Origin of the sequence: Vibrio sp. MMH1-50 (assembly GCF_022347645.1) — a bacterium.
Taxonomy (GTDB): Bacteria; Pseudomonadota; Gammaproteobacteria; order Enterobacterales; family Vibrionaceae; genus Vibrio; species Vibrio harveyi.
In genome coordinates this window covers 1-51,036 of record NZ_JAKRGG010000040.1, presented here as the reverse complement: position 1 = coordinate 51,036, position 51,036 = coordinate 1, and the positions used below count along the sequence as shown (strand labels likewise).

General features: G+C 46.4%; 48 protein-coding genes and 4 tRNA genes. 12 read left to right on the top strand and 40 right to left on the bottom strand.

The annotated features are described in order from the left end of the window. The 9 genes from MHO32_RS21805 to fkpA form a co-directional block, all read right to left on the bottom strand. Positions 1–100, bottom strand: a 100-nt coding sequence (locus MHO32_RS21805; RefSeq protein ID WP_139299542.1) for a GTP-binding protein, incomplete at its 3' end; no start/stop codon positions are given. A 155-nt stretch (positions 101–255) separates the two neighbouring features. Next, positions 256–2,355 carry an elongation factor G gene (fusA, locus tag MHO32_RS21800; protein WP_005451470.1) on the bottom strand — a complete coding sequence of 700 codons (2,100 nt, stop codon included), beginning with the start codon at positions 2,353–2,355 and terminating at the stop codon, positions 256–258. Between the two features lie 138 nt (positions 2,356–2,493). After that, positions 2,494–2,964 carry a 30S ribosomal protein S7 gene (gene rpsG, locus MHO32_RS21795; RefSeq protein ID WP_005438390.1) on the bottom strand — a complete coding sequence of 157 codons (471 nt, stop codon included), beginning with the start codon at positions 2,962–2,964 and terminating at the stop codon, positions 2,494–2,496. A gap of 100 nt (positions 2,965–3,064) precedes the next feature. After that, the gene (rpsL, locus tag MHO32_RS21790) at positions 3,065–3,439 is read right to left on the bottom strand and encodes a 30S ribosomal protein S12 (protein WP_004399892.1); all 375 of its coding nucleotides are present in this window, start codon (positions 3,437–3,439) and stop codon (positions 3,065–3,067) included. Positions 3,440–3,617: 178 nt separating this feature from the next. Further along, positions 3,618–3,893 carry a sulfurtransferase complex subunit TusB gene (tusB, locus tag MHO32_RS21785; RefSeq protein ID WP_029789491.1) on the bottom strand — a complete coding sequence of 92 codons (276 nt, stop codon included), beginning with the start codon at positions 3,891–3,893 and terminating at the stop codon, positions 3,618–3,620. Between the two features lie 7 nt (positions 3,894–3,900). After that, positions 3,901–4,257 (bottom strand): sulfurtransferase complex subunit TusC, encoded by a 357-nt coding sequence (gene tusC, locus MHO32_RS21780; protein ID WP_053049256.1) that lies wholly within the window; start codon positions 4,255–4,257, stop codon positions 3,901–3,903. Beyond that, positions 4,254–4,649, bottom strand: a complete 396-nt coding sequence (gene tusD / locus MHO32_RS21775; RefSeq protein ID WP_005438379.1) for a sulfurtransferase complex subunit TusD — start codon at positions 4,647–4,649, stop codon at positions 4,254–4,256. The genes tusC and tusD overlap by 4 nt, the downstream gene beginning before the upstream one ends. Before the next feature lie 2 nt (positions 4,650–4,651). Then, positions 4,652–5,368: a helix-turn-helix transcriptional regulator gene (locus tag MHO32_RS21770; RefSeq protein ID WP_005438378.1), complete on the bottom strand. Its 717-nt coding sequence runs from the start codon at positions 5,366–5,368 to the stop codon at positions 4,652–4,654. 144 nt (positions 5,369–5,512) lie between these two features. After that, complete coding sequence (gene fkpA, locus MHO32_RS21765; protein ID WP_005451465.1) at positions 5,513–6,295, bottom strand: FKBP-type peptidyl-prolyl cis-trans isomerase; 783 nt, start codon at positions 6,293–6,295, stop codon at positions 5,513–5,515. A 128-nt stretch (positions 6,296–6,423) separates the two neighbouring features. Here fkpA and MHO32_RS21760 point away from each other — a divergent pair, with 128 nt between their 5' ends. Further along, a complete protein-coding gene (locus tag MHO32_RS21760; protein ID WP_239213911.1) occupies positions 6,424–7,410 on the top strand; it encodes a WD40 repeat domain-containing protein in 987 nt (328 codons plus the stop codon). Further along, the gene (locus MHO32_RS21755) at positions 7,407–7,634 is read left to right on the top strand and encodes a SlyX family protein (RefSeq protein WP_005451463.1); all 228 of its coding nucleotides are present in this window, start codon (positions 7,407–7,409) and stop codon (positions 7,632–7,634) included. Before MHO32_RS21760 ends, MHO32_RS21755 begins: the two co-directional genes overlap by 4 nt. Before the next feature lie 94 nt (positions 7,635–7,728). Here MHO32_RS21755 and MHO32_RS21750 read toward each other — a convergent pair whose 3' ends face one another. From MHO32_RS21750 to kefG, 5 genes are all read right to left on the bottom strand, one after another. Then, positions 7,729–8,670, bottom strand: coding sequence for an isoaspartyl peptidase/L-asparaginase family protein (locus MHO32_RS21750; RefSeq protein ID WP_053049273.1), 942 nt, complete (start codon positions 8,668–8,670; stop codon positions 7,729–7,731). A gap of 130 nt (positions 8,671–8,800) precedes the next feature. Next, positions 8,801–9,376, bottom strand: coding sequence for a peptidylprolyl isomerase (gene slyD / locus MHO32_RS21745; RefSeq protein ID WP_005432768.1), 576 nt, complete (start codon positions 9,374–9,376; stop codon positions 8,801–8,803). An 88-nt stretch (positions 9,377–9,464) separates the two neighbouring features. Next, the gene (locus tag MHO32_RS21740) at positions 9,465–9,665 is read right to left on the bottom strand and encodes a YheV family putative zinc ribbon protein (RefSeq protein WP_005432753.1); all 201 of its coding nucleotides are present in this window, start codon (positions 9,663–9,665) and stop codon (positions 9,465–9,467) included. A 35-nt stretch (positions 9,666–9,700) separates the two neighbouring features. Further along, complete coding sequence (gene kefB / locus MHO32_RS21735) at positions 9,701–11,497, bottom strand: glutathione-regulated potassium-efflux system protein KefB (protein WP_005451461.1); 1,797 nt, start codon at positions 11,495–11,497, stop codon at positions 9,701–9,703. Further along, on the bottom strand, positions 11,481–12,068 hold the full coding sequence (kefG, locus tag MHO32_RS21730) for a glutathione-regulated potassium-efflux system ancillary protein KefG (RefSeq protein WP_009697547.1): 588 nt from the start codon (positions 12,066–12,068) through the stop codon (positions 11,481–11,483). The genes kefB and kefG overlap by 17 nt, the downstream gene beginning before the upstream one ends. A 177-nt stretch (positions 12,069–12,245) precedes the next feature. On the opposite strand from kefG, the gene MHO32_RS21725 reads away from it, so the two are divergent. From MHO32_RS21725 to crp, 6 genes are all read left to right on the top strand, one after another. Continuing rightward, entirely contained in the window at positions 12,246–14,165 is a 1,920-nt protein-coding gene (locus tag MHO32_RS21725) for an ABC transporter ATP-binding protein (protein ID WP_050936206.1), read from the top strand. After that, the gene (locus MHO32_RS21720; protein ID WP_239213905.1) at positions 14,162–14,641 is read left to right on the top strand and encodes a TIGR02444 family protein; all 480 of its coding nucleotides are present in this window, start codon (positions 14,162–14,164) and stop codon (positions 14,639–14,641) included. Before MHO32_RS21725 ends, MHO32_RS21720 begins: the two co-directional genes overlap by 4 nt. A gap of 100 nt (positions 14,642–14,741) precedes the next feature. Beyond that, positions 14,742–15,749, top strand: a complete 1,008-nt coding sequence (locus tag MHO32_RS21715) for a hydrolase (RefSeq protein WP_009700452.1) — start codon at positions 14,742–14,744, stop codon at positions 15,747–15,749. A gap of 70 nt (positions 15,750–15,819) precedes the next feature. Then, positions 15,820–16,032: a YheU family protein gene (locus MHO32_RS21710; RefSeq protein WP_005451451.1), complete on the top strand. Its 213-nt coding sequence runs from the start codon at positions 15,820–15,822 to the stop codon at positions 16,030–16,032. A gap of 124 nt (positions 16,033–16,156) precedes the next feature. Then, positions 16,157–17,026 carry a phosphoribulokinase gene (locus MHO32_RS21705; protein ID WP_005438358.1) on the top strand — a complete coding sequence of 290 codons (870 nt, stop codon included), beginning with the start codon at positions 16,157–16,159 and terminating at the stop codon, positions 17,024–17,026. Positions 17,027–17,265: 239 nt separating this feature from the next. After that, entirely contained in the window at positions 17,266–17,898 is a 633-nt protein-coding gene (gene crp / locus MHO32_RS21700; RefSeq protein WP_005381432.1) for a cAMP-activated global transcriptional regulator CRP, read from the top strand. A 188-nt stretch (positions 17,899–18,086) separates the two neighbouring features. Here crp and MHO32_RS21695 read toward each other — a convergent pair whose 3' ends face one another. The 7 genes from MHO32_RS21695 to MHO32_RS21665 form a co-directional block, all read right to left on the bottom strand. Further along, positions 18,087–18,878 carry a DUF1338 domain-containing protein gene (locus MHO32_RS21695; RefSeq protein WP_069218131.1) on the bottom strand — a complete coding sequence of 264 codons (792 nt, stop codon included), beginning with the start codon at positions 18,876–18,878 and terminating at the stop codon, positions 18,087–18,089. 264 nt (positions 18,879–19,142) lie between these two features. Then, on the bottom strand, positions 19,143–20,600 hold the full coding sequence (gene astD / locus MHO32_RS21690; protein WP_132699846.1) for a succinylglutamate-semialdehyde dehydrogenase: 1,458 nt from the start codon (positions 20,598–20,600) through the stop codon (positions 19,143–19,145). A gap of 28 nt (positions 20,601–20,628) precedes the next feature. Beyond that, complete coding sequence (gene astA / locus MHO32_RS21685) at positions 20,629–21,648, bottom strand: arginine N-succinyltransferase (protein WP_010443978.1); 1,020 nt, start codon at positions 21,646–21,648, stop codon at positions 20,629–20,631. A 108-nt stretch (positions 21,649–21,756) separates the two neighbouring features. Next, entirely contained in the window at positions 21,757–22,968 is a 1,212-nt protein-coding gene (locus MHO32_RS21680) for an aspartate aminotransferase family protein (protein WP_005438347.1), read from the bottom strand. A gap of 361 nt (positions 22,969–23,329) precedes the next feature. After that, positions 23,330–23,917: an aminodeoxychorismate/anthranilate synthase component II gene (locus MHO32_RS21675; RefSeq protein ID WP_239213909.1), complete on the bottom strand. Its 588-nt coding sequence runs from the start codon at positions 23,915–23,917 to the stop codon at positions 23,330–23,332. Between the two features lie 189 nt (positions 23,918–24,106). Continuing rightward, on the bottom strand, positions 24,107–27,277 hold the full coding sequence (locus tag MHO32_RS21670; RefSeq protein ID WP_050902190.1) for an ExeM/NucH family extracellular endonuclease: 3,171 nt from the start codon (positions 27,275–27,277) through the stop codon (positions 24,107–24,109). Between the two features lie 21 nt (positions 27,278–27,298). Continuing rightward, positions 27,299–28,375: a porin gene (locus MHO32_RS21665; RefSeq protein ID WP_005451442.1), complete on the bottom strand. Its 1,077-nt coding sequence runs from the start codon at positions 28,373–28,375 to the stop codon at positions 27,299–27,301. Between the two features lie 624 nt (positions 28,376–28,999). Here MHO32_RS21665 and MHO32_RS21660 point away from each other — a divergent pair. Continuing rightward, on the top strand, positions 29,000–29,395 hold the full coding sequence (locus tag MHO32_RS21660; RefSeq protein ID WP_005451435.1) for a hypothetical protein: 396 nt from the start codon (positions 29,000–29,002) through the stop codon (positions 29,393–29,395). A 51-nt stretch (positions 29,396–29,446) separates the two neighbouring features. Here the strand turns inward: MHO32_RS21660 and trpS are convergent, their stop codons facing one another. From trpS to nsrR, 5 genes are all read right to left on the bottom strand, one after another. Then, positions 29,447–30,484, bottom strand: coding sequence for a tryptophan--tRNA ligase (gene trpS, locus MHO32_RS21655; protein ID WP_009703488.1), 1,038 nt, complete (start codon positions 30,482–30,484; stop codon positions 29,447–29,449). A 116-nt stretch (positions 30,485–30,600) separates the two neighbouring features. Continuing rightward, positions 30,601–31,287, bottom strand: a complete 687-nt coding sequence (locus MHO32_RS21650) for a phosphoglycolate phosphatase (RefSeq protein WP_017190936.1) — start codon at positions 31,285–31,287, stop codon at positions 30,601–30,603. A gap of 125 nt (positions 31,288–31,412) precedes the next feature. Then, the gene (gene rlmB / locus MHO32_RS21645; RefSeq protein WP_005451431.1) at positions 31,413–32,156 is read right to left on the bottom strand and encodes a 23S rRNA (guanosine(2251)-2'-O)-methyltransferase RlmB; all 744 of its coding nucleotides are present in this window, start codon (positions 32,154–32,156) and stop codon (positions 31,413–31,415) included. Between the two features lie 76 nt (positions 32,157–32,232). After that, positions 32,233–34,719, bottom strand: coding sequence for a ribonuclease R (gene rnr, locus MHO32_RS21640; RefSeq protein WP_239213903.1), 2,487 nt, complete (start codon positions 34,717–34,719; stop codon positions 32,233–32,235). 117 nt (positions 34,720–34,836) lie between these two features. Continuing rightward, complete coding sequence (gene nsrR / locus MHO32_RS21635; RefSeq protein ID WP_005451426.1) at positions 34,837–35,262, bottom strand: nitric oxide-sensing transcriptional repressor NsrR; 426 nt, start codon at positions 35,260–35,262, stop codon at positions 34,837–34,839. Between the two features lie 111 nt (positions 35,263–35,373). Here nsrR and hmpA point away from each other — a divergent pair, with 111 nt between their 5' ends. Beyond that, a complete protein-coding gene (gene hmpA, locus MHO32_RS21630; protein WP_239213900.1) occupies positions 35,374–36,558 on the top strand; it encodes an NO-inducible flavohemoprotein in 1,185 nt (394 codons plus the stop codon). A gap of 106 nt (positions 36,559–36,664) precedes the next feature. On the opposite strand, the gene motX is transcribed toward hmpA, so the two are convergent. After that, on the bottom strand, positions 36,665–37,300 hold the full coding sequence (gene motX, locus MHO32_RS21625) for a flagellar protein MotX (RefSeq protein ID WP_005451422.1): 636 nt from the start codon (positions 37,298–37,300) through the stop codon (positions 36,665–36,667). Positions 37,301–37,530: 230 nt separating this feature from the next. Continuing rightward, positions 37,531–38,847 carry an adenylosuccinate synthase gene (locus MHO32_RS21620; protein WP_005451418.1) on the bottom strand — a complete coding sequence of 439 codons (1,317 nt, stop codon included), beginning with the start codon at positions 38,845–38,847 and terminating at the stop codon, positions 37,531–37,533. A gap of 173 nt (positions 38,848–39,020) precedes the next feature. On the opposite strand from MHO32_RS21620, the gene MHO32_RS21615 reads away from it, so the two are divergent. Further along, positions 39,021–39,206: a DUF2065 domain-containing protein gene (locus MHO32_RS21615; protein ID WP_005451416.1), complete on the top strand. Its 186-nt coding sequence runs from the start codon at positions 39,021–39,023 to the stop codon at positions 39,204–39,206. 107 nt (positions 39,207–39,313) lie between these two features. Here MHO32_RS21615 and hflC read toward each other — a convergent pair whose 3' ends face one another. The 8 genes from hflC to tsaE all read right to left on the bottom strand — a co-directional run bounded on the left by hflC (position 39,314) and on the right by tsaE (position 48,530). Then, entirely contained in the window at positions 39,314–40,294 is a 981-nt protein-coding gene (hflC, locus tag MHO32_RS21610) for a protease modulator HflC (protein WP_005438334.1), read from the bottom strand. Between the two features lie 2 nt (positions 40,295–40,296). Further along, entirely contained in the window at positions 40,297–41,499 is a 1,203-nt protein-coding gene (gene hflK, locus MHO32_RS21605; RefSeq protein WP_005451415.1) for an FtsH protease activity modulator HflK, read from the bottom strand. Between the two features lie 45 nt (positions 41,500–41,544). Continuing rightward, positions 41,545–42,834: a ribosome rescue GTPase HflX gene (gene hflX, locus MHO32_RS21600; protein ID WP_005451407.1), complete on the bottom strand. Its 1,290-nt coding sequence runs from the start codon at positions 42,832–42,834 to the stop codon at positions 41,545–41,547. A gap of 38 nt (positions 42,835–42,872) precedes the next feature. Further along, a complete protein-coding gene (gene hfq / locus MHO32_RS21595; protein WP_005451405.1) occupies positions 42,873–43,136 on the bottom strand; it encodes an RNA chaperone Hfq in 264 nt (87 codons plus the stop codon). A 194-nt stretch (positions 43,137–43,330) separates the two neighbouring features. Then, positions 43,331–44,263 carry a tRNA (adenosine(37)-N6)-dimethylallyltransferase MiaA gene (gene miaA / locus MHO32_RS21590; protein WP_005451402.1) on the bottom strand — a complete coding sequence of 311 codons (933 nt, stop codon included), beginning with the start codon at positions 44,261–44,263 and terminating at the stop codon, positions 43,331–43,333. Then, a complete protein-coding gene (mutL, locus tag MHO32_RS21585) occupies positions 44,260–46,323 on the bottom strand; it encodes a DNA mismatch repair endonuclease MutL (RefSeq protein WP_239213897.1) in 2,064 nt (687 codons plus the stop codon). Before mutL ends, miaA begins: the two co-directional genes overlap by 4 nt. 18 nt (positions 46,324–46,341) lie before the next feature. Next, positions 46,342–48,072, bottom strand: coding sequence for a LysM peptidoglycan-binding domain-containing protein (locus MHO32_RS21580; protein ID WP_005451397.1), 1,731 nt, complete (start codon positions 48,070–48,072; stop codon positions 46,342–46,344). After that, complete coding sequence (tsaE, locus tag MHO32_RS21575) at positions 48,066–48,530, bottom strand: tRNA (adenosine(37)-N6)-threonylcarbamoyltransferase complex ATPase subunit type 1 TsaE (RefSeq protein ID WP_005438321.1); 465 nt, start codon at positions 48,528–48,530, stop codon at positions 48,066–48,068. The genes MHO32_RS21580 and tsaE overlap by 7 nt, the downstream gene beginning before the upstream one ends. 297 nt (positions 48,531–48,827) lie before the next feature. Here tsaE and queG point away from each other — a divergent pair, with 297 nt between their 5' ends. Continuing rightward, a complete protein-coding gene (gene queG / locus MHO32_RS21570; protein WP_005451394.1) occupies positions 48,828–49,955 on the top strand; it encodes a tRNA epoxyqueuosine(34) reductase QueG in 1,128 nt (375 codons plus the stop codon). A gap of 527 nt (positions 49,956–50,482) precedes the next feature. Here the strand turns inward: queG and MHO32_RS21565 are convergent. From MHO32_RS21565 to MHO32_RS21550, 4 genes are all read right to left on the bottom strand, one after another. Further along, positions 50,483–50,559, bottom strand: a tRNA-Met gene (locus MHO32_RS21565). A 157-nt stretch (positions 50,560–50,716) separates the two neighbouring features. Continuing rightward, positions 50,717–50,792, bottom strand: a tRNA-Gly gene (locus MHO32_RS21560). Positions 50,793–50,827: 35 nt separating this feature from the next. Beyond that, positions 50,828–50,903: transfer RNA gene (locus tag MHO32_RS21555), tRNA-Gly, on the bottom strand. A 35-nt stretch (positions 50,904–50,938) separates the two neighbouring features. Continuing rightward, positions 50,939–51,014 (bottom strand) — tRNA-Gly (locus MHO32_RS21550). Positions 51,015–51,036: the final 22 nt, after the last annotated feature.

Genomic DNA, 51,036 nt, shown 5'->3' with positions numbered 1-51,036 from the left:
TACAGATAGCTGCAGTTAGAGTAGTTTTACCGTGGTCAACGTGGCCGATAGTACCAACGTTTACGTGCGGTTTTACACGTTCAAATTTTTCTTTAGACACAATCGTGTTCCTTCCTAGTTATGATTCGCCGTGATCATTATTGATCTCGACGCGCCAGAAATTGTTATTTTATGCGCCAACGCCTGTTAGCGCAATATTTGGACGCATTGATCTTTAAAAAAAGCTGGACTTTTTTTCAGCTCAAAGCGTTTTAATTAGTAACCACGGTCTGCAATGATTTTATCTGCGAAGTTTTTCGGTACTTCAGCGTACTCGTTAAACTCCATAGAGTAAGACGCACGGCCTTGAGTTGCAGAACGTAGGTCAGTTGCGTAACCAAACATCTCAGATAGTGGAACTTGAGCACGAATGATCTTAAGACCAGCCACACCTTCATCCATACCTTCGATCATACCGCGGCGGCGGTTTAGGTCACCAACAACGTCACCCATCCAATCTTCCGGCGTAGTTACTTCAACATTCATCATTGGTTCTAGAATCACAGGTTGTGCTTCTAGTGCACCTTTCTTGAATGCCATCGAGCCAGCGATCTTGAACGCCATCTCGCTTGAGTCAACATCGTGGTAAGAACCGTCAAATAGTGTTGCTTTAATATCTAGAACAGGGTAACCCGCTAGAACACCACTATTCATTTGTTCTTCGATACCTTTCGATACCGAGCTGATGTATTCCTTAGGAACCACACCACCCACAATCTCGTCTACGAATACGAAACCTTCACCAGGCTCTGAAGGTTCAAGTTTGATCCATACGTGACCGTATTGACCGCGACCGCCAGATTGACGAACGAACTTGCCTTCTACTTCCGCTTTACCACGAATGGTTTCACGGTAAGCAACCTGAGGTTTACCAACGTTACAGTCAACGCTGAATTCACGCTTCATACGGTCAACGATGATATCTAGGTGAAGCTCACCCATACCAGAGATCAGAGTCTGACCTGTTTCGTCATCCGTTTCCACGCGGAATGATGGGTCTTCCGCTGCCAGTTTACCTAGCGCGATACCCATTTTCTCTTGGTCTGCTTTAGAACGAGGTTCTACAGCGATCTGAATTACAGGTTCAGGGAATTCCATGCGCTCTAGAATCACTTTGTGGTTCTGGTCACATAGTGTGTCACCTGTTGTAACGTCTTTCAGACCGATAGCAGCTGCGATATCACCAGCGCGAACTTCTTTTACTTCTTCACGCTTGTTCGCATGCATCTGAACGATACGACCGAAACGCTCTTTCTTGTCTTTTACTGAGTTGTAAACAGCATCACCTGAGTTCACAACACCTGAGTAAACGCGCATGAAAGTTAGCGTGCCCACGAATGGGTCAGTCGCGATCTTGAATGCTAGTGCTGAGAACGGTTCGTTGTCGTCTGCGTGACGCTCAACTTCGTTCTCTCTTTCGTCGATACCTTTAATTGCAGGTACGTCGATTGGCGATGGCAAGAACTCGATCACTGCGTCTAGTACTGCTTGAACACCTTTGTTTTTGAACGCACTACCACAAGTAGCCAGTACGATTTCGTTGTTTAGTGTACGAGTACGTAGAGCTTGTTTGATCTCTGCTTCAGACAGTTCACCTTCTTCAAGGTACTTGTCCATTAGCTCTTCAGTTGCTTCTGCTGCCGCTTCAACTAGGTTGTTGCGCCATTCTTCTGCAAGCTCTTGCATGTCAGCTGGAATTTCGTCGTATGTGAACGACATACCTTGGTCGGCTTCATTCCAGTTGATCATCTTCATCTTGATAAGGTCGATAACACCACGGAAATCATCTTCTGCACCAACGTTTAGTTGGATTGGAACAGGATTCGCACCAAGACGGTTTTTAATTTGGTCCACAACGCGTAGGAAGTCAGCGCCTGCACGGTCCATCTTGTTAACAAATACCATACGTGGAACGTGGTACTTGTCAGCTTGACGCCATACAGTTTCAGACTGAGGTTCAACACCAGATGAACCACAGAACACAACAACTGCACCATCAAGTACGCGTAGAGAACGCTCTACTTCGATAGTAAAGTCAACGTGTCCAGGAGTGTCGATGATGTTAACGCGGTGCTCTTGGAATTGTGCTTCCATACCACGCCAGAAGGTAGTAGTCGCCGCAGACGTGATTGTGATACCACGTTCTTGCTCCTGCTCCATCCAGTCCATGGTTGCTGCGCCATCGTGAACTTCACCGATTTTATGAGACAGACCAGTGTAGAACAGAATACGTTCAGTAGTGGTTGTTTTACCTGCATCTACGTGAGCACAGATACCGATGTTACGGTAGCGCTCAATAGGAGTTTTGCGAGCCACGATTGAATCCTCTTAACTTAGAGATAGGGACTATTGCTATAACTAAAAAATACTATCCCCTAGATATAGCAATAGTTCCTAGCATAGGCATAGGAACTAAAGAAGTGCTGCAAGGAACCTTGCAGCACTGAAAAGGTATTACCAACGGTAATGAGCGAACGCTTTGTTTGCGTCAGCCATGCGGTGAACGTCTTCACGTTTCTTAACCGCAGTACCTTTGTTCTCAGACGCGTCTAGCATTTCAGCAGCTAGGCGTTGAGCCATAGATTTTTCACCACGCTTACGCGCAGCTTCAACCAACCAACGCATAGCAAGTGCGTTACGGCGAACCGGACGTACTTCTACAGGTACTTGGTAAGTTGAACCACCTACACGGCGAGATTTAACTTCTACCGCTGGGCGAACATTTTCAAGAGCTTCTTCAAAAATAGCTAAGTGGTCTTTACCAGACTTTTCAGCCATAGAATCTAGTGCAGTGTAAACGATTTTTTCTGCAGTAGATTTTTTACCGTCAACCATTAGGATGTTAACGAATTTTGCCAGCAGTTCAGATTTGAACTTTGGATCTGGAAGGATCTTACGCTGACCAATGACGCGACGACGTGGCATGGATTTTCTCCGTTGTCTTCTTCAGGTTTTATCCAAAACTTTTCAGTTTTTTCAAAAAATTAAAAATAATTTAGTGTTTGGCCTTACTTAACGGAATCCATTAAGACTTAGGACGCTTCACACCGTACTTAGAACGACCTTGTTTACGGTCGTTAACGCCAGCACAGTCAAGTGCACCGCGAACAGTGTGGTAACGTACACCCGGAAGGTCTTTTACACGACCGCCACGGATTAGTACAACACTGTGCTCTTGAAGGTTGTGACCTTCACCGCCGATGTACGATGTAACTTCGAAGCCGTTTGTCAGACGTACACGACAAACTTTACGAAGTGCTGAGTTAGGTTTTTTAGGTGTAGTAGTGTAAACACGAGTACATACACCACGTTTTTGTGGGCACGCTTCTAGTGCAGGCACGTTGCTTTTAACAACTTGCTTTGCACGTGGCTTACGTACCAACTGGTTAATAGTTGCCATTAACTAGCTCCTGATTTACTTGAAAGTAAGCTTTGTGAAAAATCTATCCCTAACAGCGGTTGGCAGTTAGGGACGCAAAATTCTATGCAGCAGTGAGAGGTGTGTCAAGAAATATACGGATCTTTTTTGTTCAATTAGGGCAATTAATCCGTAAAGCTCAATCGACAGGAAAGAAGGGTTAATCCCAAGTCAGAGATTTGGCTTGTTTTGCTGTTAGTTCAACAAAGCCAGCATAGCCAATCACCTCAATAGATGGGCTGATACGATTGCTCATGCCGCGGGCTTCAATATCGCTTTGCAGCGCAAACATTGATGGACCTTTTACCTTGCTGAATGCCTTATGCTGAGGGTTCGCAGCGTACACGGCATCTTCAATCAACAAGACATCATCTTGCTCACTGTACAGTGCCATTGCATCGTCTAATGCAGCTACGGATTTGATGATATGTAACATGGCTTCCTCAGAATGACAGCAGTTTGCCCGCTTGTTGTAGTTGAGCTTTTAGTTGCTCTGTATTTAGCGTCTCTGCATCAATGACTAAATCGGCTTGAGCCAAGCCACGCTCGGCAAGCGAATCGGCACAAACAAACACTTGCTCAATGTCGTACAAGTCGAACAACTTCAACATTGGAGCGTAGTCTTTGCTTAAGATGCCTTTAGGCTCTTGTCCAAGCAGTAACTGATACACACCATCCCCAACAAATAGAACGGTGATGTCTTCACAGTACGCAGACGCTGCTAACAGCGCATCCACACCTTCACGCCCTGCATTGTTACCATGAGGCGCGCTACGAAATAGGTAAGTTAACTGACTCAAAACTGCACCACTCTATCTTGCGTTAACATGGCTTCGGCTAAGCTCCCCAAACCGGCTTGCTCGAACCCTGTCGCTAGGTTGTTCTGCTCAAGACCATGTTGATTCGCCTCATCTTCGCTGATGATGCCGCGACGCAAAGCGGCTGCTACGCAGGTTTCCAGACGAACATCGTGTTGCTGTGCGAGTGATTGCCATGCTTTGGTTAGGTCAAACTCGTCGTTGGCAGGCACGCTCAAAGCCGTACCATTAGTGACGCCATCTTGGTAAAAGAACACACTCACCAGAGTATGTCCTTGTTCAATTACCGCTTGTGCGAATTGATATGCGCTGCGCGCCGATTGACTGCCGTAAACCGGCCCGTTCACTACCAGCGTGTAAGTTAATCCACTCACGCTTATTCGTCCTCAGTCTTACGCTGACGAATGTATAGGTAAACGGTGTGTTTAGAGATATTCAGGCGATCTGCGACACGGTTGATAGCGTCTTTGATATCGAAAATACCTTTGTCGTACAGTTCCATCACTATCTGACGGTTTTTGGTGTTGTTCGAGACGGATTTGTCGGCGTTGATCTCTTCAATCGTACGCTCAACCGTTTGGTCTACGAGTTCTTCAACATCACTTGCGAAGTTAACGGATGACGCCGCTTCTTTCGCTTCTTGCGTTGGCATGAAAGATTGCAGCACTTGAGAGAAAGGCGCATCAAGGTTGACGTTGATACAAAGCAAACCAATCACACGGTTTTCGCCGTTACGAATAGCAACGGTGATCGACTTCATTAATACGCCGCCTTTAGCGCGGGTGAAGTACGAACGTGAGAAGTTACGCTCAGAACCTTCGATGTCTTTCAGCATCTTAAGTGCTAAGTCAGTGATAGGAGAACCTACCTGACGACCGGTGTTCTCACCGTTAGCGATTTTGATTGCAGAGGTATTGAGGTCTTCCAGTGAGTGAAGAACGATCTCACAGAACGGACCAATAAGACTGGCAATGCCGTCAACGACCGCTTCGTAAGATCTCAAGATGATTTTATCGTGCTCGGTAAATGGCATCACGTTGACAGATTCCATTTCGAGCAACATTTCCGCATTTATTGTTTCTGTAGTTGTCATAAGCCTTCGAGCGAAAAATCAACAAATTGGTGTAAGTTTATCAGAAAATTTGAAAGGCAACCTAGCAAACTCACCAACTAGTGACCTAGAACAAAAAAGGCCCGTAAAACGGACCTTTTTTCATCGAGTTATCGCTAAGGATAATTATTGAGCAGCGTTGTCGTTCTCAATTTTTAGTAGCTCAACTTCGAATACTAGCGTTGAGTTAGCAGGAATGCTCGGTGTGTCTTGGTCACCGTATGCTAGCTCTGGCGGGATAACGAATTTGAACTTAGAACCTACAGGCATTAGCTGAACACCTTCAGTCCAACCTGGGATTACGCGGTTTAGTGGGAACGTTGCTGGTTCACCACGATCGTAAGAGCTGTCGAATTGAGTACCGTCGATCAGAGTACCTTTGTAGTGTACTTGAACTGTGTCGGTGTCTTTTGGCTTCTCGCCTTCAGCCGGTGTTTCAACTTTGTATAGAAGACCAGATTCTGTCTTCACTACGCCTTCTTGCTTCTCGAATTCCGCACGGAAGTCATCACCAGCTTTCTTCGCTTCAGCTGCTTTCTCAGCCGCTTGCTTTTGCATAGTTTCTGCAACACGCTTGTCTAGAGATTCTAGAGCGGCACGAGTTTCTTCTTCGTTTAGCGCTGCTTTATCTTTAAATACGTCTTCGATACCTTTAAGAACTAGGTCTTTGTTTAGGTTGATGCCAATTTCGCTTGGTTTTTCAATGCTAGTGCTTAGGTAGTTAGCAAATGAAACACCGATCGCGTAAGCCGCTTTGTCATCGTCTGTTTTAAAGTGAACTGCTTTACCAGTTTCTGCTTGAACTTGTTCTGCTTGAGGTGCTGCTTCTGGTTTTGTTTCTTCTTTTTGACAACCTACCGCTAGCATTACTGTTGCAGCAAGTAGCGACACTTTTAAAACTGATTTCATTAAATTCTCCCAATAATGGCTTAGCCACTGGTTGTTGTGCACAAATCTTCTATGAGACTAGTGAAGACAATCGTTATACCAATATACTAGCTATATGTCTTAAGACACAAACCGGATTATTAGATGTGATGCAAAGAATTTCTCATTTATTCCTATATTTAATTGTCATCACCACGTTAAATGGATGCTTTTTTACCGATCGTGATGTTCAACGTTGGTCACTCGAACCACAAGGTTCCACCAGCTTTGCGCTCAGCCGAGATGGTCGATTTGCGCTGCTGTACTCCAAAGAGCACCAATTGGTTCTTTGGGATTTGGAGCAAAACAAACAACTCGCAAAGCTGGGTGAACTCGATCAAGCCGCCAACGTGGTCTCCCATATTCGCATTTCAGACAATGGTCGTTATGCAGTCACAGCAAGCCAAATGAACTTCGCTGTGTGGGATCTCGGATGGACTCAAGCTGAAGGGCTGTGGTCTATCGATGACGCGCTGATTCGAGACGTTGATATCACCAGTAACGGTGAACAGGTATTACTTGGACTGTCCAACGGTAAAGCGATTTACGTCAACTTAGTCACTGGTCGTCGGCTAGAGTTCCTTGCGCACCAAGAAAAAGTCAATTCTGTCGCTATCTCGCCCAACGGTCGCTTCGCTCTCACAGGTGGCAACGACTACAAAGCGTATCTGTGGGATACCGAAACAGGGCTGGTATTGCGTACCTTTGAGCACGACCAACGCGTAGTCAGAGTCGCTTTACAGAGAGATGGCAAACTGGCCATGACCTCAGACGGTGGCAACCAAGCCATCATCTGGAATTTAGAGACGGGTGAAGAAGTCACGCAACTGAGCAGTTGGTCTCGTCAGTTAATCTTTTCGACGGCGCGCTTCTCCGATGATGGCAGCTTGTTAGTAACTGGCACACCTTCAGGTCGTGTGATGGTGTGGGAAACCCAGACCGGCAAACGCGTCGATGGATTTGAAGTTGAGCCGAAAAAAGATACTCGCCCTCCCCGCGCGGTCGTGTATGATGCAGCCTTTGATTCCAAGCAACGTGTAATTACTGCCACTTCTGCGGGCATTGCCCAAGCTTGGCAGCTAGAGAACGGATCATGACAGATAAAATCATTCAGCAATTGGAAGCACGCATCAATGACTTAGAATGTCAGCTTGCGTTCCAAGAACAGACTATTGAAGATCTGAACGGCGCCTTGTCGCAGCAACAACTGCAAATTACCAAGATGCTCGATCAGATGAAATATGTGGTAGGTAAAGTGAAAAATATGGACTCGTCGAATTTAGCCGATCCGTCAGAAGAAACCCCACCACCGCATTATTAAAATGCAGGCTCAAATAGCATAAAGCCCAGAACGTGTTCTGGGCTTTGTTGTATTCGCTACTTAAAAATGTTGCTTAGGAATGAGCGGGACGAAATTATTCGTCTGCGTAGATTTTAACGGTCAGCTCGCCTTGCGTATTGATGCCAGCTCGGTACATGCCAGAACTGTTCATCGCAAAGTGCAGCTCACCTTTAGCATCAATTGCAATCAAACCACCTTCGCCGCCCATTGCTTTTAAATCACCCTGAATAATGTGTTCGCACGCCGTATGAACGTCTTCTTGCAAATAACGCATGCGTGCTGCAACGTCTTCCGCAACACGTTTACGAATAAAGAACTCACCGACGCCCGTAGTGGAAACCGCGACGACACCATTCTCTGCCACCGTACCACAACCAATCAGAGCGGAGTCTCCCACTCGACCGTATTTCTTGTTGGTCACGCCACCAGTACTGGTGGCAGCGGCTAAGTTGCCTTGTTGGTCCAAAGCCACCGCACCAACCGTACCGTGCTTACGATCATCTGGGTAACGAGATTCCGACAGAGCAAACAGTCCTTTCTCACGCATAGACAGCAACTGCTCATAGCGGCGATCGGTAAAGAAGTAATCCTGCTCGGTGTACTCATGACCTTGTTCAAAAGCAAACTTCTCTGCGCCCTCGCCCACCAACAATACATGGTTGCTGTTTCGCATCACGTCACGAGCGAGTTCAATGGGGTTTCTGATATGACGCACCCCAGCGACTGCCCCTGCGGCTTGATGTCGACCATCCATCACAGAGGCATCCATTTCGACCATCTCGTTATGGGTCAGTACCGAGCCTCTACCCGCATTAAAATTAGGAGAGTCTTCCAGCACTTTCACTGCCGCCACGACCGCATCTATGGCTTCACCACCTGTTGCTAGGATTTGATGCCCTGCTTTTACCGCAGCTTCTAAATCCGCCAAGATGGATTGTTGCAGTTCGTCACTCATCTGTTCACGCAAGATAGTGCCTGCACCGCCATGAATGGCAATCGAGAAAGGTTTCGTCATCGCTTTGTCCAACTGTTATTCCTTGTATGATTGGCACTACACCCCAGATAAACAAAAAGCGCAAGTTGAAACCTCAACTTGCGCTTTTTAAAGCTTTGCTAGATAGCGTTATCTAGTGAAGAGCGTGCGATTAGTGAGAACCGCAACCGCCGCCGCCACAACATTCGTGGTCGTCAGCTTTTTCTTCGCCACCGCAGCAGCCGCCTTCGTGATCGTGGTCGTGACCGCCACAACAGCCACCACCTTGGTGGATGTGACCGTGTTCGATCTCTTCAGCTGTCGCTTCACGAGTAGCCATAACTTCTACTTCGAAAGTTAGTGTTTGACCAGCTAGCATGTGGTTGCCGTCTACAACAACTTCGTCGCCGTCTACTTCAGTTACTTCTACAGGGATTGGACCTTGGTCAGTATCTGCTAGAAAACGCATGCCAACTTCGATTTGGTCAACGCCTTGGAATACGTCTGCAGGAACACGTTGCACTAGTGCATCGTTGTGGTCGCCGTACGCATCTTCAGGAGCTACTGTTACTGAGAACTTGTCGCCAGCCACTTTACCTTCTAGTTCTTTCTCAAGACCAGTGATTAGGTTGTTGTGACCGTGAAGGTAATCAAGAGGTGCTTCAGAAGTTGATTGATCAACAACAACACCGTCTTCCAACATTACTTTGTATGCAAGGCTTGCAACAACGTTCTTTTCAATTTTCATACTAACTCCAGGGAGATTAATTGACCTAACCAGAATGGGGTTAAGTACCGAGATGATAGTATTATGGGGATCAATTAACGAAGTTCAATTACTCAGGCTTAAAAATCCCGATCATTTCTTGTTCTGAGTGTTTATTTTTTTCTACAGATTGCGGTTTACGCTGCTCGGTATAATCGCAGTCGACACACTCAACCAGCTCAATGTTGTTATCAATCCACCAGCGCAGAGTATCTTGCTGACTGCATTGCGGGCAGCTTGCACCCGCGATAAAACGTTTCTTGGCTTTCACTTTTGTTCCTTTTCCCGCCTAATGCTGCGCGGGTACTACTTCCAATGATTTGGCGACTGTTGGTCGCTTTCCATTTCACGACCGAAGATTTCTTCTAGTTCTTTACGTGCTTCTTTCGAGCGTTGAGCGAGCTCTTTATCCTCATTATGCTGAGGCAATAAGTCTTTGAGCATAGCATTATCTAGCTTGCGAAAATGTGCTTCTGCCCGCTTTGCTTGATACGGGTGCATGCCTAATTCTACGAGCGCTTGGCGACCTAGATCTAATGCGCCTAAAAAGGTTTCTCGCGAGTAATTTTGCACGCCGTGGTTCATTAACTGGTAGGCTTCTACGCGGCTGCGAGCACGGGCAAGGATCTTCAACTTCGGAAAGTGCGCACGGCAAATGTCGACAATCGCCATCACCTCATCTGGTGAGTCGGTACAGATCACTAAGGCTTCTGCTTTATCCGCTCCCGCGGCGCGTAACAAATCAATCTGAGTCGCATCACCATAAAACACCTTATAACCGTATTTACGCAGCAAGTGGATTTGGCTCGCGTCACTTTCTAGTACTGTTACTTTGATCTTGTTGGCGTACATCAAGCGGCCGACAATCTGACCAAAACGACCAAAGCCCGCGATGATCACACGTGGTCGACGATCCACCACATTGGTCGTGACGCTCTCTTCTTCTTGGTTAAGCGTGTGCGCAAACCATTTTTTCTGTCCCATGAGCAGCAGCGGCGTGGTCACCATCGACAAGCTCACCACCACCAACAAAAAGGCAACTTGCTCCTTGGTTAAGATACCTTCTTGACTTGCCGCGGTGAAAATTACAAACGCAAACTCACCACCTTGGCTCAAAATCGCCGCCATACGACTGCGCGATTTCGCACGGACTCGAGCAGTGCGAGCCAAGACGTACAGAACTAAACCTTTGACCACCACGAGAGCAATCACGGCACCAATAATTGCGAACGGTTGCAAGGCTAATAAACCAAGATTCACTGCCATACCCACAGCAATAAAGAACAAGCCAAGCAGTAGACCTTTAAACGGTTCAATCGCAATTTCTAGTTCATGACGGTATTCACTTTCTGCCAGTAACACACCCGCTAAGAAAGTACCGAGTGCCATCGACAGCCCCAGCTTTTGCATCGCAACAGAAATACCAAGTACGACTAGGAGGGCGGCAACGGTGAAGAGTTCTCGCACACCACTCATCACCACAAAACGGAACAAAGGACGTAAGAGGAAATGACCGCCAACTAATAACGCAGCCACACTGCCTAATACCCAAATAGCATCTAACCAATCACCACCGCTTTGACCACCGGCGAGTAATGGCAGCATGGCGAGCATCGGGATGACGGCAATATCTTGGAACAGCAACACAGCAAAACCAGATTGTCCGGTTTCCGTGCCGGCTTGCCCCTGTTCTTCGATCACTTTTAGTGCAATCGCGGTGGACGAGAGTGCCAAGCCCATACCGATCACTAAGCTCACTTGCATGCTCAATCCAAACAGGCTGACGATGCTGCCTATCACCGCCGTGGTGACAATAACTTGAGCGCCACCCAGACCGAGGATTGGTCCGCGCATCTGCCATAACTTTTTGGGGTTCAGTTCCAAACCAATTAAGAACAGCAGCAACACCACCCCGAGTTCGGCGAAGTGGAGAATCGCGTCCACATCACTGATTAACCCCAGCCCCCAAGGACCAATTAGAACGCCTGCAATCAGGTAGCCAAGCACAGAGCCCAGACCAAGTCGCTGGGCAATCGGCACTGCAATAACGGCAGCAGAAAGGAATACCACACTACTTTGAAGAAACTCACTGGTTATCGCCATGGTAACCTCCTTGCTCATCCCACTCTCTCAGAGGGTTGTTCAGCCATTGACGATATTGTTCAGCATGCTGATAACGTTCGATGTCCGATACATTGCGCGACCAGTACAGCACTAAAGGCTCAATCCAATGCATCTGACATAAAGCGGCAGTCAGTTCAAACGGTTGTAGAATTTGCTCAAGTGGGTATTTGTTGTACCCCATCGGGCTGAACGCATCCTCTTTACCGCCAGTAGTGATCACACTGCGCCAGTACTTACCCGCTAATGCGCTACCATCACCAAATGCAAAGCCTTTGCCCAACACACGGTCCATCCACTCTTTCAACAGTGCGGGACAGGAATACATATAGAGAGGATGATGAAAAACGATCACATCGTGCGTCATCAGCAGATCGTGTTCGTAGTTCACATCAATAAAGAAATCAGGGTACGCGCCATAAAGATCGTGCACGGTGACATGACCCAGTGATTCGATTTTTTTAATCATCACTTGGTTGGCAATGGAGTTTTGCGGTTCTGGGTGAGCATAAATAACCAGAACCCTCGGAGGAATGGGCGTAGCAACAGCCAAATGGTCGTCCTTGTGTTGATTTCTCAGGGAAAATTATCGTTATCAGTTTGTTATACTTTTTTGTATAGCATAATGCAATTAAAGCGCAGAGATCGACTTTTCCCGCCAATACCCCTACTATTCACCGCGAGATCAACGACCAAGAAACGCGCACTGCGCAAAGTGAATTAAAACTCTATGATTACCTTCTCTGATATTCAGTTACTGCGTGGCGGTAAACCTCTTTTAGACCAAGCATCTGCAACCATTCACCCAGGCGACAAAGTGGGTCTGGTTGGTAAAAATGGCTGTGGTAAATCAACTCTGTTTGCCCTACTAAAAGATGAACTGTCGATTGATGCAGGCTCATTTAGCCAACCTCAACATTGGGAATTGGCTTGGGTTGCACAGGAAACGCCAGCACTCGACCGTAGTGCACTGGAATACGTGATTGATGGTGATCGTGAGTTCCGCGATCTTGAAGCTCAACTGGCGATCGCCGAAGAGAAAGACAACGGCACCCTAGTTGCGGAGATCCACGGCAAAATTGAAACCATTGGCGGTTACAGCATTCGCGCACGTGCTGCCGAACTGCTTGATGGTCTGGGCTTTAGCCAAGAGCAAATGAGTTGGAACCTGACTCAGTTCTCGGGTGGTTGGCGTATGCGCCTTAACTTGGCTCAAGCGCTATTGTGTCGTTCTGATCTACTGTTACTCGACGAACCAACCAACCACTTGGATTTGGACGCGGTAATGTGGCTAGAGCGCTGGCTACAAAACTACCCTGGTACGCTGATTCTGATCTCGCACGACCGTGACTTCTTGGACCCGATCGTTGGTCGCATCATTCACATCGAAAACCAGCAGTTGAACGAATACACGGGTAACTACTCGTCATTCGAAAACCAACGCGCACAAAAGATGGTGCTGCAACAAGCGATGTTCGAGAAGCAACAGAAACAGATGTCGCACATGCAAAGCTATATTGACCGCTTCCGTTACAAAGCATCCAAAGCGCGCCAAGCACAAAGCCGTATTAAAGCGCTGGAGCGTATGGAGAAGGTACTGCCAGCGCAGTTCGATAACCCATTTAGTTTCCAGTTCCGCGATCCTGCAGCCCTACCAAACCCAATCATGATGATGGATGAAGTATCGGCAGGCTACGGTGACAACCTGATCTTAGAGAAGATCCGCCTTAACTTAGTGCCGGGCAGCCGTATTGGTCTACTTGGTCGTAACGGCGCGGGTAAATCAACCTTGATCAAATTGCTGTCTGGTGAGCTCAAAGCGCAAGGCGGTGATCTCACTTATTCACAAGGCGTGAAGATCGGTTACTTCGCTCAGCACCAACTAGAAACACTGCACCCAGAAGAAACACCGCTGCAACACATGATGCAAATCGCACCGGATCAAACCGAGCAGCAGCTACGTGATTACCTAGGTAGCTTTGGTTTCCAAGGTGATAAAGCACTTGAGAAAGTCGCACCGTTTTCTGGTGGTGAAAAAGCACGTTTGGTATTGGCATTAATTGTGTGGCAGAAACCGAACCTATTGCTACTCGATGAACCGACCAACCACTTGGACTTGGACATGCGCCAAGCACTGACCATGGCACTGCAAACATTCGAAGGTGCAATGGTGATTGTTTCGCACGACCGTTACCTATTGCGCGCAACCACAGATGATTTGTACCTTGTGCACGATCGCCAAGTCGCACCATTCGACGGTGACTTGAGTGATTACTACAAGTGGTTGACCGAGCAACAAAAAGCCGAGCGTAAAGAAGCACAAGCGGCTCAGCCAGTTAAAGATAACGCCAACAGTGCAGCGGCGAAAAAAGAGCAAAAGCGACGCGAAGCAGAATTTCGTAAGCAGACCGCACCAATTCGCAAAACGCTGACACAGTTAGAAAACAAAATGGATAAGTTAGGTGAAGCTCTAGCGAAAGCAGAAGAGCAATTAGCGGATAACTCGCTGTATGAAGCCGAAAACAAGGCTAAACTTAACGAAGTGTTGGCGCTTCAAGCTTCTAGCAAAGCAGATCTTGAAGAAGTAGAAATGGAATGGATGTCTGCCCAAGAAACACTCGAGCAGATGGAACTAGAGTTTAATCAATGACAAACGAGCACGCAGAATACACTCTTACCCTAGAACACCTTTGGCAGTTCAGTCTGCAATTTTATGGTGTGCGAGAAGTGAAGGAAGCGTGCTTATCATTGCAAAACAACTACCACGGCAACGTGAACCTATTACTGCTGCTCAGATGGCTCGATGAGCAGCAGGTGATTTTCCAAGAGCAAGATTGGCATTTAATTCAAGGCTGTCTTGGTCGAAGTGAAACCCTGCTCCACTCTTACCGTGAACTTCGTCGCCACCTCAAATCACAAGTTAATGACGCGCTTTATCGTGAAGCATTGCAGTTCGAATTACAGCTCGAAAAACAGCAACAGTCCGACCTCGTCGACTGCGTCAACTCACTCAAATTAGTCAAGAATGATGGCGAACCACTGACGCTGAGATACTGTCGCCAGTTAGGTGGAGAGCATCTGCAACAGGCATTCTCCATTCCAGTTCCAAACATTCAATATCCATAAATCAGTCATAAACCAGTAAAATATCTATACTAAAGCTATAAAGGATTATATTAATAAGTTCTTCAGCGAACATTGAAGGACCATATAAGAGCAGTTAGGTATGACACAATTTTTCGCAGCCGCCGGGATTAAGAACCCGCATCTTCAGACGCTATTGCCACGCTTTATCCGCAAGAAAGCGTTGTTTACGCCTATTTGGCAAACACTCGATACACCGGATGGTGACTTCTTAGATTTGGCGTGGTCACAACAGCCAGATTCTGAAGCCGCTCACAACAAACCAATCTTCGTCCTCTTTCATGGCTTAGAAGGATGCTTCTATAGTCCGTATGCGAACGGTTTGATGAACGCCTTCTCTAAATCGGGTTGGCTATCAGTGATGATGCACTTTCGTGGTTGCAGCGGTAAGCCAAACAAGAAAGCCCGCGCCTATCATTCTGGCGAAGTAACGGATGCTCGTTTCTTTCTTCAGCAACTCAATCAGCAATTCCCTAACAACCCTAAAGTTGCGGTCGGCATTTCCCTTGGCGGTAACATGCTGGCGAACTACTTGGCTGAGTATAAAGACGACCCAATATTAAGTGCCGCAACCATTGTCTCTGCACCACTGGACTTAGCAGCATGTGCCAATCGTATTGAACAGGGCTTCTCGAAAGTTTACCGACGTTACTTGCTCTCTTCACTCAAACGCAATGCACTGCAAAAGCACGACTTAATCCAAGGTGAACTCGCCTTGTCGTATAACTCGATCAAACGCGTGACTCGCTTGTATGAATTTGATGACTTGATCACCGCGCCTCTGCATGGTTTTAAAGACGCACAAGATTATTACGATCAATGTTCAGGCTTAAGTAAGTTGCAACAGATCACCTTGCCAACCTTGATCATCCACGCCAAAGACGATCCGTTTATGACCGAAGAGGTGATCCCAAAATTCGTATTGCCAGACAACATTGATTATCGGCTTTATGAACATGGTGGACACGTTGGCTTCCTGACGGGCACGGCATTAAAACCTAAATTCTGGTTAGAAGAAGCATTACCGGCTTATTACGAAAGTATCGCCGCTGAGTACCTTTCTGCTGTATCCGTGCCACGAACACAGTAAACTATCTAGGCGCGCCAGACATCAATAACCTAAGAGGCGCGCTTAAACATCATAAAAGTTTGAGGTATTTATGATCATTCCATGGCAAGACATTTCGCCAGAGACACTAGAAAACCTGATCCGCGAATTCGTGCTACGTGAAGGCACCGACTACGGCTCAGTCGAAGTTTCACTGCAGAGTAAAATCGATCAGGTCAAAACCCAATTAGAGAAAGGCGAAGCGGTCATCGTATTTTCTGAGCTTCATGAAACGGTTGATATCCAACTAAAAGCAAAGTTTTAGACCCTTCACATTTTACCGTATCCCACTCGATGACAAGGGCTTGTTACGTGCTATAGTGGGTTATCGACCGTGCAGCATACGTGTGCTGCACTTTACAGGTAAGTAATTTTCGACAAGGTTTGTCATGTCAGCGAAACACCCAATCATTGCGGTTACTGGTTCGTCCGGTGCCGGCACTACCACCACTTCTGAAGCCTTCCGCAAGATGTTCAATATGATGAACGTCAAACCAGCGTGGGTTGAAGGTGACAGCTTCCACCGCTTTACACGTCCAGAGATGGATGTCGAAATCCGCAAAGCGCGTGAGCAAGGCAAACACATCAGCTACTTTGGTCCACAAGCCAATGACTTTCCGGGGCTAGAAGAGTTCTTCCGTAAGTTCGGTGAAGATGGCACTGGCAGCGTGCGCCGCTATCTGCACACTTTTGATGAAGCCGTTCCATACAACCAAATGCCGGGCACCTTTACGCCTTGGCAAGATCTGCCAGAAAACAGCGATGTGCTGTTCTACGAAGGTTTACACGGTGGCGTGGTAGATGGTGATGTCAATGTGGCGCGTCACGTCGACTTTCTAATTGGCATGGTGCCGATTGTGAACTTGGAATGGATTCAAAAGTTCGTTCGTGACACACGCGATCGTGGTCATTCAAGAGAAGCGGTGATGGATTCGATCGTGCGCTCGATGGACGATTACCTGAACTACATTACCCCGCAATTTTCTCGCACACATATCAACTTCCAACGCGTACCAACCGTCGATACTTCTAACCCACTTAACGCTAAAGGCATCCCTAGCTTGGATGAAAGCTTCGTGGTGATCCGCCTGCGCGGTATCAAGAATGTCGACTTCCCGTATTTGTTGGCGATGATTGATGGCTCCTTCATGTCTCGCCATAACACCATTGTGGTTCCTGGCGGTAAGATGAGCTTTGCAATGGAGCTCATAGTGAGACCGATTCTGCAGCAACTCATCGAAACCGGAAAAATTGGCTAAAAACCTCGTTAATTGAGTGTTTACTTTTCATACCGTGATCATGTGCACAGTTTTGCTTACAAAATCTCAATCATGGCACGATTAAAATCAAGAAATCGTTTCCGAAAAAGGATACTATTTCTAACCGAAACACAAGAGAGCTTGCAGCATATAAAAAGTGCTCTTATTCTAGTAAGCCAATTCAGGCTTAGCTAAAATATGGATAGCGCAAGCGTACCCTGCAGAGGAAGTGAGATATTATGGTTCTAGGTAAACCTCAAACCGACCCAACATTAGAGTGGTTTCTTTCACACTGTCATATTCATAAGTACCCATCAAAGAGCACGCTAATTCACGCGGGCGAAAAAGCAGAGACTTTGTACTACATCGTTAAAGGTTCTGTTGCGGTTCTTATCAAAGACGAAGAAGGTAAGGAAATGATCCTTTCTTACCTAAACCAAGGCGACTTCATTGGTGAGCTTGGTCTATTCGAAGAAGACCAAGAGCGTACAGCTTGGGTTCGCGCTAAATCTCCTTGTGAAGTGGCAGAGATTTCTTTCAAGAAATTCCGTCAACTTATCCAAGTTAACCCAGACATCCTAATGCGTCTTTCGGCGCAAATGGCTCGTCGTCTACAAGTTACTAGCCAAAAAGTGGGTGACCTAGCGTTCCTAGACGTAACTGGTCGTATCGCTCAGACTCTTCTGAACCTTGCTAAACAACCAGATGCGATGACGCACCCAGACGGCATGCAAATCAAGATCACTCGTCAAGAAATCGGTCAAATCGTTGGCTGTTCTCGTGAGACAGTAGGTCGTATCTTGAAGATGCTAGAAGAGCAGAACCTAATTTCTGCGCACGGTAAGACTATCGTTGTTTACGGGACTCGTTAATCTCGATTAACGTTTAAAAAATTTAAAAGCCACCAAATGCAAGTTTGGTGGCTTTTTCTTTTTTGGGAGTTAGACATTGAGAGTCGAGAGCACTGCACTTCACAACGGACTTCATCCTTTGAGATGAAGCCTTCTCAGATTCCAAGTAAAAACCCTCTCGAAGCGAAGCGGCTCTCGTCTTGTATCTATTAACCGTTGGTACTCTCGAAGATCTTATCTGCCGATGCAGCTACAAACCCTGGGTACAACTCACCGTTATCCATTGGGTAGCGCTTAGCAAACTCGTAGAAGCCTCCAGGAATCACCTCAACCCCTTCAGTGAAGGTCACTGGCACTTTGTCTGCCATGGTCGATGATTGCTCTAGTAGCACCTCTGGCGTGCCTTTTACTTCACCGCCATTCTCGTTGATGATAAAGCCTACGGTGCGTAGGTGGTCGTTCACTTGCTTCACATCTTCATGCTGATTGAGTTGATTCACACTCACTGTGAAGTGGTTCGCTCCGTAACCGTGCGCAGCAAGCCAAGAAGCGTACTCACTCTCTTTCGCTAAGATCTGGAAGTCAGCATAGCTAAGGTCCCACAAACGTCCGCCGTACAAGAAGTCACTGCTGGTCAATTTAGACGCATCAACCTGCTCTACCAGTTTATGAACGATGGCTTGTAGCTCTGGTGAGCATTCATCCACTTTCAATTCACTGATGAAGACTTTTGGCTGTTTCGGATCTGGGTGCTCAAAATGTTTTGCCACCAGCTTTTTGCTTTCAAATACGTAGTCACCACAGGCTTTGTAACCCACCGCTAGGAATGGCTTCGCTAACGTTTCAATGCCTAGGGGAGCGACATTAAACGTACGTAGCGCAATATGGTCATTAATCAGAGGCTCATCTTCTTGAAGAAGCTGATGAACTTTAGCAGCAGAAGGGCAAAGACGTTGAATGTAGTCTTGCCATAGCGATTCAAATAACACATCGGGCGTCATAACGACTCCTTGTTATGAAATGTAGAGTTAGGGGTAAGAGGAAGTTGACCGCTCGTTCACAGCCCGTGGGCTGTCCAGAATCACGAACGAGCGGTCATCAACCTGTGACGGTATGTGTGGCATAAGTGCCAGTCAGTCAACATGCTCTGGAGAGTCTTAAGCTCGCCTTTGGCGTTTGCCAGCGCGCTTACCAGAATCCTAACTTGGTAAATAGCTCCGGCAGAGAGAAGCGGCGATACTTTGTCACCACTTCGTGTTTCTCTATTACAGGCTTACACCCGGGCTCAATGTGGCAGGTAAGACCGTCTCTTGTCCTTCCATTGATGCCATTGGGTACGCACAGTAGTCTGCTGCGTAGTAAGCACTTGGACGTAGGTTACCCGACGCACCCGGACCACCAAATGGTGCATCACCACTTGCACCCGTCAGCTGACGGTTGCGGTTCACGATGCCAGCACGAATGTGGTCCACGAAGTATTCCCACTCTTGGTCGTCGGTTGAGACCAGACCCGCAGAGAGACCAAAGCGCGTATCGTTCGCCAGCTCTACTGCTTTCTCTAGCCCTTCATAGCGCACCACTTGCAGAAGTGGGCCGAAGTACTCTTCATCTGGCAACTCGGCAATGTTCGTCACATCGATGATGCCCGGAGAAACAAACGCCGCTTCGCCTGCTTTTGCTTCAATCAAGCTTTCGCCACCCAGTGATTGCAAGTTCGCTTGTGCATCGAGAATGAACTTGGCCGCCGCTACCGAAATTTGCGGTCCCATGAAAGGCGCTGGCTCTGCAAATGGTTGGTCTACGCGAATATTGAGTGTCGCTTCCACCAGCTTAGTAATAACTGCATCACCCTTGTCGCCAAATGGAATGTATAGACGACGAGCACAGGTACAGCGTTGCCCTGCACTGATGAAGGCAGATTGAATAATGGTGTAAACCGTTGCGTCTAGGTCGCCGTAGTTATCCGAGATAACCATCGGGTTGTTACCACCCATTTCAAGCGCCAGCATTTTGCCCGGCTGACCAGCAAACTGACGATGTAGAACATGACCTGTGTTTGCACTCCCAGTAAACAGCACGCCATCGATACCTTTCGCATCCGCCAGCGCAATACCGGTTTCTTTCGCGCCTTGGACTAGGTTAATCACACCTTTTGGTAGACCGACCTCTTCCCACAGCTTCATAGCGAGTTCACCCGTCCATGGCGTTTGCTCAGACGGTTTGAAGACCACGGTGTTACCAGCCAATAGTGCTGGCACGATGTGACCATTTGGCAAGTGACCTGGGAAGTTATAAGGACCAAACACCGCCATCACACCTAGTGGGCGATGACGCAATACAATTTGGTTGCCTGCGGCTTCACGTGTCGCTTCGCCCGTACGGTCGTGGTAAGCACGAATAGAAATCGCGATTTTACCTGCCATTGCAGCCGCTTCGGTGCGTGTTTCCCAGATTGGCTTACCGGTTTCTTTGGCAATCACTTCAGCGATTTTTTCGCTGTTCTCTTTTACTTTCTCAGCAAAAGCCAACACGATCGCTTCGCGCTCTGCGAATGGACGCTTCTTCCAATCAACAAACGCTTCACGCGCCGCAGATACCGCTTGGTTAACCTGCTCTGCTGTTGCGCCGTTGCCTTGCCAGATCACTTCTTGGTTGTAAGGCGACAGAGACGTAAATGCTTCACCCTGACCTTGTACCCATTCACCTGCAATCCAATGTGTCATTGTTTCTATCCTTAAATTCTGTCGTCAGTTACTGCGGAAGAAGGCGAACAAAATCCCCTTCCTCAACCAAGAGTGCATCCGCCAATTCTGGTGCAAGCACTACGCTTTGCGTTTCTGCGTCATACGCTGCTTTTGCTGCGGCTGCACGGAAGTTCTCGAATGATGAGTTACACATCAAGAAGTCTTGTGTGCTGGTGTGCTCCGAGATTTTGACTTGCGCACGGAATGAGTGGCGTACCGATTCGATATTACGTAAGTCACACTCCACCGTTGGACCACCATCGAAGATGTCGACGTAACCACGATTGGTGAAACCTTCGTTCTCTAGTAGCTTCAAAGCAGGGCGCGTGTTGTCATGCACTTGACCAATCACAGCTTGCGCTTCAGGGCTCAACAGGTTGATGTAGATTGGCAACTTCGGCATCAAGTCAGCGATAAAGCCTTTCTTGCCGATACCCGTTAGGTAATCTGCCAGAGTGAAATCGATAGAGAAGAAATGCTCTTGAAGCCACTGCCAGAATGGCGAGTTACCGTTCTCATCTGACACGCCACGCATCTCAGCAAAGATGGTTTCCGAGAAACGCTCTGGGTGCTCTGCCATCATTAAGAAACGACACTTGGACATCAAACGCCCGTTCAAGCCACCTCGGAATTTCTCACGTAGGAACAAGGTACAGATTTCGCTGTTACCCGTGTAGTTGTTACCAAACGTCAGTAGCTTAACCACGTTGTTTACGCCAAGCTTTGGTGACGAGTGCACCACTTTGCTGATGTGGTAAGAATAAAAAGGCACATCCCAGCCGATCGAAGCTTCAATACCTGTGGTACCTGCCACTTCACCAGTTTCAGATTCAAAACCCACCATTAGGTAGCCTTCATCACCGGCTTCCTTAACGTCAGGTTTGCCAAAACTGTATTCTGAGTGTTTGATTCGATTGGTTAACAGTTCTTCGTTAACCGGTAGAGATGTAAATCCATGACCTGACTCAACCGCACAGGTGTGCAGCGCGTCATAATCCGACATTGCGATAGGGCGAACTACTAGCATCAATACTCCCTCCAGATGCAAGAAGATCCTAACTATATTGTAGGAACAATACCCCCATCAGAGATCCTTGATGGGGGTGTCTAGGTTGACGATAAGCGGAGATCGCGCTTAAACCAGCGTTGCGATCGCTTTATCTAGCTTCGCCAAACCTTCTTCGATTTCTTGTTGTGTGATAACGAGTGATGGTGTGAAACGTACGACATTGGCACCCGCAACCAATACCATGAGACCTTGTTTACCTGCAGCAACCAGTACGTCACGCGCACGACCTTGCCATTCTTCATTCAGTGCAGCACCAAGCAGTAGACCTTTGCCGCGCACTTCAGAGAAGATGTTGTATTTCGCGTTAATCTTCTCCAGACCTTCACGGAACATGGCTTCACGCTCTAGTACGCCAGCCAGTACTTCTGGTTTTGTCACTTCTTCAACAACTGCTTCTGCAACTGCACACGCTAGTGGGTTACCACCGTAAGTTGAACCGTGCGTGCCCACTTTCATGTGCTCAGCCAATTTTGCCGTCGTTAGCATGGCACCGATAGGGAAACCGCCACCCAGTGATTTCGCTGTGCTTAGGATGTCTGGCGTGATGCCTAGACCTTGGTATGCGTAGAAGTGACCCGTACGACCGTTACCAGTTTGCACTTCATCGAAGATCAACAGTGCGTTGTGCTTGTCACACAGTTCACGAACTGCTTGAGCGAACTCAGGTGTTGGTGGAATGATGCCGCCCTCACCTTGCAGAGGCTCCATCATTACGGCACAAGTGCGATCCGACATGTGTGCTTGAAGTGCTTCGATATCGTTGTAAGGAAGGTGTGTCACATCGCCAGGTTTAGGACCAAAACCGTCTGAGTAAGCCGCTTGACCGCCTACTGTTACCGTGAAGAAAGTACGACCGTGGAAACCTTGTTTGAATGCGATGATTTCAGATTTCTCTGTACCATGAACGTCTGCTGCGTAACGACGTGCTAGCTTTAGTGCCGCTTCGTTTGCTTCTGCGCCAGAGTTAGCGAAGAACACGCGCTCAGCAAAGCTGACTTCTGTTAACTTCTTCGCCAATCGCAGTGCTGGCTCGTTAGTCATAACATTACTTAGGTGCCAAAGCTTGTTACCTTGCTCAGTCAATGCGTTCACCATAACTGGGTGACAATGACCAAGACAGCTCACCGCAATACCACCAGCAAAGTCGATGTATTCATTTCCGTTCTGATCCCAAATGCGTGAACCTTCACCTTTTACAGGGATCATTTCCATCGGGTTATAGCAAGGTACCATTACCTCATCGAATAAACCGCGCTCTACTTTGTTTTCCGTTGTCATTGCACATTCCTTCTTGATACCGCATGCCTAGCAGATAAGCGAATTTAACCGGCACTCTTTGCCAGCAAATAATGTTTTGCATTTAAGCTATTGCGGCATTGTATTTACATTTAATTAACCATTTCAATAGTGATTTATTCTTTTCGCTTCCGAGCGCGACTACCCATACTCACTATCTATGATTATTTATGCACCAAGAAACGCAAATAGAGAAGCGATTTTTTATAAAAGTTATGTATAGCAAGGTTTAGAAAGAAATGAGAAAAATGAATAGCCGCCACCAAATAGACAGAACGCATAGTTTTGCATTCCCATTCTCAGGCGAAAAACATGAAGAATTTGTTAAGAAAGGTGATCGCGATCAGATCGCTTTGCGCGCAAGAAAGTTCGCAAGCAGTTCGTGACCTTGTTCTGTCTTAATCGACTCAGGATGGAACTGTACCGCGTCAATTGGCAGGGTTTTATGCTGATAACCCATGATTTCGTCCATGGCTCCGTCAGGCAGTTTAGTCCAAGCGGTCAATTCAAACACATCAGGTAATGTGCCGTTTTTCACCACGAGAGAGTGGTAGCGGGTTACCGTAAGTGGGTTATTAAGGTTTTTAAACACACTGCGACCGTTGTGACGAATTGGTGATGTCTTGCCGTGCATCACTTGTCGAGCACGTACCACTTCCCCTCCAAACACCTGCGCAATCGCCTGATGACCAAGGCAAACGCCTAAGATTGGTAACTTACCAGCAAAGTATTCGATAGCTTGTAGAGAGATACCCGCTTCGTTAGGGGTACAGGGACCTGGAGAGATCACCAAATGAGTTGGGTTGAGCGCCTCAATGCCTTGGATGTCGATTTCATCGTTACGCACCACCTTTACGTCTACACCAAGCTCGCAGAAGTATTGGTAAAGGTTGTAGGTAAAAGAGTCGTAGTTATCGATGATCAACAACATAAAAGGTCGGTTGCTCCAATCCGTTTTGGCAATGCTTAAGTGGTGAATCGCCACGTTCGTGACAATCAAGGGCGGTATTTTGCTATACCAAGCAAGAAAGGCAAGTTTTTGCTGAATAAAAAGGCCAGCATAGGCTGGCCTTTGGTCTTTACAGCTATTTAGGAACTGTTTGTCAGGAAATAAATTCGCTTAGCGACGACGGCGTAGGAAGCCTAGACCTAGCATCGCAAGTAGCGCGCCAAAGCCAAATGAACCACCAGAACCATCTTTTTCTGGGTGAACAGGTTTCACATTGCTTGAATCACGTTTAATAAACTCCACATCCGTCACTTTCTGGTTAACAACACCTGAAGTTTCGTTGTTCAGAGTCATCGTCAGCTCATACTTACCTACTGGTAGTTTTGCTGAATCAAACATCACCATTTGCGCACCATCTTTATCCAGTGTCACTTTTGGTAGTGCTGGAGCATCAGCCGGAACAGGAGAAATAGACAAGGTTGCTACATCACCCTTTTGAGCCGTCGCTGGAACTGCGTAACCGATATCTGCGCGACCGCTCTTCGTTGCGATTGTCACAAGTCGCTCACCAGCCTCACCGTACTTGTAGCCTAGTGTAACGAGAGCAGAATCGTGGTCAGACGAACGGTATGGGTCTTGTGAGTAGAATGGGTTTGGTTCATTCGTATCACCGCCCTTGTACTTGCTGTTGTAATCGTACAGTGACGACTCTGGCGCATTGATGTGCCAATCAACAGCATCAATTAAGCGCTTATCTAGTGAACCAGAGATCAATAGGTGATCCAACGAGCCCACTTCATCATTGTATGAGTAACTCCAAGCCGTTTCGCCTGCAGGCATCATTCGATCAACCGCGTTGATGTAGCCGTAAGTCTTAGTAATGACTTTGCCTTCTGGACCAAATTGAGGCAGTTTACCAATGAAGGTGTAACCCGCTGCAGTCAGAGTTTTACCTGTTGGGTTAGACGTTAGAACCAGCATTGGATCTTCGTGTGCGTAAGAGTTCATGTCACCAAGAACTACTTTGTCACCTTCGATCTTCGCCATCTCTTCACCTAGGTGATAAGCCGCAGCAACACGGAAGTTCTCACAAGAACCCTGGAAGTCACCATCGCTCTTCACATCATCTTTTGAAGGATCGAATTTTTCCCATGTTTCCCAACCTTTCCAATCTTCGTAACAAGTCGAACCTTTAGATTTCAAGTGGTTTACCGAAACCGTTAGACGCTTACCTGTGTTCAAGACTTGGAAAGTAGCCGCTACCGTATTACGTTGGTAGTTATCACCGCTCTCACGGATTTCACCTTTGCTGTCTGTGATTGGAGCACCGTTTTCATCGACGATCATTGGTGCATGTTGACTTGGCATCGGGATAACTTGACCAGAGATCACAGAGACTTTTGATGGGCGGTAAATAATACCTGTAGTAATCGCATCAGAGCCGACCGTATCTTGGTCATCCAGAATGGTGTCGCCGTTTTTATCAAAACCAACGAACACGTAACGGTTGTGGATAGAGTTTGACTTATTACGGTCACCGTAATCTTCGTCGTAGTACTTCGCATTGATTGCGGCAAGCAATTCATTGATTGCACCAAAGTCACCGAAACCGTTGTTCTCGATTTCCATCAAACCAACGATATCCGCATCTAGACCGTAAATTGCTTCTACAATCTTGGCTTGTTGACGATCAAAGTCCAGCTGTGATTCAGCACCACGGTTGTCACCAAAGCTGTTATCAGAACCACCATATGGTGAGTTGAAGTAGTTCAGTACGTTTTGTGTTGCGATACGAATGTTGAATGAATCAGCCGCAGAGTACGCATCGTTTGTTTCCTTGATCGAAGGCGCTTTAGTTCGATCGGTATTGTGGATAAACGCTTTGCTATCAACCGTATTCGTTGGGATCAAACGGAACTCGTTGTACGAGTAATGCAGAACACCTTCTAAACCAACGACAGAGTCGTTGATGCGGATGTAGTTTTTCTTTGGATCAGCAAAGAAATCTGGGTAGTAAGGAATTTGACCATTTGGTGCTTTAGCATCGGTATCAACATAAACACGGAAGTCTTTGTTTTCTGCTTTTTGTGCCAGAGATTCTGCGCTGCCTGCTACATGATCTTGGTTTGGCTGTGGATTTGGACGCTTGTATGCCAATACCATGTTGTTACGGAAGCTATCAAAATCAAAGCTGAACGAACGAGAAACACGCATGTTCTGCTCGCCATCTTCAGCTGCATCCATATCTTTCACCAATCGAACAGGCATGCCTTCTAGACGTTCCAGTGTCGAACGGAAGTTTTCATCATCGCTATCGATACGAACCATATCAACTGGTGTTGGTGGTACCTGAGAAGCGTTTTCTACTTCCCAAATGTCATTCGTTGGAATCAGTGTTGTTACACCATAGTTCTCTTTTACTTTGGCACGAACACAGATTTGTTGACCAACCATGTCTTGAGACAGCTCGCCTTTCGTCTGAACGAACACACCGTCTGATGTCTTAACATTACCATCAGCATTGTTGTCGTAAAGGAAGAAACCCTTCACTAGATTCGTAGTTACCGCACTCACAACACCTGTCACTAAGTACTCATCTGCCGACTCGTAACCAGACTCAATCAGAGGCGATGAATAACCTTCACCTTGCACTTCACCAATGGTTTTGTAAGAAAGACTGCCTGCAGCATCAGCACATGGCGTGTTTTCTGGTGGTGTAATTGGATCGTTATTTACTGCAGTAGGATCACCAAGACCACCGAAGTCGTCTTTTGCAAACTTGTCCCACTGAGATTCATCATATGTCGTCGCTTGTGTTGAACCTGCTTTACGGCGCATGGTTCGGTCATCCCAAAGCTTATCGCCCTTGTAACCGTAAGTACCAAAGATATCCTTAATGTCCGCTTCCGCTGAGCTTGTACCCAACCACACTGCGTCATCACCGTTGAAGTTCATTGCTGAGTGTTTTACTTCATCGTAAGTACCAGCAACAACTGTCACGTCCTTACCGCCCAAACGTTCAATGAACGCTCGCATTTCAGCACCCGCGTCACCATTAATAACAACGATGCTCTTACCAGGTTGTAAAGTTCTACCGTCTTTACCTTTCAGTACGTTGTTACCATCTTTATCTTTAATCTGGTTTTTGTAAGACGAGTAGTACAGCGACAGTGTACCGTCAAAGGTATGTGCTGCAGAGCCTATGTTGGTAATTTCGACGGCTTTATTTGATGCCGAGCCTTCAACATACTCAGAAATAATGATGTCGTTAATATCCGCAAATGCTGCGCCACTTAGTACACTACTAATCGCACCCGCGAGTAGGGTCATTTTTTTATTCATGGGAAATCTCTCTATCGTGGGTTAGAAGTAAACGCGCGCATAAGCGTAAGCGTCTTGAGCAGCATCACCAGCGTTCATTTCAAGCGCAATAATGCTTGAGCTGGTTGGTTTGTAGTTCACGCCTAGCGTGCCCCATGTGCGGCTTGTACCCCAGCTGTATCGCTTACCATCCCAAACATCACTGCTTGGATCCCACGCTTCATATTCTTCGTAGTTGTAAGAGCCCACGAGCTCCCACTGTTTGGTGAAAATGTATTTCGCCGAAACCAAAGCACCTTGGTTTTCTTGGGTTTGGTAATCATTGAAGATGCTTTGCTTGTTCTCTTTATCGGTGTTATCGACAACCGTTTCTTTGCGAGCAATATCTTCTTCTTCGTAGAACGCGTTGAAGCCTAAGTGAATGGTGTCGTTAACTGCGTAACGCATACCAAAACCAACCAAACGTTGTTCACCGTACTTCGACTTACCATCAGAACCACCGCGACCTTCTAAACCTACAACAGCTGAGAAGCTATCGCCAAAGTAGCCAATGTAGCCGTTCACAATGTCACCCAGCTCAGAACCAGATGAAGACTTACCACCGTAAGTGTATGAAGCACCGACTTTTACATCATCAAAGTAACGACCTTCGTATTTGATTGTTACGTCTTGGTCACCAGCTTCACCAGTTTCTACAGTTGTATCAAAAGTGAAGTCACCCCACTTATCGTAATCATCAAATGCTGTATCCGTCAGACCGGCTTCAATGTACTGGTTTTCCCACACATCGTAGCCAACAAATAATTTATCGATGGTTAGAACTAGATCGCCAGAACCGTGCTTCCAATTCTCACGTTCATAATCTAGCTCTAGACGGTAGTGCATTTTGTCTCGCTTACCTTTGACGCCTAACGTAGCGAAAGAGTCATCGATGTAGCTTTTTTCATCAGTGTAAAATTCACCGTATTCGTAGTTTGCGCCAACATGTCCGCCAACACCCACTTCGCCATACAGTTTTAGAAAGTCTCCGTTGTCATCTTCATATATGGTCGCAGCATTGACCGCTGTCGCCATAAATAGCGAAGAGATCGCTATAGCCACTGCATTTCTTTTCAGCATGCCTATTTCCTTGTTGTATTTAATTTCAAATGGAATTTCGTTCTATATGTCAAACTGGGCTCTGGCGTTTATTTAACCAATACTATTGAGTGTTTAATCGGTAAGTTTTGAGCGCGAAAAGTCTCCTGACCTATTCCTTGTGAGGAAGATCACAGTTCAACTTGATTCATTTATTAACTAGATAAATCTCTCTTTTTTATGCAAAAAGAAAAGTAAAAGGCATGCTAATTGAGAAATGTTTCACAAATATTTAGTTATTATTATGAGGTGTTTTATACATTCAACAGATTTTGTTGTTAACAGAATTAACAATAACTTTAAATATGTAAAATTAGATCAATTACTCAGTTTTATATTTCCCATAATGTTAAGCAAAATATTAATAATGGTTTTAACAAGGCTGTTTCGTATATTACTTAGGTCATTTTCCGAGCAATAAACATCAACACTTGCTAATTTAGTGGTTCATTTTCTTTATTTTATTGCGAATCATTCTCCTTTTAATGGCTGATTTTATAAATTAATCATTATTTTCGACACTAACACCTAGTCAATTTGATAATCAGGGGTTATAACAACGCAGCAGGATATCCATAAAAACTCATATTAAAAACAGGACTGAAAATGAGACGATTTCAACCAGTTGCGCTAACTCTCGCTTGCTCGGTATTTCTTGCTGGATGCCAAGCCATCCCAGACGAACTCAAGACAAGCCAACCATTAAAGCCGAACACAACCCAACACTTAATTGAGAACGCTAAAGCCGAGCTTAACCAGTATGAACACTTTGATGTAAGTGATGAGGGGATGATTACTTTCACCGCTCAGTTGCCGCGATTCTCGCGTTACGCTTGGGATCCAGTTTCGATTACCGAATCAAGCTATCAAATCGCATGCGAGGATCTGCGTTACTTCACGGAACGCGGTTTTGTTATAAAAGCATGGTTTGCAGGACCACGAGGACGTGCCGAGTACTACAATATGGCACGTTGCGAGGAAGAAGCCTCTTCCAGAAAATAAGCATAAAAAAAGCTCCACCAATGGTGGAGCTTTTTTGTATTCGAATTTTACCTATGGGCGAGCGACAAAACCTACAGCTTCGTACGCTTTCTTCAACGTTTCAGCCGCACGTGCCGATGCTTTCTCAGCGCCTTGCTTCATTACTTCGTTCATGTAAGCGCGGTCAGCACGAATGCGGTGGTATTCAGCCTGAATTGGCTCAAGCATAGTAACTAGAGCTTCACCAACGTCTTTCTTGAATGGACCGTACATTTCAACGCCTTGGTATTTCGCTTCAATCTCTTCAAAGCTCATGCCTGTTGCCGCAGAGTACAGACCCATTAGGTTAGAGATACCTGCCTTGTTGTCCCAGTCGTGAGCGATACGCGGTGGCGTTTCTGTGTCGGTTTGCGCTTTGTTGATCTTCTTAATGATCGACTTAGGCTCTTCCAACAGCGTGATAACGTTCTTACGGTTGTCATCAGATTTAGACATCTTCTTGGTTGCGTCTTGAAGGCTCATTACACGCGCATTTACCGTCGGAATGTAAGGCTCTGGCACTTGGAAGATTGGCTGCTCTGGTGAGTAGATATTGTTAAAACGGTTAGCAATATCACGCGCTAGCTCTAGATGTTGCTTCTGGTCGCTACCTACAGGCACTTGATGTGCACCGTACAGCAGGATATCTGCCGCCATCAGTACTGGATAGTCAAACAGACCAACGTTTACATCACCAAATTGGCTTGAGTTGTCGTTTGAGTAACGTGCAGATTTGTCTTTAAACTGCGTCATACGACCCAGTTCACCCATTTGGGTGTAACAGTTAAGAAGCCAACCAAGTTGAGCATGCTCTGGTACGTGTGACTGAACAAATAGCGTGCTCTTCTTCGGGTCAACACCAACTGCCAGACAGATCGCCAGTGCGTCTAGAGTCGCTTCATGCAGCGCTTTAGGGTCCTGACGAACCGTAATCGCGTGAAGGTCTACCACACAGTACTGGCAATCATAATCGTCTTGCATCTGCTGCCATTGACGTAGAGCACCCAAGTAGTTACCGATACTTAGTTCACCTGAAGGTTGAACACCACTCAATACAATGGGTTTGCTCATTAGAATGATTCCTTTGACTTCTTAATCTAATTAAATGAAAAAAACCGTGCAGTAATAGGTGCACGGTTTACTCAGTGTACTCATTAACGAGTATTTTGGAAGCTCTTTTGTAGCCGTTATGCAGAAACCGCTACAACGTCCAATAATTCTGCCAAACTGTCAGCGACAAAATCTGGATTTGATGCAGAGATAGACTCACCGTGGTTGTAACCATAAGTCAGACCAAATGAGGCACAGCCTGCATTCTTTGCCGCGAGAATGTCGTTCTTCGAGTCGCCGACCATCAACATTTCACTTGGTTGGATTTGGTGTTTTTCCATCAGCCAGTTCAGTGCTACTGGGTTTGGTTTTTTCTCTGGAAATGCATCGCCACCTAGCACATCAACAAAGTATTTTGCGATGTCGTGCTTTTCTAAAACATCAGGCACAAACTTCGAAGGCTTGTTGGTTACCAATGCCATAACAAAGCCGGCTTTGTGTAACTCTTCCAGTGTCTCTTTTACCGTCGGGTAAAGGTGGCTTAATTTGTGACCGCTTTTATCATAGTAGTCATCAAACAGTACACGCGCTTTTGCACGAAGCTCTTCGCTCAGTTCAGGGTTGATAGTCAGGCTTTGGCTTAATGAGCGTCCAATCAGCACATCTGCGCCGTTGCCAACATAGTCACGAACTTGTTCTTCTGAAACCGATGGAAAGCCAAGCGCTTGTACTGCTTGGTCAGCCGCTACCGCGAGATCTGGCACGCTATCAAGCAACGTACCATCAAGATCGAAGGCGATGAATTTAATGTCTTGTTGAGTCATAACTTCCCTGAAGATTTTTATTTATAAATCGGTGAAAACGACAAAGGATGGCACCCCATCCTTTGTTTTTATCATTGTGTCTGACTTTGTAGTAACTATTTGTTTATTAGAAATTTATTTAGCAATTACTTTGCAGCAATACGCTGACGAACCGCTTCAAACAAACAAATGCCAGATGCCACAGATACGTTCAAGCTTGAAACGCTACCTGCCATTGGGATCTTAATCAAATCATCACAGGTTTCGCGAGTCAGACGACGCATGCCGTCACCTTCTGCCCCCATTACGATAGCAAGAGGACCCGTTAGTTTTGCTTGGTAAATATCGTGCGTTGCTTCGCCCGCCGTACCAACAAACCAGATGCCTTGCTCTTGCAGTGTACGCATAGTACGAGCCAAGTTGGTCACTCGGATCAATGGCACGACTTCTGCTGCACCACAAGCTACTTTGCTTACAGTTGCGTTCATCGGTGCAGAGCGATCTTTCGGTACGATGATCGCTGCTACGCCAGCTGCGTCGGCATTACGTAGACAAGCACCTAGGTTATGCGGATCCGTCACGCCATCCAACACCAATAGTAGCGGTGACTCGTGTTGCGCGAGGATGCCATCGATGTCGTTTTCGTTCAGCTGTTTCGCTGGCTTCACGCGAGCGATGATGCCTTGGTGGTTTGCGCCACGCGCTTTGTCATCCAAGGTTTTACGTGTCATTTGCTGAATCGAAACACCACATACCTGAAGGTCATTTAAAATTGGCATTAGGCGATCGTCTTGACGACCTTTTAGTACAAATGCTTCGATAAAACGCTCTGGTTCGCGCTCCAATACCGCCTTCACTGCGTGAATGCCGTAGATAAATTCGTTACTCATTGTTTAACCTGTTGTTCTGGTCGTATTGCCTGCGCCAATCTACCCCTTTAAATCCAGACTAGATTGGCGATTCAGCCTACTCAGCGTCGCTCTTAGTACGCTTAGTCTTTCTCGGCTTACTGTGTGGCTTTTTCTTGCGTGCTTTCTTCAGCTTTTTCGTACCTTCTGCGTCACCGCGTTTCGCGCTACCTTTGCGAGCACTGCCTGCTTCCGCAGGTTCTGGGTGCTTGGTAGGTTCAATCATCGGCTTCGCGCGAGTTCCGCCTTTGGTTGCCGCACGTTTTTTCTCTTTCGCTTTGCGTTTGGCATCCGCTGCGCGTTTCTTCGCAGTCTTACCTTTGCCGCGTAGCTTACGGCTTGTTTCGATTAATTCAAAGTCAATTTGCTTGTCATTTAAGTTAACCGCAAGCACTTTCACTTTTACCGCATCGCCTAGGCGATAGATGTTACCGAAGCTTTCGCCGATAAGTCTTTGACCAATAGGATCAAATTGGTAGTAGTCGTTCGCTAGCGTTGAAATATGCACCAAACCATCGATATGCAGTTCCGTCAGACGAACAAAGAAACCAAAGCTGGTTACATTGGCAATAACACCATCCAGCTCGTCGCCAACATGGTCTTGCATGTATTCACACTTCAACCAATCTGCCACTTCACGAGTTGCGTCGTCTGCACGGCGCTCTGTCATCGAACATTGCTCACCGTAGAAGTCCATGTCGTCAAACGAGTAATGGTAACCGCCAGTTGGTGTCCAACGATCTTGGTTGCGACCTTCTTCTTTAGCAATCAGGTACTTGATTGCGCGGTGCAGCAACAGGTCAGGGTAACGACGAATTGGCGACGTGAAGTGCGCGTAACGTTTCAGCGCTAGACCAAAGTGACCGGCATTGTCTGCGTTGTATACCGCTTGCTTCATTGAGCGCAGTAACATGGTTTGAATCAGTTCTTTGTCCTGACGTTCTGCAATTTGTTTTACCAAATCTGCATAATCGGTTGGTGATGGCTCTAAACCACCTTTCAGATCCAGACCTAGCTCACTGAGGAAATCACGGAACCCCTGCAGGCGCAGTTCACCCGGAGATTCGTGAACACGGTACAACGCTGGCTCTTTTGCTTTCTCAACGTAAGACGCTGAAGCGATGTTCGCTAGGATCATACATTCTTCGATGATCTTATGTGCGTCGTTACGAATTACCGGCTCGATGCTTTCAATCTTACGATCCGCATTGAAGATAAATTTAGCTTCAACGGTTTCGAATTCAATCGCACCACGGTTATCACGCGCTTCTTTAAGTACTTTGTACATCGCGTGCAGCTCTTCAAGGTGAGGAACGACAGCGTGATAACGCATGCGCAGCTCTTCATCCCCTTCTAGAATCGCACCCACTTTGTTGTAAGTCAGACGCGCATGCGAGTTCATCACAGCTTCGTAGTGTTTATAGCCTGATAGCTTACCGGTGTCAGAGATGGTCATCTCACATACCATACACAAGCGATCAACCTGAGGGTTAAGTGAACACAAACCGTTTGATAGCACTTCAGGTAGCATTGGCACAACTTGCGATGGGAAGTATACCGAGTTACCACGGTTGATGGCTTCTTTGTCCAGCGCAGAGTCTGTACGCACGTAGTAACTTACGTCAGCAATCGCGACCCATAGGCGCCAACCGCCACTCTTTTTCTTCTCACAGTAAACAGCATCATCAAAGTCACGAGCGTCTTCGCCATCAATGGTTACTAGCGGCAAGTCACGTAGATCGACACGACCTTCTTTTGCTTCTTCTGGAACTTCTTCGCCCAGATTTTCGATCTGTTTATCGACGGCTGCTGGCCAATCGTGTGGAATTTGGTGGGTACGGATTGCTATTTGCGTTTCCATGCCCGGCGCCATGTTCTCACCAAGAACTTCAACCACTTTACCCATCATGCCACGTGAGCGAGAGCCGCGATCAGTAATCTCAATAACGACCACGTTACCCATACGAGCACCTGCTTTGTGCTCATTTGGGATCAGAATATCTTGGCTGATGCGAGAGTCATCTGGCACAACGTATGAGTAGCCGTATTCAAGGAAGAAACGCCCCACGATCTGCGTGTTACGCTCTTCTAAAACACGAACAAGACGACCTTCACGACGACCACGCTTGCTATTGTCAGTTGGTTGCACCAACACGTAGTCACCGTGGATGATGTGCTTCATCTGGTGATGCGGCAGTACAATGTCATTATCCTTGCCGGCACTGCCTTCTGGACGAACCCAACCATGACCATCTTTGTGACCAATTACGTAACCTTTCACCATCTCAAGTTTTTCTGGCAACGCGTAACACTGACGGCGCGTAAATACGAGCTGACCATCACGCTCCATTGCGCGCAGTCGACGGCGTAAACCTTCGTAATGCTCTTCACCTTCAAGTTTTAGCGCTTCAAACAAATCATTGCGATTCATCGGTACGCCCGCTTCTTCTAGAAACTCAAGAATGAACTCTCGGCTTGGGATTGGATTTTCGTAATTTTTGGATTCACGATCTGCGAAAGGATCGTTTGGAATATTGTCTGACATAGGCACGCCTATCTAGCAAGGAAGGTATAGAGCTAGTATATCCGAGTCTCTCGATAAGCTACAGAAATTGCTTTAAAAAAGAGTGTCAGTGAGAAGATTTATAGAACGTTAAGAAGGCTAAGGACGGGTAAGTAAGATCAGCAGTTCAGAATTATCACTTAATAGCTCTTCAATCGTGCAACCATCTAATTCAGCCAAAAACGCCATTTTCGCTTTCGCTAGCTTTTCTTTTAGACGACATGCCGGCGTGATATGGCAAAATTCTACAGAGCAATTCACCAAATCTAATGGCTCTAAATCACGCACCACACCACCGACAGTGATTTCTTGCGGCGCTTTCATCAAACGAATACCACCATTTTTACCGCGCACCGTATGCACATAACCAAGCTGACCAAGACGGTTAATCACTTTCACCATATGGTTACGTGATACACCAAATAAATCAGTCACTTCGGTAATATTTGTCAGCTCATCTTTTGGCAATGAAGCCAAGTAAATCAAGGTTCTGAGCGCATAATCGGTAAAGCTAGTTAACTGCATATTGCTATCCTCTGTAGTAGCAAAATTGTAATTCTTTTCTTGATCGAAAGATACATTTGAGATACAACTTTAAACATGCATTACAAATACAACTTTAAATAGGAAGCCATTATGCTCAGCAACCAAACCATTGATATCGTGAAAGCAACCGCACCACTTCTTGCTGAAACCGGTCCGAAGTTAACGGCACACTTTTACGATCGTATGTTCACCCATAACCCTGAGTTGAAAGACATTTTCAACATGAGTAATCAGCGTAATGGTGACCAACGTGAAGCTCTATTTAATGCAATCTGCGCTTACGCAACCAACATCGATAACCTACCAGCACTGCTTGGTGCAGTAGAAAAAATCGCCCATAAACACACCAGTTTTATGATCACCAAAGATCAGTACCAAATCGTTGGTACACATCTACTTGCGACGATCGACGAGTTGTTCTCTCCAGGTCAGGAAGTGATTGATGCATGGGCAGAAGCTTATGGCGTGCTGGCCAATGTATTTATTCAGCGTGAAGAGCAAATCTACCAAGAGAATGCAGCACTGCAAGGTGGCTGGCGTGGTCTGCGTGAATTTGAGTTGGTGGGCAAGCAGCTTGAGAGCGAAAACATCTGTAGCTTTGTTTTCAAACCAACCGATGGTGAAGTGGTTTCTGAGTACAAACCTGGTCAATACCTAGGTATCTACATCAACAGTGATAAGTTCGAAAACCAAGAGATTCGCCAATACAGCCTATCCTCTGCGGTTCAAGAGAACACTTACCGTATCTCGGTAAAACGTGAAGAAGGCGGTAAAGTATCGAACTTCCTTCACGATGAGTTGAGCATCGGCGATAAGGTGCAACTTGCAGCACCTGCGGGTGATTTCTTTATGGATGTGGACGCGGCTACACCGGTTGTTTTGGTATCAGCGGGCGTTGGTCTAACTCCGACTCTATCAATGCTTGAGAGCCTTTCTGAGCACCAAGCACCAGTCACATGGGTACATGCTACAGAAAACGGTCAACAACACGCATTCAGACAGCACGTAAACCAGCTCGTAAATGCTAAAGAGAACATGAACTCGTTGATTTGGTACAACCAACCAACAGCAGAAGACAAGATTGGTGAAGACTTCCACTTCACCGGTTTCGTCAACTTAACTGAAATTGAAGCAGCCCTTAAGCAAGACAACGTACAAGTCTACTTCTGTGGTCCTGTTGGCTTTATGCAGCACGTCGCGAAACAATTGCTTGAGCTTGGCGTAGCGCAAGAGCAGTTCCATTACGAGTGCTTTGGTCCACACAAAGTCGTTTAATCGCCTGCAATTACGCTTCGGGAAAAACAACAAAGCCCACATGATGTGGGCTTTGTTGTATCTATTGGCAGAGCTTTATGAAGTTACTGGTGTTTTAAAAGTACACCTACCAGAAGGTGTCGCGGCGCTTAGCGCGCGCAATAATGTTTTGTGGCATGCGTTGCTCAAGACCGTTTCTCAGCATCGCAATACGTTTGTGCTTTCTTTGATCGGCAGTCACCGAATTATAAAGCCAACGGTAGGCATCTTCGTAATCCAAAGGGCTACCGTAATCACGCAGCAATAGCTCAGCAAGATGAATACGCGCATTTAAGTTGCCCATTGCCGCCGCTTCTCGCAGGTATGGGATTGCACGTTCTTTATCTTGTTGGACTAAAGTACCGCGAGAGTAATAGCGACCTAGCTGCTCTAGTGCAGCTGGCAAGCCTTGGTGGGCTGCGTTTTCCATGTAGTACAGACCGAGCTCTACGTCTTGCTCTACACATACGCCCCACGCCAACATATCGCCATAAAGGAATTCATAAGACGGCAAGTTAATGCGCGTCGCACGTGCCACGATATCTTCCACTAGCTGGCAGTTATCAGCGCGCACGCGTTCTAAGTGCTTATTCTGCTCAATAAGCTTAATAAGCTCTGCTTCGGTGTAGATGGGGACAGGCGCCCCTACATCGGCAACATCTGCCCAAGCCGATGTCGCACTCAGCATCAATAACAGTGAAGCAGCCACTGTTCGTAACTTCATAAATGTACTCTTTAAGGTATCTAAGAAACCAAAGATCAGCCAAGGATCTCCTCTGCTTGATAACCTTATCGGCAAAGGTCAGTTAAGCTTTAGGCAATTTTTGCCTCCTACTTAAGCTTAACGGCAAATATTTGCCACGGCGAGTCGCATTTTTCGGCAGTGAACCCAACTCACAGATACAAAAAAACCGGCTATAAAAGCCGGTTTTTATAATCTCTAACGAGTATCGATTAAGCTTCGAATGGGTGAACCTTAATGATAGTTTCGTTACGGTCAGGACCTGTAGAGATGATGTCTACTGGCACGCCAGTTAGCTCTTCGATACGCTTGATGTAATCTAGAGCAGCTTGTGGTAGCTCTTCGATTGATTTCGCACCGAATGTGTTCTCAGACCAACCTGGCATTGTTTCGTAGATAGGCGTTGCTTTTTCGAATGCTTCAGCAGCCATCGGAGAAACTTCTAGCGTAGAGCCATCTTCCATCTTGTAACCAGTACAGATTTTTAGCTCTTCTAGACCATCTAGTACGTCTAGTTTAGTTAGACAGAAACCAGATACAGAGTTGATTTGGATTGCACGACGCATAGCAACAGCATCGAACCAACCAGTACGGCGTAAACGACCTGTTGTCGCACCGAACTCGTGACCAACTTCACCTAGGTGTTTACCTACTGGATCTTGCTTGTCTAGACCGTCGTATAGCTCAGTCGGGAATGGACCTGCACCAACGCGAGTACAGTAAGCTTTCGCGATACCAAGGATGTAACCGATGTGACGAGGACCGAAACCAGAACCTGCAGCAACACCACCAGCAGTCGTGTTAGAAGAAGTTACGTACGGGTAAGTACCGTGGTCGATATCAAGTAGAGTACCTTGTGCACCTTCGAACATGATCTTGTCGCCGCGCTTACGTGCTGCGTCTAGTTCGTCAGTTACGTCGATAACCATTGAAGTTAGTAGTTCAGCGTAGCCTTTCGCTTGCTCAAGTACTTCTTCGTAGCTTACTGGCTCAGCTTTGTAGAAGTTAACTAGTTGGAAGTTATGGAATTCCATTACTTCTTTTAGTTTCTCTGCAAAAGTAGCCATATCGAATAGGTCGCCAACGCGTAGACCGCGACGAGCAACTTTATCTTCGTATGCTGGACCGATACCACGACCCGTTGTACCGATAGCTTTTTTACCGCGAGCGATTTCGCGAGCTTGGTCCATTGCAACGTGGTAAGGAAGAATTAGAGGACATGCTTCAGAAATGAAAAGACGTTCGCGTACTGGAATGCCGCGCTCTTCAAGAGGTTTCATTTCTTTAATTAGAGCTTCAGGCGATAGTACAACACCGTTACCGATAACGCATTTTACGTTATCGCGAAGGATACCTGATGGAATTAAGTGAAGAACGGTTTTTTCACCGTCAATTACAAGTGTGTGACCTGCGTTGTGACCGCCTTGGTAGCGTACCACGTATTTTGCATCTTCAGTTAAAAGGTCTACGATTTTACCTTTACCTTCGTCACCCCATTGGGTGCCTAGAACGACTACGTTATTTCCCATCTTTCCAAGTCTGATTGCTAGTTAAAAATGGATTCTAGCACCGAATCACTCTTCTTGCAGTCATTTTTTGTTCACAGAGTTGATACTAGAATGCAAACTCGCCACCCCAGCTCATTTCGAAATCACTACATCGCTGATAATATTTACTTTTCAGAATTCAACTAGGAATCATGATGTCTGAGTCTATTTGGCTAGCGATAGGGCTAGTATTGATTGTTGAAGGTATTGGACCATTGGTCGCCCCAAATGGCTGGCGCAACATGGTGGCTCAGTTGAGTGAGCAGCCAGATAACCAATTACGTCGTATTGGTGGTTGCTTAGTGGTAGCAGGGGCTGTCATCGCTATCATGATGAGTTAATCACGCTTCTGACTCTATCTTGAATTTGTCTAGCAGATACCGTTAGAAACAAAAGATACAAAAAAGGCTCCATAACGGAGCCTTTTCAATTTGCGGTAACGCTTAGGTTATTTCGCTTCTGCGCCTTTCGCGTTGTTCATGTATTGGAAGAATTCACTCTTCGGATCCAGAACAAGGATGTCACTCTTAGAGCTGAACGATTTCTCGTAAGCCTTTAGAGAACGTAGGAAGCTGAAGAACTCAGGATCTTTGTTGTACGCATCTGCGTAGATCTTCGCTGCTTCTGCATCCGCTTCACCTCGTGTTACACGAGCTGTTTTGTCTGCTTCAGCAAGAATCGTCGCTACTTCAAGCTCAGCTTGTGCGCGGATTACTTCTGCTTTCTCACGACCTTGAGAACGGTGTTTACGAGCTACCGACTCACGCTCTGCGCGCATACGACGGTAGATAGATTCACTGATCTCATCTGGTAGGTTGATCTTCTTCATACGGAAGTCGACGATACGAACACCCAAGTCTTTCATTGCGCTGTCACGCGTGTCTTTCAACACTTCAGACATGATTAGGTCACGTTCGCCATCGATTTCTAATGCTTCACGAGCCGCCTCAGTGCTCACTTCATCACTGCTTGCGTCTTCTGGAAGTACGTCGTTATTACGTGGACCAGATACGATTTGCTTGATTTCACGAGAACCGATTTCTGCACGTAGAACGTCTGTTACTTTACGCTCAAGAAGCGCTTCAGCAGTCAGCGTGTTACCACCGCCAGTTGCTAGGTAGTAACGACCGAAATCCTCAATACGCCACTTCACGTAGGTATCGATGATTACGTCTTTTTTCTCAGACGTTACAAAACGGTCAGCACGACCATCCATTGTTTGGATACGCGCATCTAGTGTTTTCACGCGGTCAAACAAAGGCATTTTGAAATGCAGACCCGGCTCGTAAATACGAGTAATGTCGTTGTTGTCTTTCAAGACACGACCAAATCGAACCACGATACCGCGGTCGCCTTCAGGAATCACAAACAGTGACATCAGCATCAATGCCAGTGCGATGACCAGTACAGGGATCATTAACTTACGCATTCTTAGTATCTCCCTTGACGTGTACCAGTTGAACGAGACTGCGTGTTCGAAGTGTCTTCTTGCGAACGCTCAGATTCCAATTGGATGTGATCGTACGTTGAAGTCGATTTCGATTTACGTTTAGTGTCTGTTTGACCATCTTGACCAGCCAGTTTATCGATTGGAAGGTAAAGAAGGTTGCCGCTAGATTCAGAGTCAATCAACACTTTCGATGTGCTTGAGTAAACCTCTTCCATCGCATCTAGGTACAGACGGTCACGAGTTACACCAGGTGCCGCTTGGTATTCAGGCAGCAGTTTTTCAAACTGAGCTACTTGACCAAGAGCTTCGTTGGTTACACGCTCGTTGTAACCTTGCGCTTCTTTCTTCAAACGCTCTGCACGACCTGTTGCTTTCGGCAAGATTTCGTTCTTGTAAGCTTCTGCTTCACGGATGAAACGCTCTTCATCCTCACGCGCAGCGATTGCATCATCAAACGCATCTTTAACTTGCTCTGGCGGACGCGCAGACTGGAAGTTCACATCAACAATCACGATACCCATATCATAGCTATCGATGATTTGATTTAGCGTTTCTTGTGTCGTTTGACGGATTTGCTGACGACCACTTGTTAGGATGCTATCCATCAGTGAGTCACCAATTACCGCACGTAGCGCCGAATCTGTTGCTTGACGCAAGCTGTCGTCTGCATTGGTTACGCGGTATAGATATTTGTATGGGTCAGCAACACGGTATTGAACGTCCATTGCTACTGTTACTACGTTTTCATCTTTTGTCAGCATTAGACCAGATGCACGTAGCGAACGAATCGCTTGCACGTTAACCGCTTCGTATTCGTCGATAAAACGAGGACGCCAGTTCAGACCTGGGTCTACGATACGGTCGTATTTACCTAAACGCAGCACAACACCACGTTCTGCTTCACCGATGGTGTAAAAACCAGCGAAGAACCACACCGCAATCGCAATAACCGCAATTACGCCGAAGCCAATTGCACCACCGCCACCGCCGATAGAAGAACCACCGCCGCCTTTTTTACCAAACTTGCCACCCAGCTTTTGACTCAGTTTGCTGAACACTTCATCTAAATCTGGCGGACCTTGATCTCGGCCACCAGGACGCTGGCCACCACGATTATTATTACCCCAAGGGTCATTATCGCGGCCATTGTTGCCGTTGTTATTTCCAGGCTCATTCCACGCCATTAGAAAGCTCCATCATTTGATATGACGTTATACTGTAGCAGTCCTTTAAGTGACTATAAAGTCGACTAAAACTGCCCCTTCTCTTTTTTCAAGTCTAGACCAATCTACCTGTTGCATTCGAATATCGATCAACAAGTTACCTTCCTGGTCATATTCCTCACGTTGAATACACTTCATTTGGAAGAATGTACTACGGAATCGTCCTTGATACTGTGGAGGAATTCGCAACTGATGCTCAACCATTTGCGACGCTAAACGCTCGGTCAGCGCGTCAAACAGAAGATCAATGCCTAATCCATCCATTGCAGAAACCCAGACCGCACGAGGCACGCCTTCCTCATCTCGTTCTATACGTGGTTTCTGCTCTTCTAGATTGTCAATCTTGTTCATTACTACGAGCGTCGGCACTTCATGTGCATCGATCTCTTCTAAGACTTCATGAACAGCTTGAATATTCTCACGAAAACGCTCGTCACTGGCATCAACAACATGTAACAAAATGTCAGCTTCTTGCGTTTCCTGCAAGGTTGCTTTGAAGGCAGCAACCAAATCGTGAGGCAGGTGTCGGATAAAACCAACAGTATCTGCAAGTATTGCAGGTCCTACATCTGCTAACTCTATCTTACGTAAAGTTGGGTCAAGAGTAGCAAACAGTTGATCTGCCGCGTAAACGCCAGCTTCTGTAATACGGTTGAAGAGTGTCGACTTACCCGCGTTGGTGTAGCCCACGAGAGAAATGGTTGGTATTTCAGCTCGGTTTCGGGCACGGCGTCCTTGTTCACGCTGCTTGGCCACTTTTTCAAGTCGACGCAAGATAGCTTTGATTCTGTCACGCAATAAACGACGGTCGGTTTCTAACTGGGTTTCACCTGGACCACGTAGACCGATACCGCCTTTCTGCCTTTCAAGGTGCGTCCAACCACGAATCAAACGAGTAGAAATATGGCGAAGTTGGGCTAGCTCAACTTGTAGCTTACCTTCGTGTGTTCGTGCTCGTTGAGCAAAGATATCGAGGATGAGACCGGTGCGGTCGAGAACTCGACATTTGCACAGTGCTTCGAGGTTACGTTCTTGGGCAGGAGAGAGGGAGTGATTAAAAATCACAATTTCAGCACCAGTTAATTGCACCGCAGTAGCAATTTCTTGTGCCTTACCCTCTCCGACATAGTATTTCGGGTGTGGGGATTGACGACTACCAGTCACAACTTGTAGCGTCTCTACCCCAGCGGAAGAAACCAGCATTTCGAATTCAGCTAGATCTTCCCATTCACCTTCTTGCGTGAAGTTGATATGAACAAGTACGGCTCGCTCACCGGATTCATAACGGTCAAACAAGCAATCAACTCCTTATTGTAAAAATACTAAATGAAGAATTAATCTTCAGATTTCTCTTGTGGACGATCACCTTGAGCACGATCACCGCTGTGGTGGCTTACTGGACGAGCCGGCACAACTGTAGAGATTGCGTGCTTGTACACCATTTGGTTAACAGTGTTCTTCAATAGGATCACGAATTGATCGAAAGATTCGATCTGACCTTGCAGTTTGATACCGTTCACAAGGTAGATAGATACCGGGATACGCTCACGACGTAGCGCATTTAGGAATGGGTCTTGTAGAGATTGCCCCTTAGCCATTTTATTTTCCTTATTTAATTTGTAGTTGTAATTATTTAGCTAGTGGTGCAATGCAAAAGGTACTGCTTTTTGCATCTGAGCTAAACGAATCAAAAATGCACCCTAAGTAATTAGCAGCATAGTATAAAAACCGCCAATAACAGATCCTTTGAGAGTGCGTTCACGCAAAAACGATCACATTATACACAGCTATCTCAATCAGATGCTATTGCTTCTGACATGGTTTCAAGTGCCTGTTCAATGTTATCGCTATCCAACCAAGTTAAATCATTCCAGCTGCGTAACCAGGTGATTTGACGCTTGGCCAATTGACGAGTTGCACAAATGCCACGAAAAACGGCTTCGTCACGTGTGCAGTCCCCATCTAAGTACTCCCACATCTGTCTGTAGCCAACGCAACGAATAGAAGGAAGATCAGGGTGAAGATCCTTGCGCGCATACAACGCTTTCATTTCCTCTTCAAAACCCGCTTCCATCATCTTATCGAAACGCAGTTCAATTCGACGGTGAAGTTCTGCCCTGTCCTTGGGAGCTATTGCAAACTGTTTGACTCGGTAAGGCAAGCTGTCGCCTTTAGTTTGAGTCAACTCAGTAAGAGTTTTACCTGAAATACGGAAGACTTCCAACGCTCTCGATAAACGTTGAGGATCGTTTGGATGAATTCTCGCAGCTGATACAGGATCAATCTCTTTCAGCTCATCGTGCAACACCGACCAACCTTTAGTCAATGCCTCTTGCTCAATTTGCTGACGAATTTCAGGATTTGCAGCAGGAAGAGGTGATAAGCCTTCAAGTAACGCTTTGTAATACAGCATTGTACCGCCAACTAAGAGCGGAATTTTTCCTTCTGCAACAATGTCATCCATTGCTTGTAGTGCATCACGACGGAAGTCCGCCGCAGAGTACGATTCGCTCGGGTCAAGAATATCGATGAGACGATGCGGCGCTAGACTCAGCTCGCGCTCATCAGGTTTCGCCGTACCAATGTTCATGTCTTTGTAGATCAACGCCGAATCCACGCTGATGATCTCAACCGGATATTTCTGGCGAAGACGAATCGCTAGCTCTGTTTTACCTGATGCAGTTGGCCCCATTAAAAATAGCGCCAAAGGTAGTTTGTCTGTCATGGTCTTAATTTGGCAATCGTGGCAGAGAAATCAACAGCAGACACAAATTTCGTGTCTTCTAATGGCAATTGACCATGTCTTAGCTGTTCAAGTTCCGCAATAATTTGGATGGCTTCGGAAAGAGTATAGTGGCTCTTAACTGTGGTGACCTGCAAAGCAAGCCAATCTATCAGCTCAGATAATAACTGAGCCGTTGCCACTTCCCTCGTCACGCGAGTTTGCGCGTAAGATAACAGATCTGGTATCAAATTTTGTAAGTTTTGTTGACGCAATGGTGAAGGTACGCCCATGACCATCAAGGCTTTATCATTTCGAGCTTTTAGCTGAATGCCTAACTGAGCAAAATCTTGTTGGTAATCCTGCGCAAGTTGAACCAACTCCGGCTCCAATTTCACCGATAATGGTACCAGTAGTGGTTGCGCTTTTAATGCACCATCACTTGGTGTGAGTTGCCCTTTGGTTCGATAGAACTCAGCTCTTGGTAGTGCAACCAAAGCCACACCACTGTCGCTGCTCATTAATACGTACTGCTCATCGACCACAGCTAAAGCTTTGCTCAGCGCCATCACTGGGGTTAAAGCTGTCTCTGCTTGATTAGTGATCGCAGCCGCACTGGTTTCGCTTCGAGGTTCAAAATCAGGTGTCTGTAGCAATTCATGATACGCACGCACCTCTTGTTTGCTTGGTGCTGGCTCAGCATGACGCTGTTCTTTGTGTGCACTCGGTTTAGGCGCAGGTTTTGATTCAATCCAATCTGTTCTCTTGAACGAGTCTGCTACGCGCGCTTCCCGCACAGAGGAATCGCTTGGCATACGATCGCGAGGTTTCGTTTCGTAGTCTGAGCGCCCCGGATAGGCTGGGGTATTATCAATCGCTTGATACACGCGTTCTGGCACTGGGGAAGCGATATGTTCTGGAGCACCAGTTAGTTCTGGAGTGCTAGTTGCCTCTGGCGAACTTTCTGGTTCAGGGAGAGACGTCATTGCCTCAAGTGACTCTGCTACCTCAATAGGATCTGCGTGGTGGAATGCAGATTCATTCACATGTGGCTTATCAATCACTGAACTTTGCGCAAGGGCATCTGCCAACGCTTGATAGATGAAATCATGCACCAGACGTGCTTGATGGAAACGCACTTCATGCTTTGCAGGGTGCACGTTAACATCCACTTGGTGCGGATCGATCTCAATAAACAATACATACGCCGCGAATTGATCAGGTTTGAGGCTGGTTTCGTAACTTTGACGAATCGCGTGATTGATCAATTTGTCACGCATCATGCGGCCATTCACGTAGCAATATTGTAGATCACTTTGCTGCCTAGCCCCTTCTGGCGTTGTAATCCAACCATGAAGCTTGAGCCCTTGATGTTCCAGTTCGATGCGCAGCATATTACGCACAAAAGCATTACCACATACCGCAGCAATGCGTTTTTCTGTTTGAAGCTGATTTTTTGCCGCGCGGTATTGGCGAATCATTTTACCGTTGTGGCGAACATTGATAGTGACATCAAAGCGACTTAACGCAATACGCTTTAGCAGCTCGTCGATGTGAGCAAATTCGGTTTTTTCCGTGCGGAGGAATTTACGGCGCGCAGGCGTATTAAAGAACAGGTCTAAGACTTCAACTGAGGTACCAATTGGATGCGCCGTCGGTTGGAGTTTGACCTTCATGTCACGCCCTTCAGAATAGGCACTCCACGCTTGTTCCTGTGCGGCTGGACGAGAAGTCATGGTCAAGCGCGACACCGAGCTAATACTCGCTAACGCCTCACCGCGGAACCCCAAACTCACGATGGCTTCGAGATCGTCCAATGTATGGATCTTAGACGTAGCATGGCGACTTAGCGCCAAACCTAACTCATCTTTCACAATCCCTTTGCCGTTATCGCGCACACGAATTAGCTTAGCGCCACCTTTCTCGATATCAATATCGATACGGGTTGCACCAGAGTCGAGACTGTTTTCTACCAGTTCTTTCACGACAGAGGCAGGTCTTTCAACTACCTCCCCTGCCGCGATTTGGTTTGCCAATCGTGCTGGCAAAATCTTAATGGTCATGATGAGTTATCAGTTCACTTACTTGTTTGGAATAATCAGTACCTGCCCGACGGCAAGCTCATCAGAGCGCAAGTTGTTCGCTTTGCGAATGCTAGAGACACTGACACCATATTTCGACGCAATCTTGCCTAGGTATTCTCCACGAGCAACCTTGTGTTTGCGAATTGGTTTGTCTTTCACCGCAACGGTGATCTTCAACTTCTGACCGACCCAAAGCGTATCTGATTTCAAATTATTTTCACGGCGGATATCAGCAATCCTCACTTTGTAGTGACTTGCGATCTTACCGAGGAACTCGCCAGATTTAACAGTGTGCGTAATTGTCTCAGTTTCTACCGTGTTAGGTTTATTCGGGATGGATACTGAAACGGCACCTGTACCCGGGATTTTCAGCTTCTGACCGACGGCTAAACCGCTTGATTTGAGTTTGTTCGCACTCATGATCGCTTTGGTCGACGAGCCATATTTCTGTGCAATCACAGAAAGCGATTCACCACGCTTCACGGTATGCACGACAGGTTTCGCAGAAGACGAGAACACAGTGCCTTCTGGTGGATTATCTTTCAAGTACTGTACGACAGCTTTAGTAATCGCACGCGCTAGCTTATCTTGGTGAGAGCGTTGGAATAGTAACTTCTCTTCCGTTGGGTTCGAGATAAAGCCCGTTTCAACCAAAACAGAAGGAATCTGCGGAGAACGCAAAACTGCCAAGCTGGTATTGATTGGTTTCGAGTTATGCAGGCGAGCAACTTTGCCCATCTCACCTAAAATGTTTGTCGCTAACTTATAACCTTCTTTTTGCGAATGGCTGAACTGAAGATCTAACAAAGTTTGGTTGACGTTACGGTCATTTGAATTGCTCACAAATGCCGTTCCAGAGCCACCAAGTAGCTCAGATTGTTTCTCGTGATTCTCTACCCAACGTGCAATTTCGGTATTGGCACGACGAGTATTTAACACGAACACCGAACCACCACGAGGTTTAGGAGAAGTAAACGCATCGGCGTGAATCGAAATTAATAAGTGTGCGTCATGTTCACGAGCAATCGCAACACGGCGATTCAAGTTGACGAAGTAGTCACCAGTACGAGTCATGCGAGTTTTGATGCCAGGTACTGCATTTAGCTGGGCAGAAAGCTTACGAGAGATGCTCAATACCGCGTCTTTTTCATACTTTCGACGTGATGGACCAATTGAACCAGGATCTTCACCACCGTGGCCTGGGTCGATCACGATCAGAATCTCTTGTGCACGTTGGACCGTACTCATGTCTTTGCTTGGTTTTGCCGGTTTGCTCGGCTTAGAAGTATTACTCGCCGCCGCTGATGTTTTCGCCCCATGTGGCAAATCAATCACCAAACGATGACCATACTGACCACCTGGCGTTGGTTTTAGCGTAAACAGTTCAGCTTTGACGCTCTTCTTCAACTCAAAAACCAAACGGTATGTGCTTTTGTTTGGCGGAGAGCTTTTACGAACACGCTTCAACACAGGACTGTCCGTTACCGTAACAGGCAACTTAGCTTGCATAGACGTGTTTTTAATATCCACGACCAAGCGATCCGGTCCAGATAAAGAGAAATAGGAATAGTCAGCTTCCGCGCTTAAATCGATGACAACACGAGTCTCATCTGGTGAAGGCCAAACTCGGAAACTTTTAACGACGTTAGCAAATGCTAAATTGGGGATGATAAGGAGAAAAGTGGCGACAAATGCCGCCACTACTCTAAATTTTGAAAGACTCAACATAGCTCCAATCGACTGAGTAACTGCACACCATATTCATTATTTGCCGTAAGTTCGGCTACGCGCTGCTCGCCTTGGTAGCGAATATCCACATCAAGATCCGGTTGTGGCAGCATTCCTTGCCCTTTTTCTGGCCATTCAACCAAACAAATCGCATCATCCGTGAAGTAATCGCGAATCCCCATGAATTCTAACTCTTCAGGATCTGCCAGTCGGTATAGATCAAAGTGGTAAACTTGCCACTTATCCAGCTGATAAGGTTCAACCAAAGTATAGGTCGGGCTTTTTACGTTTCCTTGATGGCCAAGAGCACGGACAAAACCACGACTAAAGGTTGTTTTACCCGCACCCAGATCGCCATGCAGATAAATAGTGGTTTGTTGGGAACAAAGTTGAGCCAACGCGGTACCTAGTGCTACCGTTTCATGCTCATCTTTCAGGTTAAATTGTTTCGTGCTCATTGATGTTTCTCTAACTAATGATCGTTGACTATATAAAAATCAAAAGAACAGGAATAGTAAACTGTGTTGGTTTTGAGAGACAAGCTTTCAAATGTCATATGTGCGAAAAAAGTAGCCAATAAGGCAAAACCTAATTACCTGATTCTATTGAATGCATAAACAAAATTGCTCATGCCTGCGTCAACTTTTGATGACTTTGTTTCAAAATCTATTTCTCGACTTTATGTCTAGACTTTCTGGTAGCACCAATTCATAAGATCCGGTAAGATCCGCCCCCCTTTATCTCGGTGATAAAACATGAACTTCGAACAACTCGCTCAACAAATCAAAATTTGGGGTAAAGAGCTCGGCTTTCAGAAAGTCGGTATCTGCGATGTTGATCTTAGTGAACATGAAGCGGCTCTGCAAAAATGGCTTGATCAAGGCTACCACGGTTCAATGGACTGGATGGCTCGTCACGGCATGATGCGCGCCAGACCAAATGAACTTTTGCCGGGAACCGTGCGAGTGATTAGCGTACGTATGGATTACTTGCCACCAGAAGCAAAGTTTGCTTCCAATCTGGCAAACAAAAACCACGCTTATATCAGCCGTTACGCGCTCGGGCGTGACTATCACAAATTGGTGAGAAAACAGCTTAATAAACTTGGCAAACTTATTGAGCAAGAAGTCGGACAATTTGGCTATCGCCCTTTTGTCGACTCAGCCCCGATCCTTGAACGTCCATTGGCGCAAAAAGCCGGATTAGGCTGGACTGGCAAACACTCTCTGATTTTGGATAAAGATTGCGGCTCTTGGTTTTTCCTTGGTGAGCTGCTTATCGACTTACCTTTGCCTGTTGATGAACCAAGCGTTGATCAATGTGACAAATGTAAAGCTTGCATCACATCTTGTCCGACACAAGCGATTGTCGATGAAAAAGTCGTGGATGCGAGACGCTGTATCTCATATCTCACGATTGAGTTTGATGGTGTGATCCCAGAAGAGTTCCGCAAACCGATGGGAAACCGTATCTATGGATGCGACGATTGCCAATTAGTTTGCCCTTGGAACCGATATGCAGAAATCACTGAGCAAGAGGATTTTCATCGCCGCGAGAGTTTTGAAGACCCAGATCTCGTTACCATGTTCAACTGGGATGAGGCAACCTTCCTAAAACAAATGGAAGGGTCAGCAATTCGTAGAATTGGACACCTGCAATGGCTACGTAATATTTCTGTCGCACTTGGCAATGCAGAATACAGCCAGAGAACAATTGATGCCCTAGAAGCAAGACGCGGTGAAAGTGAACTGCTCGATGAACACATTGAATGGGCTCTTGCACAACAATTCAACCAACTTCCAGCAAATGAATCGGATTCTATTGAGACCAAGAAAAAGCGTTTAATCAGAATCGTAGAAAAAGGACTTCCAAGAGACGCATAATGCGTAGCTCATATGCAAGAGATTGAAAACTCTTTTTGCACGATCAATTCATGACCTTGTTCTCAATTTTGTCATGTGGAAAAAAATTATAGAGTCGAAGGAATTCGGGGAAGATAAAAAAGTTAAACACAACCTGAAGAAATGACTAGGATCAAAAAAACACAAATTAATGATCCTAATTTAACGCATCCGATCCGCAATAAAAGTAAGTTTTACCATACAAAACAAGCAGTTACGCAATTACAGAAAGCTTTTATTGAGCCCTCACAAAGAAAAGATCTTTCTTTACAGTCCTTCAAATTGAAGCTGAGAACACTTTATCAACCAACTTATCCACAGAATGACATATGTGGATAACTCTGTTAATTAAAGAGCAGAAAGGGGCCCGAACACCAGATTATTCGCTGTTCAGACAAGTCGTCTCATGTTTAAAACACAAACGAAATCGTCCGACATCGAGTGATGCGGATTAAATATTGTTTTCAGGGGTTCATGCTTCGCAGCATTATGAAAAGAGCGATGTGAATTGGTTGCGGGAGCCGGATTTGAACCGACGACCTTCGGGTTATGAGCCCGACGAGCTACCAAGCTGCTCCATCCCGCGTCCGTGTATCACTGCTTTTGCAGTAATAAGAATTGAAGCGACACACGAGGTTCCCCTATCTATAACAGAAAGGCGTGACCTCAACCTTGACAAGTTTTTACTCTATAAACGAGCGAGTGTCGCAATTCATTGTTAAGCACAATGAAAGCTATAAAGCTGGAGCGACACACGAGGTTCGAACTCGTGACCTCAACCTTGGCAAGGTTGCGCTCTACCAACTGAGCTAGTGTCGCAATGTCACTGTTAAGCACAATGAGGGCTATCAAATTGGAGCGACACACGAGGTTCGAACTCGTGACCTCAACCTTGGCAAGGTTGCGCTCTACCAACTGAGCTAGTGTCGCAATGTCATTGTTAAGCACAATGAAGGCTATCAAATTGGAGCGACACACGAGGTTCGAACTCGTGACCTCAACCTTGGCAAGGTTGCGCTCTACCAACTGAGCTAGTGTCGCATATTCTCAGAAGAGAATTGGT

Excerpts from the sequence above, each read along its gene's own strand:
- tusB (WP_029789491.1), bottom strand. The coding sequence starts at position 3,893 with ATGTTACATATCATCAAATCCGTAGCTGCATTAGACGATGCAATGGCA.
- queG (WP_005451394.1), top strand. The coding sequence starts at position 48,828 with ATGAACTTCGAACAACTCGCTCAACAAATCAAAATTTGGGGTAAAGAG.
- MHO32_RS21580 (WP_005451397.1), bottom strand. The coding sequence starts at position 48,072 with ATGTTGAGTCTTTCAAAATTTAGAGTAGTGGCGGCATTTGTCGCCACT.
- MHO32_RS21695 (WP_069218131.1), bottom strand. The coding sequence starts at position 18,878 with ATGACGCCCGATGTGTTATTTGAATCGCTATGGCAAGACTACATTCAA.
- slyD (WP_005432768.1), bottom strand. The coding sequence starts at position 9,376 with ATGAAAATTGAAAAGAACGTTGTTGCAAGCCTTGCATACAAAGTAATG.
- tsaE (WP_005438321.1), bottom strand. The coding sequence starts at position 48,530 with ATGAGCACGAAACAATTTAACCTGAAAGATGAGCATGAAACGGTAGCA.
- MHO32_RS21615 (WP_005451416.1), top strand. The coding sequence starts at position 39,021 with ATGTCTGAGTCTATTTGGCTAGCGATAGGGCTAGTATTGATTGTTGAA.
- rpsG (WP_005438390.1), bottom strand. The coding sequence starts at position 2,964 with ATGCCACGTCGTCGCGTCATTGGTCAGCGTAAGATCCTTCCAGATCCA.
- mutL (WP_239213897.1), bottom strand. The coding sequence starts at position 46,323 with ATGACCATTAAGATTTTGCCAGCACGATTGGCAAACCAAATCGCGGCA.
- nsrR (WP_005451426.1), bottom strand. The coding sequence starts at position 35,262 with ATGCAGTTAACTAGCTTTACCGATTATGCGCTCAGAACCTTGATTTAC.
- rnr (WP_239213903.1), bottom strand. The coding sequence starts at position 34,719 with ATGTCAGACAATATTCCAAACGATCCTTTCGCAGATCGTGAATCCAAA.
- astD (WP_132699846.1), bottom strand. The coding sequence starts at position 20,600 with ATGACACATTGGATTGCAGGTGAATGGGTACAAGGTCAGGGTGAAGCA.
- MHO32_RS21770 (WP_005438378.1), bottom strand. The coding sequence starts at position 5,368 with ATGACAACTACAGAAACAATAAATGCGGAAATGTTGCTCGAAATGGAA.
- MHO32_RS21720 (WP_239213905.1), top strand. The coding sequence starts at position 14,162 with ATGACAAACGAGCACGCAGAATACACTCTTACCCTAGAACACCTTTGG.
- fkpA (WP_005451465.1), bottom strand. The coding sequence starts at position 6,295 with ATGAAATCAGTTTTAAAAGTGTCGCTACTTGCTGCAACAGTAATGCTA.
- MHO32_RS21660 (WP_005451435.1), top strand. The coding sequence starts at position 29,000 with ATGAGACGATTTCAACCAGTTGCGCTAACTCTCGCTTGCTCGGTATTT.
- MHO32_RS21675 (WP_239213909.1), bottom strand. The coding sequence starts at position 23,917 with ATGTTGTTGATCATCGATAACTACGACTCTTTTACCTACAACCTTTAC.
- astA (WP_010443978.1), bottom strand. The coding sequence starts at position 21,648 with ATGCTAGTAGTTCGCCCTATCGCAATGTCGGATTATGACGCGCTGCAC.
- MHO32_RS21760 (WP_239213911.1), top strand. The coding sequence starts at position 6,424 with ATGCAAAGAATTTCTCATTTATTCCTATATTTAATTGTCATCACCACG.
- hmpA (WP_239213900.1), top strand. The coding sequence starts at position 35,374 with ATGCTCAGCAACCAAACCATTGATATCGTGAAAGCAACCGCACCACTT.
- trpS (WP_009703488.1), bottom strand. The coding sequence starts at position 30,484 with ATGAGCAAACCCATTGTATTGAGTGGTGTTCAACCTTCAGGTGAACTA.
- rlmB (WP_005451431.1), bottom strand. The coding sequence starts at position 32,156 with ATGAGTAACGAATTTATCTACGGCATTCACGCAGTGAAGGCGGTATTG.
- rpsL (WP_004399892.1), bottom strand. The coding sequence starts at position 3,439 with ATGGCAACTATTAACCAGTTGGTACGTAAGCCACGTGCAAAGCAAGTT.
- MHO32_RS21725 (WP_050936206.1), top strand. The coding sequence starts at position 12,246 with ATGATTACCTTCTCTGATATTCAGTTACTGCGTGGCGGTAAACCTCTT.
- miaA (WP_005451402.1), bottom strand. The coding sequence starts at position 44,263 with ATGACAGACAAACTACCTTTGGCGCTATTTTTAATGGGGCCAACTGCA.
- MHO32_RS21680 (WP_005438347.1), bottom strand. The coding sequence starts at position 22,968 with ATGACAACGGAAAACAAAGTAGAGCGCGGTTTATTCGATGAGGTAATG.
- hflK (WP_005451415.1), bottom strand. The coding sequence starts at position 41,499 with ATGGCGTGGAATGAGCCTGGAAATAACAACGGCAACAATGGCCGCGAT.
- MHO32_RS21705 (WP_005438358.1), top strand. The coding sequence starts at position 16,157 with ATGTCAGCGAAACACCCAATCATTGCGGTTACTGGTTCGTCCGGTGCC.
- MHO32_RS21750 (WP_053049273.1), bottom strand. The coding sequence starts at position 8,670 with ATGACGAAACCTTTCTCGATTGCCATTCATGGCGGTGCAGGCACTATC.
- hfq (WP_005451405.1), bottom strand. The coding sequence starts at position 43,136 with ATGGCTAAGGGGCAATCTCTACAAGACCCATTCCTAAATGCGCTACGT.
- MHO32_RS21715 (WP_009700452.1), top strand. The coding sequence starts at position 14,742 with ATGACACAATTTTTCGCAGCCGCCGGGATTAAGAACCCGCATCTTCAG.
- motX (WP_005451422.1), bottom strand. The coding sequence starts at position 37,300 with ATGAAGTTACGAACAGTGGCTGCTTCACTGTTATTGATGCTGAGTGCG.
- MHO32_RS21665 (WP_005451442.1), bottom strand. The coding sequence starts at position 28,375 with ATGCTGAAAAGAAATGCAGTGGCTATAGCGATCTCTTCGCTATTTATG.
- crp (WP_005381432.1), top strand. The coding sequence starts at position 17,266 with ATGGTTCTAGGTAAACCTCAAACCGACCCAACATTAGAGTGGTTTCTT.
- kefB (WP_005451461.1), bottom strand. The coding sequence starts at position 11,497 with ATGGCGATAACCAGTGAGTTTCTTCAAAGTAGTGTGGTATTCCTTTCT.
- MHO32_RS21620 (WP_005451418.1), bottom strand. The coding sequence starts at position 38,847 with ATGGGAAATAACGTAGTCGTTCTAGGCACCCAATGGGGTGACGAAGGT.
- MHO32_RS21650 (WP_017190936.1), bottom strand. The coding sequence starts at position 31,287 with ATGACTCAACAAGACATTAAATTCATCGCCTTCGATCTTGATGGTACG.
- hflC (WP_005438334.1), bottom strand. The coding sequence starts at position 40,294 with ATGCGTAAGTTAATGATCCCTGTACTGGTCATCGCACTGGCATTGATG.
- MHO32_RS21755 (WP_005451463.1), top strand. The coding sequence starts at position 7,407 with ATGACAGATAAAATCATTCAGCAATTGGAAGCACGCATCAATGACTTA.
- MHO32_RS21710 (WP_005451451.1), top strand. The coding sequence starts at position 15,820 with ATGATCATTCCATGGCAAGACATTTCGCCAGAGACACTAGAAAACCTG.
- MHO32_RS21670 (WP_050902190.1), bottom strand. The coding sequence starts at position 27,277 with ATGAATAAAAAAATGACCCTACTCGCGGGTGCGATTAGTAGTGTACTA.